This window comes from Actinoalloteichus caeruleus DSM 43889 (assembly GCF_000429185.2).
GTDB lineage: Bacteria > Actinomycetota > Actinomycetes > Mycobacteriales > Pseudonocardiaceae > Actinoalloteichus_B > Actinoalloteichus_B caeruleus.
The window spans coordinates 172,173-229,843 of sequence record NZ_AUBJ02000001.1 but is presented as its reverse complement, the minus strand read 5'-3'; the positions used below and the strand labels follow the sequence as shown (position 1 = coordinate 229,843).

At 72.1% G+C, this 57,671-nt stretch carries 42 protein-coding genes, 1 pseudogene and 2 riboswitches (2 of these 45 cut by a window edge); of the genes and pseudogenes, 16 read left to right on the top strand and 27 right to left on the bottom strand.

Annotation, left to right across the window (positions count from 1 at the left end; translation table 11 throughout):
* Positions 1-575: the 5' portion of an S-(hydroxymethyl)mycothiol dehydrogenase gene (locus G443_RS00960; RefSeq protein WP_035292035.1), read on the bottom strand. It extends 511 nt beyond the left edge of the window; only the first 575 of its 1,086 coding nucleotides appear in the window; the start codon lies at positions 573-575; its stop codon lies off the left edge, out of view.
* A gap of 152 nt (positions 576-727) precedes the next feature.
* A complete protein-coding gene (gene metE / locus G443_RS00955; RefSeq protein ID WP_051313934.1) occupies positions 728-3,052 on the bottom strand; it encodes a 5-methyltetrahydropteroyltriglutamate--homocysteine S-methyltransferase in 2,325 nt (774 codons plus the stop codon).
* 135 nt (positions 3,053-3,187) lie between these two features.
* A riboswitch (cobalamin riboswitch) is annotated at positions 3,188-3,440 on the bottom strand.
* 111 nt (positions 3,441-3,551) lie between these two features.
* Between metE and G443_RS00950 the strand changes: the two genes are divergently transcribed.
* Entirely contained in the window at positions 3,552-4,094 is a 543-nt protein-coding gene (locus tag G443_RS00950; RefSeq protein ID WP_026418741.1) for an acyl-CoA thioesterase, read from the top strand.
* Between the two features lie 18 nt (positions 4,095-4,112).
* On the opposite strand, the gene G443_RS00945 is transcribed toward G443_RS00950, so the two are convergent.
* The 4 genes and pseudogenes from G443_RS00945 to G443_RS00930 form a co-directional block, all read right to left on the bottom strand.
* The gene (locus tag G443_RS00945) at positions 4,113-5,039 is read right to left on the bottom strand and encodes a metal ABC transporter permease (RefSeq protein WP_026418740.1); all 927 of its coding nucleotides are present in this window, start codon (positions 5,037-5,039) and stop codon (positions 4,113-4,115) included.
* Complete coding sequence (locus G443_RS00940; protein ID WP_026418739.1) at positions 5,036-5,974, bottom strand: metal ABC transporter permease; 939 nt, start codon at positions 5,972-5,974, stop codon at positions 5,036-5,038. Before G443_RS00940 ends, G443_RS00945 begins: the two co-directional genes overlap by 4 nt.
* A pseudogene (locus G443_RS00935) lies at positions 5,971-6,845 on the bottom strand (metal ABC transporter ATP-binding protein). The gene G443_RS00940 and the pseudogene G443_RS00935 overlap by 4 nt, the downstream one beginning before the upstream one ends.
* Positions 6,842-7,906 (bottom strand): metal ABC transporter solute-binding protein, Zn/Mn family, encoded by a 1,065-nt coding sequence (locus tag G443_RS00930; protein WP_081715416.1) that lies wholly within the window; start codon positions 7,904-7,906, stop codon positions 6,842-6,844. Before G443_RS00930 ends, G443_RS00935 begins: the two are co-directional and overlap by 4 nt.
* Before the next feature lie 215 nt (positions 7,907-8,121).
* A riboswitch (cobalamin riboswitch) is annotated at positions 8,122-8,380 on the top strand.
* Positions 8,381-8,541: 161 nt separating this feature from the next.
* Here G443_RS00930 and G443_RS00925 point away from each other — a divergent pair.
* Together G443_RS00925 and G443_RS00920 are read left to right on the top strand one after the other, a co-directional pair.
* Positions 8,542-11,094, top strand: coding sequence for a ribonucleoside-diphosphate reductase subunit alpha (locus G443_RS00925; protein WP_245588793.1), 2,553 nt, complete (start codon positions 8,542-8,544; stop codon positions 11,092-11,094).
* A gap of 94 nt (positions 11,095-11,188) precedes the next feature.
* A complete protein-coding gene (locus G443_RS00920; RefSeq protein ID WP_016700898.1) occupies positions 11,189-12,268 on the top strand; it encodes a ribonucleotide-diphosphate reductase subunit beta in 1,080 nt (359 codons plus the stop codon).
* 161 nt (positions 12,269-12,429) lie between these two features.
* Here G443_RS00920 and G443_RS00915 read toward each other — a convergent pair whose 3' ends face one another.
* The 4 genes from G443_RS00915 to G443_RS00900 form a co-directional block, all read right to left on the bottom strand.
* The gene (locus G443_RS00915; RefSeq protein WP_253860091.1) at positions 12,430-12,798 is read right to left on the bottom strand and encodes a hypothetical protein; all 369 of its coding nucleotides are present in this window, start codon (positions 12,796-12,798) and stop codon (positions 12,430-12,432) included.
* Positions 12,799-13,118: 320 nt separating this feature from the next.
* Positions 13,119-13,670 (bottom strand): hypothetical protein, encoded by a 552-nt coding sequence (locus tag G443_RS00910; RefSeq protein ID WP_253860090.1) that lies wholly within the window; start codon positions 13,668-13,670, stop codon positions 13,119-13,121.
* A gap of 1,398 nt (positions 13,671-15,068) precedes the next feature.
* The gene (locus G443_RS00905) at positions 15,069-15,908 is read right to left on the bottom strand and encodes a hypothetical protein (RefSeq protein ID WP_253860089.1); all 840 of its coding nucleotides are present in this window, start codon (positions 15,906-15,908) and stop codon (positions 15,069-15,071) included.
* A 170-nt stretch (positions 15,909-16,078) separates the two neighbouring features.
* Positions 16,079-17,902 (bottom strand): P-loop domain-containing protein, encoded by a 1,824-nt coding sequence (locus G443_RS00900; RefSeq protein WP_051313931.1) that lies wholly within the window; start codon positions 17,900-17,902, stop codon positions 16,079-16,081.
* Between the two features lie 419 nt (positions 17,903-18,321).
* Here G443_RS00900 and G443_RS00895 point away from each other — a divergent pair, with 419 nt between their 5' ends.
* On the top strand, positions 18,322-19,161 hold the full coding sequence (locus G443_RS00895; protein ID WP_051313930.1) for an isoprenyl transferase: 840 nt from the start codon (positions 18,322-18,324) through the stop codon (positions 19,159-19,161).
* Positions 19,162-19,435: 274 nt separating this feature from the next.
* Here G443_RS00895 and G443_RS00890 read toward each other — a convergent pair whose 3' ends face one another.
* Positions 19,436-20,323: a hypothetical protein gene (locus tag G443_RS00890; protein WP_155886120.1), complete on the bottom strand. Its 888-nt coding sequence runs from the start codon at positions 20,321-20,323 to the stop codon at positions 19,436-19,438.
* Between the two features lie 296 nt (positions 20,324-20,619).
* A complete protein-coding gene (locus G443_RS00885) occupies positions 20,620-23,784 on the bottom strand; it encodes an efflux RND transporter permease subunit (RefSeq protein ID WP_051313928.1) in 3,165 nt (1,054 codons plus the stop codon).
* A 136-nt stretch (positions 23,785-23,920) separates the two neighbouring features.
* Between G443_RS00885 and G443_RS00880 the strand changes: the two genes are divergently transcribed.
* The gene (locus G443_RS00880) at positions 23,921-24,427 is read left to right on the top strand and encodes a MarR family winged helix-turn-helix transcriptional regulator (protein WP_051313927.1); all 507 of its coding nucleotides are present in this window, start codon (positions 23,921-23,923) and stop codon (positions 24,425-24,427) included.
* Between the two features lie 57 nt (positions 24,428-24,484).
* On the opposite strand, the gene G443_RS00875 is transcribed toward G443_RS00880, so the two are convergent.
* From G443_RS00875 to G443_RS00855, 5 genes are all read right to left on the bottom strand, one after another.
* Entirely contained in the window at positions 24,485-24,781 is a 297-nt protein-coding gene (locus G443_RS00875; RefSeq protein WP_026418733.1) for an iron-sulfur cluster biosynthesis protein, read from the bottom strand.
* 528 nt (positions 24,782-25,309) lie between these two features.
* A complete protein-coding gene (locus tag G443_RS00870) occupies positions 25,310-26,068 on the bottom strand; it encodes a hypothetical protein (RefSeq protein ID WP_155886119.1) in 759 nt (252 codons plus the stop codon).
* Between the two features lie 163 nt (positions 26,069-26,231).
* Positions 26,232-27,572 carry an MFS transporter gene (locus G443_RS00865; protein ID WP_026418731.1) on the bottom strand — a complete coding sequence of 447 codons (1,341 nt, stop codon included), beginning with the start codon at positions 27,570-27,572 and terminating at the stop codon, positions 26,232-26,234.
* A 262-nt stretch (positions 27,573-27,834) separates the two neighbouring features.
* Positions 27,835-28,092 carry a hypothetical protein gene (locus G443_RS00860; protein ID WP_026418730.1) on the bottom strand — a complete coding sequence of 86 codons (258 nt, stop codon included), beginning with the start codon at positions 28,090-28,092 and terminating at the stop codon, positions 27,835-27,837.
* Positions 28,093-28,362: 270 nt separating this feature from the next.
* Entirely contained in the window at positions 28,363-29,052 is a 690-nt protein-coding gene (locus G443_RS00855) for a maleate cis-trans isomerase family protein (RefSeq protein WP_245588791.1), read from the bottom strand.
* Between the two features lie 457 nt (positions 29,053-29,509).
* Between G443_RS00855 and G443_RS00850 the strand changes: the two genes are divergently transcribed.
* From G443_RS00850 to G443_RS00840, 3 genes are all read left to right on the top strand, one after another.
* On the top strand, positions 29,510-30,307 hold the full coding sequence (locus G443_RS00850) for a hypothetical protein (protein ID WP_253860087.1): 798 nt from the start codon (positions 29,510-29,512) through the stop codon (positions 30,305-30,307).
* 141 nt (positions 30,308-30,448) lie between these two features.
* Positions 30,449-31,021, top strand: coding sequence for a type 1 glutamine amidotransferase domain-containing protein (locus G443_RS00845; RefSeq protein ID WP_026418729.1), 573 nt, complete (start codon positions 30,449-30,451; stop codon positions 31,019-31,021).
* A gap of 96 nt (positions 31,022-31,117) precedes the next feature.
* Positions 31,118-31,846 carry a PIG-L deacetylase family protein gene (locus G443_RS00840; RefSeq protein WP_026418728.1) on the top strand — a complete coding sequence of 243 codons (729 nt, stop codon included), beginning with the start codon at positions 31,118-31,120 and terminating at the stop codon, positions 31,844-31,846.
* 878 nt (positions 31,847-32,724) lie between these two features.
* On the opposite strand, the gene G443_RS00835 is transcribed toward G443_RS00840, so the two are convergent.
* Positions 32,725-34,266 (bottom strand): putative glycoside hydrolase, encoded by a 1,542-nt coding sequence (locus G443_RS00835; protein ID WP_245588783.1) that lies wholly within the window; start codon positions 34,264-34,266, stop codon positions 32,725-32,727.
* Positions 34,267-34,882: 616 nt separating this feature from the next.
* Between G443_RS00835 and G443_RS00830 the strand changes: the two genes are divergently transcribed.
* Entirely contained in the window at positions 34,883-35,218 is a 336-nt protein-coding gene (locus tag G443_RS00830; protein WP_016701163.1) for a hypothetical protein, read from the top strand.
* A gap of 89 nt (positions 35,219-35,307) precedes the next feature.
* On the opposite strand, the gene guaA is transcribed toward G443_RS00830, so the two are convergent.
* Both guaA and G443_RS00820 read right to left on the bottom strand, forming a co-directional pair.
* Positions 35,308-36,909 (bottom strand): glutamine-hydrolyzing GMP synthase, encoded by a 1,602-nt coding sequence (gene guaA / locus G443_RS00825; RefSeq protein WP_155886117.1) that lies wholly within the window; start codon positions 36,907-36,909, stop codon positions 35,308-35,310.
* A gap of 438 nt (positions 36,910-37,347) precedes the next feature.
* The gene (locus G443_RS00820) at positions 37,348-38,037 is read right to left on the bottom strand and encodes a M50 family metallopeptidase (protein WP_308208816.1); all 690 of its coding nucleotides are present in this window, start codon (positions 38,035-38,037) and stop codon (positions 37,348-37,350) included.
* A gap of 794 nt (positions 38,038-38,831) precedes the next feature.
* On the opposite strand from G443_RS00820, the gene G443_RS00815 reads away from it, so the two are divergent.
* Positions 38,832-40,025 (top strand): glycosyltransferase, encoded by a 1,194-nt coding sequence (locus tag G443_RS00815; protein WP_162147299.1) that lies wholly within the window; start codon positions 38,832-38,834, stop codon positions 40,023-40,025.
* Positions 40,026-40,134: 109 nt separating this feature from the next.
* Here the strand turns inward: G443_RS00815 and G443_RS00810 are convergent, their stop codons facing one another.
* From G443_RS00810 to G443_RS00800, 3 genes are all read right to left on the bottom strand, one after another.
* Positions 40,135-40,479: a DUF3817 domain-containing protein gene (locus G443_RS00810; RefSeq protein ID WP_026418723.1), complete on the bottom strand. Its 345-nt coding sequence runs from the start codon at positions 40,477-40,479 to the stop codon at positions 40,135-40,137.
* Positions 40,476-40,973 (bottom strand): hypothetical protein, encoded by a 498-nt coding sequence (locus G443_RS00805; RefSeq protein ID WP_051313926.1) that lies wholly within the window; start codon positions 40,971-40,973, stop codon positions 40,476-40,478. Before G443_RS00805 ends, G443_RS00810 begins: the two co-directional genes overlap by 4 nt.
* A 249-nt stretch (positions 40,974-41,222) precedes the next feature.
* Positions 41,223-42,062: a M23 family metallopeptidase gene (locus G443_RS00800; RefSeq protein ID WP_245588782.1), complete on the bottom strand. Its 840-nt coding sequence runs from the start codon at positions 42,060-42,062 to the stop codon at positions 41,223-41,225.
* A gap of 1,488 nt (positions 42,063-43,550) precedes the next feature.
* Here G443_RS00800 and G443_RS00795 point away from each other — a divergent pair.
* The 4 genes from G443_RS00795 (at position 43,551) to G443_RS00780 (ending at position 48,365) form a co-directional block, all read left to right on the top strand.
* Positions 43,551-44,951: a pentapeptide repeat-containing protein gene (locus G443_RS00795; RefSeq protein ID WP_051313925.1), complete on the top strand. Its 1,401-nt coding sequence runs from the start codon at positions 43,551-43,553 to the stop codon at positions 44,949-44,951.
* Positions 44,952-45,527: 576 nt separating this feature from the next.
* Positions 45,528-45,956 carry an STAS domain-containing protein gene (locus tag G443_RS00790; RefSeq protein WP_211237524.1) on the top strand — a complete coding sequence of 143 codons (429 nt, stop codon included), beginning with the start codon at positions 45,528-45,530 and terminating at the stop codon, positions 45,954-45,956.
* 143 nt (positions 45,957-46,099) lie between these two features.
* Entirely contained in the window at positions 46,100-47,839 is a 1,740-nt protein-coding gene (locus tag G443_RS00785) for a PP2C family protein-serine/threonine phosphatase (RefSeq protein ID WP_051313923.1), read from the top strand.
* 130 nt (positions 47,840-47,969) lie between these two features.
* A complete protein-coding gene (locus G443_RS00780; protein WP_081715413.1) occupies positions 47,970-48,365 on the top strand; it encodes an STAS domain-containing protein in 396 nt (131 codons plus the stop codon).
* Between the two features lie 335 nt (positions 48,366-48,700).
* Here G443_RS00780 and G443_RS00775 read toward each other — a convergent pair whose 3' ends face one another.
* From G443_RS00775 to G443_RS00765, 3 genes are all read right to left on the bottom strand, one after another.
* Positions 48,701-49,192, bottom strand: coding sequence for an ATP-binding protein (locus G443_RS00775; protein ID WP_051313922.1), 492 nt, complete (start codon positions 49,190-49,192; stop codon positions 48,701-48,703).
* A gap of 305 nt (positions 49,193-49,497) precedes the next feature.
* Positions 49,498-51,546, bottom strand: coding sequence for a transglycosylase domain-containing protein (locus G443_RS00770; RefSeq protein WP_245588781.1), 2,049 nt, complete (start codon positions 51,544-51,546; stop codon positions 49,498-49,500).
* Positions 51,547-52,010: 464 nt separating this feature from the next.
* The gene (locus G443_RS00765) at positions 52,011-52,760 is read right to left on the bottom strand and encodes a DedA family protein (RefSeq protein ID WP_026418720.1); all 750 of its coding nucleotides are present in this window, start codon (positions 52,758-52,760) and stop codon (positions 52,011-52,013) included.
* Between the two features lie 654 nt (positions 52,761-53,414).
* On the opposite strand from G443_RS00765, the gene G443_RS00760 reads away from it, so the two are divergent.
* The gene (locus G443_RS00760; RefSeq protein WP_026418719.1) at positions 53,415-55,718 is read left to right on the top strand and encodes a SulP family inorganic anion transporter; all 2,304 of its coding nucleotides are present in this window, start codon (positions 53,415-53,417) and stop codon (positions 55,716-55,718) included.
* Between the two features lie 76 nt (positions 55,719-55,794).
* Positions 55,795-57,237 (top strand): glutamate decarboxylase, encoded by a 1,443-nt coding sequence (gad, locus tag G443_RS00755; protein WP_051313921.1) that lies wholly within the window; start codon positions 55,795-55,797, stop codon positions 57,235-57,237.
* Positions 57,238-57,302: 65 nt separating this feature from the next.
* Here the strand turns inward: gad and G443_RS00750 are convergent, their stop codons facing one another.
* Positions 57,303-57,671 carry the end of an alpha-L-fucosidase gene (locus tag G443_RS00750; RefSeq protein ID WP_026418718.1) on the bottom strand. 936 nt of this gene lie beyond the right edge of the window, so only the last 369 of its 1,305 coding nucleotides appear in the window; its start codon lies beyond the right edge, outside the window; it ends in the stop codon at positions 57,303-57,305.

The window sequence follows — 57,671 nt, the reverse complement described above, 5'->3', positions numbered from 1 at the left end:
CCAACGCCCCCGCACCCGATCACCGCCACGCTGTCGCCCCGGCCGACCGATCCGGTGTTGATGGCGGCCCCGATGCCGGCCATCACGCCGCAGCCCAGCAGGCCCGCGACGGCCGGTTCGGCGGCGGGGTCGACCTTGGTGCACTGCCCGGCGTGCACCAGGGTCTTCTCGGCGAAGGCCCCGATGCCCAGCGCCGGGGTGAGCGGTGTTCCGTCGGCCAGGGTCATCTTCCTGGCCGCGTTGTGCGTGTCGAAGCAGTACCAGGGGCGGCCTCGCCGACAGGCGCGGCACTTCCCGCACACCGCGCGCCAGTTCAGCACCACGTAGTCCCCCGGCCGGAGGTCGGTGACGCCCTCGCCGACCTCCTCCACGACGCCGGCGGCCTCGTGCCCGAGCAGGAAGGGGAACTCGTCGTTGATCCCGCCCTGGCGGTAGTGCAGGTCGGTGTGGCAGACCCCGCAGGCCAGGACGCGGACCACCGCCTCCCCGGGCCCCGGGTCGGGTACCACGATCGTCTCCACCGTGACGGGCGCGTCCTTGCTCCTGGACACGACTCCGCGAACCTCGTGCGGCAACGGACCGGACCTCCCTCGTGTGGTGCTCGGCCGCCCGGGACGGGCGGCCACGGCCAGAGGTAGATCCTGCTGGACGTGGCCGACGAGCGCCACCGCCACGTTCTGGTGGTGCGCACTCGCCGGCCACCTGCCGGCCGTCCCCCGTCAGTCCGTCACTCGGCGCCGGCCAGCGCGGCGCGCGCGGTCGCGCTGGCGCTCACCAACGCGCGCAACGCCGGCTCGACCTCCGGGTAGCCACGGGTCTTGAGCCCGCAGTCCGGGTTGATCCACAACCGCTGCCCTGGGACGGCGGCGAGCGCCGCCTCCACGAGGCCGGTGACCTCCTCGACCGCGGGGACCCGGGGCGAGTGGATGTCGTACACGCCCGGACCGACGCCGCGTCGGTACCCGATCTCGTGCAGGTCCGCCAGGACCTCCATCCGCGATCGGGCGGCCTCGATGGTGGTGACGTCGGCGTCCAGCCCGTCGATCGCCTCGATGACGTCCCCGAACTCCGAGTAGCAGAGGTGGGTGTGGATCTGGGTGCCGTCCGAGACCCCCGCGGTCGCCAGGCGGAAGGCGTCCACGGCCCACGACAGGTACGCGGCGCGGTCGGCGGCGCGCAACGGCAGGAGTTCCCGCAGCGCCGGTTCGTCGACCTGGATGACCCGCAGACCGGCGGCCTCGAGATCGCGGACCTCCCCGCGCAGCGCCAGCGCCACCTGGGCGGCGGTGTCCGCGAGCGGTTGGTCGTCCCGGACGAAGGACCAGGCCAGGATGGTCACCGGTCCGGTGAGCATTCCCTTGACCGGGCGGTCGGTCAGGCTCTGGGCGTAGGAACTCCAGTCGACCGTGATCGGGGCGGGACGGCTGACGTCCCCGTGCAGGATCGGGGGTCGCACGCACCGGGAACCGTAGGACTGCACCCAGCCGTGCTCGGTGGCGGCGAACCCGTCGAGGTGCTCGGCGAAGTACTGCACCATGTCGTTGCGTTCCGGCTCACCGTGGACGAGCACGTCCAGGCCGATGTCCTCCTGGAAGCGGATGACCCGCTCGATCTCGATCCGCATCCGACGGCGGTACTCGTCCTCGGAGAGGCGGCCGGCCCGGCGCAGCGCGCGCGCCCTGCGGATGTCGTCGGTCTGCGGGAAGGAGCCGATGGTGGTGGTCGCCAGCGGCGGCAGCCCCAGCTTGTCCTGCTGGGCCTTGGCGCGGACCTCGTAGTCGCCCCGGGTCCGGTGCTCGGGCCGCAACGCGTCGATCTGGGCCCGGACCTGGTGGTTGCGACCGGCGGCGCTGGACCGGCCGGCCAGGACCTCCCGGGCGCCGGCCAGTTCCTCGGCGACCTCCCCCGTCCCGCCGGTGAGCGCGCGCTCGAGCAGGACGACCTCGGCGACCTTCTGCTCCGCGAAGGCCAGCCAGGAGCGGACGGTGGGGTCGATGCGCGTCTCGCGACGGACGTCGTAGGGCACGTGCAGCAGCGGTGCCGAGCTGGAGACGTGCACCGAGCCGGCCACCCCCAGCAGGGTGGCGCAGGCGCCCAGCGCGGCGTCCAGGTCGGTGCGCCAGATGTTGCGGCCGTCGACGACGCCGGCGAGGACGGTCTTGGTCCGCAGGCCGCTCAGCCCGGTCAGGTCGTCCACGGAGGAGGGGCCGGCCACCAGGTCGACGGCCACGGCCTCCACTCCGGTGTCGGCGAGCACGCCCAGCGCGGGGCCGAGGTCGCCGTAGTAGCCGGCGACCAGCAGCGCCGGGCGGTTGGCTACGGCGGAGAGCCGGTCGTAGGCGGCGCGGAGTGCGGCCAGGTCGCCCTCGGAGCGGTCGGCCGCGAAGGCGGGCTCGTCCAGCTGCACCCACTCGACACCCGCCTCGCCGAGCTCGGTCAGCAGCCGCTCGTAGACGGGCAGCAGCCGGTCGAGGAGGCTCAGCGGGGTGAAGTCCTCCGGCGCGTCCTCGGCGCGCTTCGCCAGCAGCAGGAAGGTCACGGGCCCGAGCACCACCGGCCTGGTGGTCACCCCCAGCGCCCTGGCCTCCCGGTACTCGGCGACCGGTTTGTCGTCCGACAGCGAGAACTCGGTGTCGGGGCCCAGTTCGGGGACGAGGTAGTGGTAGTTGGTGTCGAACCACTTCGTCATCTCGAGGGGGGCCGCGTCGCCACGTCCCCGGGCGGCGGCGAAGTAGGTGTCGAGCGGGTCGAGACCGAGCCGTCGGAAACGGTCCGGGACCGCGCCGAGCATGACGGCGGTGTCGAGGACCTGGTCGTAGTAGGAGAAGGTGTTGCCGGGGACGGAGCCGAGGCCTGCCTCCAGCAGGCCGGTCCACGTCTCGGACCGGATGCTCGCGCCGACCCGGCGGAGTTCGTCCTGGTCGATCCGCCCGGCCCAGTACGCCTCGACGGCGCGCTTGAGTTCACGGTCGCGGCCGATCCTGGGGTAGCCGAGCACGGTCGAGCCCAACGGGGTCGGGGCGGGGCGGGGGGTGGTCGGAACGTCGGTCACTGCTCTCTCCTCGCGAGCTCGTACCACGTCCGGCCGGGGAGGCGGTGTTCCCGCGCGGCCGTGGAGCCACGCGCCAGGCGGGCGCCTGGGGCAGACGGTCGTGCCTCCCACCGGGTCCGGACCGGTGCGCGCCGGGCGACGCGCACGCCGGTGGCAGGTCTTCGGACTCGCGGGCACGCCGACCGTGCTGGTCGGCCCCTACTGGCCGTCGCTTCCCAGGCGCCCCGTCGGGGTGTCCAGTGCTCTTCCCGCCCTGGTCTCACGACCGGGACGGGGACGGCGTTCGTTCCCGCTCACCGCTGCGGGGGCAGTCCCGGACTCGCACCGGGTTCCCTCTTGCTCCGTCCGGCCCCTCGGGGCCTCGCGAACCACCAGCGGCCGCATCGTAGCGAGAAAACCGACCCGTTCGGCCGGTGTCGCACATGGTGGACGGTCGGGCTCGTGAGCTGGGCCGACGGTCGGCGGGCGTGGGGGATGAGCGGGGACTTAGGCTCGGGGCATGCCCTCCGACACGCCCGGCACACCCCTTCCCGGCAAGCCCAACTCCGCGGCGGCGACCACGCTCAGCCAGATCATGACCGGCTCCGACACGAACCTCTACGGCACGGTGCACGGTGGCGTGATCATGAAGTTCGTCGACGACGTGGCGGCCGCGTGCGCCGGCCGGCACTCCGGTGGCACGGCCCTGACGGTCTTCATGGACGAGATGCTGTTCCTGGTGCCGGTGAAGGTGGGGGATCTCGTCCACGCCAGCGCCCAGGTGAACTGGACGGGCCGCACCTCGATGGAGGTCGGGGTGCGCGTGGTGGCGGAACGGTGGAACGAGTCCGTCCCGGCGACCCACGTGGCGAGTGCCTACCTCGTGTTCGTGGCGGTCGACGCCGAGAACCGGCCGCGTCCGGTGCCCCCGCTGACGCCGGTGACGCCCGATGACCGCCGGCGGTGGGCGGAGGCCGAGATCCGCCGCCAGCACCGCCTGGCCCGGCGGGAGGCGATCCGCCAGCACCGCACGGACAACCCGAGGAACCCGAACGGCGGCTGATCCCGGCCGGCCGCTCCCCTAGCCCCGTCGGGCAGTGGCGCCGGCGCTCGTCCCGGAGCGGCGGGTCGGGCTGTCGCGGGGGACCCGTCCGCGCCGCCGCCACAGCAGACCCCGTCGCGGGGCGAACACCAGGGCCACCACGAAGAGCCCGACCGCGGCCAGTCCGATCGAGCCGGCCACCGAGCTGTCCAGGCGCACGGCGGCCCGCTGCCCGAGCAGCGCGCTCACCCAGCCCACGGCGACGGCGATGCCGAGCATGCTGTCGAGCCGCCGGGCGACCAGCTGGGCCGTGGCCGAGGGGACGACGAAGAACGTCACGACCAGGATGGCTCCGATGCTCTCGAACGCGGTCACGGCCACGGCCGCGACCAGCACCAACAGCCCCCGTTCGACGAGCCGCACCCTGATTCCGGTGGCCTCGGCGAACTCGGGGTCGAAACTCGTGAGCACGAGCGGACGCCAGAACAGGACGACGACGGCCAGGACGACGACGGCGGCGGCACCGGTGATCAGCAGGGACCGGGGCACCTGGGTGCCCCCGAGGTCCAGGGTGCGCAGCGGCGCGAAGGTCAGCTCGCCGTAGATGGTCGAGTCGAGGTCGAGGTGGACCCCGGAGGTGTACTGGCTGACGCCCAGCACGCCCAGCGAGAACAGCGCGGGGAAGACGAGCGCGATGGCGGCGTCGGAGGCGACGATCCCGCTGCGGCGGAGCGCCTGGAAGGCGAGCACGCAGACCACGCCGAAGAGGGTCGCGCCGAGCAGCATGGCGATCGTGTCCCGGCCCCCGGTCACCAGGTAGACGCCCACGATCCCCGGCAGCACCGCGTGGCTGACCGCGTCGGGCAGCAGTGCGCGTCCGCGCAGCACCAGGAAGGTCCCGAGCAGGCCGCACGACGTGGCCAGCAGGCCGGCGGTCAGGACGATGACGAGGTCGTCGGAGGTCACCGGGCGCCTCCCGTCACTCGGGACCGCGCCCCCGGATCGTGCGGGGTGCGGGGAGTCGAGCCGGCGGCACGGGGCCGGCGGGTCCGGACCAGCACCCCACGACGAGGCGCGAACAGCACGGCGAGCACGGCGGCGGACGTGGCCAGCAGCACGATGACCGGGCCGGCCGGCAGTTCGGCTCGTCCGGCGAGGAGCGCTCCGGAGGCTCCGCTCGTCGCCCCGACGGCGGCGGACAGGGTCAGCAGGGCACCGAGCCGGGTGGTGAGTTGCCGGGCGGCGACGGCGGGGGCCACGAGCAGCGCGACCATGAGCACCGCGCCGACCGTGCGCACGCCGAGGACGATCGCCACCGCGAGCAGGACCGTGCTGGCCGCCTCCACGGCCCAGCGGGGCACCCCCGCGACGGCGGCGAATCCCGGGTCGAAGGCGGCGGTGCGCAGCACGCGGAACCAGACGGCGACCGCCAGCAGCGCGGACCCCCCTACCACGAGGGTCAGGACGACGTCCCGTTCCACCATGCCGGCGGGCTGGCCGAAGAGGTAGTCGGAGAGTCCGCTCTGGCCCGCGTTCCCGGTGCCGGCCAGCGCGGTGAGCAGCACGATCCCGGTGGTGAACGCGGCGGAGAGCACCACTCCGATGGCGACGTCCGGGCGGCTGCCCGCGTACCGTTCGAGGCCGATCACGGCCAGCGCGGCCAGGGCCGCGGTCAGCCCGGCACCCAACAGCATCAGCGGCAGGTTCTTGGTGCCGGCCACCACGAAGCCCAGGACGACCCCCGGCAGGGTGCCGTGGCTCATCGCGTCCCCGAACATGCTCCTGCCCCGCAGGACCGCCAGGGGACCCAGCGCACCCGCGACCAGTCCGATGACGGCCGCCCCCACCGCGACGACCGCCTCCGGGTAGGGCAGGGGCAACGAGGTGATCAGCCAGTTCACCGGTCCTGGCCCCCGTCTGTCGTCACCGGGGTCCACCCCGGTCCGTCCGGGGGGTCGGTCGCGGCCACGCCGGCGGGGGCGCGCGCGCCCGGCTGGTCGGTCTCCTCGCGCAGCGGGGCGAGGCCGTAGGCGTGCTCCAGCAGCTCCGGGCGGAGCACCTCGGCGGGCGCACCGTCGGCGAGGACCCGACCAGCGAGCAGCACGGCGTGGTCGAAGCGCTCGCGCACCGTGCGGAGGTCGTGGTGCACCGCGATCACCGAGCGCCCCTCGTCGCGGCAGAGCTCGGTGAGCAGGTCGAGCAGTGCGGCCTCGGTGCGGGCGTCCACCCCGGCGAAGGGTTCGTCCAGCACGAGGAGGTCGGCCCGCTGGGCCAGCGCCCTGGCGAGGAAGACACGTTGGCGTTGCCCACCGGACAGTTCGTCGAGGGGGCGGTCGGCCAGGTCGAGCACACCGGTGCGCCGCAGCGCTCCCTCGACTGCGGCGTCGTCCTCCTCGGTGAGTCGACGGAACCAGCCGCGCCGGGGGTAGCGCCCATCTCGACCACCTGGCCGGCCGTGATCGGGAAGTCCCTGGTGACGGCGTCGCGTTGCGGGACGTAGGCGACGCGTCGACGGACCGCGCGGAGCGTGTCGTCGAGCAGGGTGAAGCGCCCGCTGGACCGGACGAGCCCGAGCGCCGCCCTGACCAGGGTGGACTTGCCGGCCCCGTTGGGTCCCACCACGGCGGCGAGCCGACCCGCCGGTACCCGCAGGGTGACCCCGTCCAGCACGTCTGCGCCGCCATACCCGGCGCGGACGTCGGTCGCGGTGAGGGCGGACCCCTGGTGACTGACCGGCTGACCGCCCGGGGTCCCGCCCCCGACCGGGATCACCGCAGCCCCTCGACGAGCTGGTCGACGTTGGCGCGCACCATCCCCACGTACGTGCCCTCCGGGGTGCCCTCCGCTCCCGCCGCGTCCGAGAAGAGCTCGCCGCCCACGGTCACCTCGGCGCCCCTGCTGCCGGCCGCGGCGAGCACGGCCTCCAGGCTCTGCCCGGACACGCTCGACTCGACGAAGACGGCGCGCACTCCCCGTTCGGCGATCAGCGCCGCGACGCGGTCGATGTCGGCCGTGGTGGCCTCGTCCACCGTGGAGATCCCCTGGATCGCCTCGACCTGGACGTCGTAGGCACGTCCGAGGTAGCGGAAGGCGTCGTGCGAGGTGACCAGGACGCGCCGCTGTTCGGGGATCTCGGCGAGGCGGTCCCGGACCTCCTCGTCGAGGTCGGCGAGCTCGACGAGGTACTCGTCGGCGGCGTCCCGGTAGGCGGTCGCGCGCTCGGGGTCCTCGGCCACCAGGGCGTCCCTGATCCCTTCGACCACCCTCGACCAGAGGCTGACGTCGAACCACACGTGCGGGTCGAACTCGCCGTCCCCCGGCTCGGTGTCGGGGGCGGCGAGCAGTTCCGACTCCGGGATGCTCTCCGCGACCCTGACGACCGCGGTGTCCCCGAGCCCGTCGAGGACGGTCTGGAGGTTGCCCTCCAGGTGCAGTCCCACGGAGAGGACGAGGTCGGCCTCGCGGAGCTGGTGGAGGTGCCCGGCCCTGGCCTGGAAGAGGTGGGGGTCCACTCCGGGGCCCATCAGTCCCGCGACGTCGACGTGTTCGCCGCCGATCCGCCGGACGGTGTCGGTGAGGAAGTTGGTGGTGGCGACGACGCGGAGGCCGGCCTCGTCACCGGTGGCTCTCGCGGTGGTGTCGTCGGTGGGCCGCAGGGCGAACACGATCAACCCGATCGTGGCCACCACGGCGACAAGGGTGGTGATCAGGATCACCCTGGCGCGGCGGCGTCGGGCCGACCTCCGGTCGGTGGCGGAGCCTGGTCGTTCGTCGGGCACGATGTCCTCCCGGTCGTGCTGGCCGGCGGCGATCACCGCCGCCGACAACCCCACACCCTAGTTGAAAATCATTATCATTACGCCCGCTGGTCAACCCATCGGGGACACCGTGTCGCGCGCGCACGTGACCAGCGAATCGCTACTCGCAGTCATGAAGATCCACACCCAAAGTCACCGTACCCGGTTATGAGGCAGCCGGGAATATAACGCATCACAACCGGCAACACGCCACCATATTGGGGGTGCGCGAGGCACGAACCCCAACATGTAGTCTCTTGGCCGCTGATGGTTCGGGAGGCCCGACGACGGGCCGACCGAGGCAAGAGGGAATCCGGTGCGAGTCCGGAACTGCCCCGCAGCGGTGAGTGGGAACGACCGCCGTCCGATGGCGCCCAACCCTGGGGACCGGGTGCCTCGAGAAGCACTGGAGCCCGGCCAGGGCGCCGGGAAGCGACGGCCAGTAGAAGCCGGCCAACGGCGGCCGGAGCGCCCACGAGTCCGAAGACCTGCCGTCAGCACGCGCACCGACACCAGGGGTGCGCTGTCGTTCGGACGGCTTCGAGGGTGGGCCGGGCGGGCAGTCTCGCGGGACGGAACCGTGTCTGGGGCACGGCCGTCCGCGATGCCCGCGCGTCGCGCCCTCCGCAAGTCACCGCAGCCGAGCACGCGAGGAGAGCGTCGTGACCGTACTGGCCAGCCAGTCCCCCACCCCCGCCGCAGAACCCGGCCCCTCGGTCCCTCCCGGTCTCACCGTGCGGGACCCCCAGGGACAGGTGGTGCCACTCGACGCCGACCGCCTCCGGCTGGTGGTCGCCGAGGCCTGCGCCGGTCTCGACGGGGTCAGCGAGCGGGTCGTGGTGGAGGAGACCGTCCGCAACCTCTACCCCGGGATCACCTCGGCCGAGTTCGAGACCGCGCAGATCATGGCCGCCCGGACACTGGTGGAGAACGAGCCGCAGTACTCGCTGGTCAGCGCCCGCCTCCTGCTGGACAAGCTCCGCCGCGAGGCACTGGAGTTCCTGTTCGGACCCGGCCAGCAGGCCAGCCAGTCCGAAATGGCCGAACGCTACGCCGAGACCTTCGCCGCCTTCGTCCACCGGGGGATCGAGCACGAGCTGCTCGCCCCGGAACTGGCCGAGTTCGACCTGGACCGCCTCGGGCGCGCGCTGCGCCCCGAGCGTGACCTCGACTTCCAGTTCCTGGGTCTCCAGACCCTCTACGACCGCTACCTCCAGCACCACCGCGGCGTTCGCTTCGAGCTGCCGCAGGCCTTCTTCATGCGCGTCGCGATGGGGCTGGCGCTGCGGGAGGACGACCGCGAGGGCAAGGCGATCCAGTTCTACGAGCTGCTGTCGTCCTTCGACTTCATGTGCTCCACGCCCACGCTGTTCAACTCCGGCACCACCCGCCCGCAGCTGTCCTCCTGCTTCCTGACGACGGTGGCCGACGACCTCAGCGGGATCTTCCACGGCATCCGCAACAACGCGCTGCTGTCGAAGTACGCCGGCGGGCTCGGCAACGACTGGACCCCGGTCCGGGGGATGGGCGCCCACATCAAGGGCACCAACGGCCAGTCCCAGGGCGTCGTCCCCTTCCTGAAGATCGCCAACGACACCGCCGTCGCCGTCAACCAGGGCGGCAAGCGCAAGGGCGCGGTCTGCGCCTACCTGGAGACCTGGCACATCGACATCGAGGAGTTCCTCGACCTCCGCAAGAACACCGGTGACGACCGCCGCCGCACTCACGACATGAACACCGCGAACTGGGTGCCGGACCTGTTCATGCGCCGGGTGGCCGCCAACGAGCAGTGGACGCTGTTCTCCCCGGACGAGGTCGCCGACCTCCACGAGCTCTCCGGCCCCGCCTTCGAGGAGCGTTACCTGGCCTACGAGGCGGCCGCCGACAACGGCGAGATCCAGGTGTACCGCCGCATCCGCGCCGTCGACCTGTGGCGGCGGATGCTCACGATGCTCTTCGAGACCGGGCACCCGTGGATCACCTTCAAGGACCCCTGCAACCTGCGCTCGCCGCAGCAGCACGTGGGCGTGGTGCACTCCTCGAACCTGTGCACCGAGATCACGCTGAACACCTCCGCCGAGGAGGTCGCGGTCTGCAACCTGGGATCGGTCAACCTGGCCAACCACATCCGGCCGGACGGCGACGGCGTCCCCCGGGTCGACCAGGCCCGCCTGGAGCGCACCGTGCGCACCGCCGTGCGGATGCTCGACAACGTCATCGACGTGAACTTCTACACCATCCCCGAGGCCCGGACCTCCAACCTGCGGCACCGGCCGGTCGGGCTGGGCCTGATGGGCTTCCAGGACGCGCTGTTCACGCTGCGGCTGCCGATGTCGTCCCAGGCCGCCGTCGAGTTCGCCGACGAGACGATGGAGGCGATCAGCTACTACGCGATCTCCGCGTCCAGCGACCTCGCGGAGGAGCGCGGCAGCTACGAGTCCTTCGAGGGCTCGCTGTGGAGCCGGGGCATCCTGCCGATCGACTCCCTGGAACTGGTCGCCCAGGCCCGGGGCGGCGAGAACTTCGAGGTCGACCGCACCACCCGGCTGGACTGGGACACCCTGCGCGAGCGGGTGCGGACCAAGGGGATGCGCAACTCCAACGTGATGGCCATCGCCCCCACCGCGACGATCTCCAACATCTGCGGCGTCGGCCAGTCCATCGAGCCGCTGTACCGCAACCTGTTCGTCAAGTCCAACATGTCCGGTGACTTCACCGTGGTCAACCCGCACCTGGTCCACGACCTCAAGGAGCGGGGGCTGTGGGACGAGGACATGATCAGCGATCTCAAGCGCTACGACGGCAGCCTCGGCCAGATCGACCGGGTGCCCGCCGACCTCAAGGCGCTCTACGCGACCGCCTTCGAGGTGGACCCGTCCTGGCTGGTGCTGGCCGCCTCCCGCCGGCAGAAGTGGATCGACCAGGCCCAGTCGCTGAACCTGTACCTCGACGCCCCCAGCGGCCGCAAGCTGGACGCCCTGTACCGGCTGGCCTGGCGCAGCGGCCTGAAGACCACCTACTACCTGCGGTCCCGCGCGGCCACCGCGGTGGAGAAGAGCACCCTGCGCGGCACGGACGGCAAGCTCAACGCGGTGTCGCCGAACCTGCCCTCGGCCTCGGCCGCCCCGGCCGCCGCCCCCGCGCCGGCCGCTCCCGCGAAGCCCCAGGACGCCGACGGCGCGGCGTGCTCCGTGGAGGACCAGGAGTGCGAGGCCTGCCAGTGACGACTGGCGGGTGGGGCCGCCGTACCGACATCGCCGGCGGCCCCGCTCCAGCGCCCACCGCGCTCCCCCACCGAACTCTGGAAAGGACCAGGACGTGACCAACACCGAATCGCCCTCGACCGACACCACCGGTCTCGGTGAGATCGTCCGCGACGCCGAGCGCGTCAGCGTCGACGACAAGGCGATGATCAACGCCCGCGCCGACGTCAACCAGCTGCTGCCGCTGAAGTACCACTGGGCGTGGGAGAAGTACCTGGCCGGCTGCAACAACCACTGGATGCCCACCGAGGTGTCCATGCAGGCCGACATCGCGCTGTGGAAGTCGCCGAACGGCCTCACCGACGACGAGCGCCGCCTCATCAAGCGCAACCTCGGCTTCTTCGCCACCTCCGAGTCGCTCGTGGCCAACAACATCGTGCTGGCCGTCTACCGGCACCTCACCAACCCGGAGTGCCGGCAGTACCTGCTGCGCCAGGCCTTCGAGGAGGCGGTGCACACCCACACCTTCCAGTACATCTGCGAGAGCCTCGGCCTCGACGAGGGCGAGTTGTTCAACATGTACCGCGAGGTGCCCTCGATCACCGACAAGGCCGCCTGGGCGCTGAACTACACGCAGAACCTGGAGGACCCGGAGTTCCGCACCGGGACCCACGAGGCCGACCAGGCCTTCCTGCGGGACCTCGTCGCGTTCTACGTGATCTTCGAGGGCATGTGGTTCTACACCGGCTTCGCGCAGATCCTCTCGCTGGGCCGCCAGCACAAGATGATCGGCATCGCCGAGCAGTACCAGTACATCCTGCGCGACGAGTCGATCCACCTGAACTTCGGCATCGACGCGATCAACCAGATCAAGATCGAGAACCCGCACCTGTGGAGCGAGGAGTTCCAGGAGGAGGTGCGCGGGATGCTGCGGGAGGCCTGCGACCTGGAGGTCGCCTACGGCCGCGACACCATGCCCCGGGGCATCCTCGGCATCAACGCCGAGTCCTGCGAGCAGTACATGCACTTCATCACCAACCGCCGCTGCGCCCAGCTGGGCCTGGAGCCGGTGTTCCCGGAGACGGACAACCCGTTCCCGTGGATGTCGGAGATGATGGACCTGACGAAGGAGAAGAACTTCTTCGAGACCCGGGTCACCGAGTACCAGAGCGGCGCCGCCCTCGACTGGGACTGATCGCCCGCCGGGTCGAGGTCCCCGGCCCCTGACGGGGCGCGCGGCACGACCGGCGGCCTGGCTGCCCGCGAGGGCGAATCCCCGGACCCGACGCACGGGTCCGGGGATTCGTCATGTCGGGGCCGATCAGCCCCCAGCGGGGATGATGTCGCGAGCGGGCGTCACCAGTCCGGCCAGTCGATCTCCACGCCGATGCACTGCTCCCGCATGGCGACCGAGGTCCCGGTCAGCGCGTAGTACGCCCGCCCGTCCGCGTCCTCGTAGTCGATCCTGATCCGCTCGGTCGCCGCCCTCGGCCCCTCACTCCGCAACCCCACGGCGAACCACCACTCCTCCCCCGGCCCCAGCACCGCCCCCGGCGCCACCACCCGATCAGGCCACCCCTCCCCAGCTTTGTCGGGAGGAGGCGGGTACGGGACGGTGTTGTACGGCTGCTCCCGGGGGACGAACACCCCTTCCACGAGGCTCATGTCCACCGGCCGCACCAACTCGACGCCGGTCACGGTCAGGCTCGTGGTCCCGTCGTTCACGACGGGCCCCACGCTGCTGGTCCCCGTCGGCCCCGCGTGCAGCGGCATGCAGTCCCGCGCGTACGGCTCGGCATCCGCGTTACCCCCCACCAGCAACGGACCGTCGCGGGTAGGTCCGCCGGAACACCCAGCGATGGCGAGCAGGACCGCCAGGAGGGCGGCGCACCCCCGCGCCCTCACGGGTACATCTGGACGACCAGCGTCCCCGGCCCGGTCGCGGACGCGGGATGCGCTCTTGTGCCGCACACCGCTCGACCCGCGAACCGGAACGGCCGACTCCCCGACACCACCTGAGCTCGATCGCGCACGCTGCTCCGCGCTCACCAGTCCGGCCAGTCGATCTCCACGCCGATGCACTGCTCCCGCATGGCGACCGAGGTCCCGGTCAGCGCGTAGTACGCCCGACCGTCCGCGTCCTCGTAGTCGATCCTGATCCGCTCGGTCGCCGCCGCCGGCCCCTCACTCCGCAACCCCACGGCGAACCACCACTCCTCCCCCGGCCCCAGCACCGCCCCCGGCGCCACCACCCGATCAGGCCACCCCTCCCCAGCTTCGTCCGGAGGAGGCGGGTAGACGGCTCCGTTCACCGGCCCCTCCTCGGGGACGAACACCGCCTCGACCAGACCCATCTCCACGGGATTGACCAACGACACCCCGGTGACGGTGACCGGACCGCTGCCCTCGTTGGTGACCGGTCCGGCGTTGGTCGTCGACGTGCGCGTCCGCCCGTCCGGAGGCAGGCAGTCCCGTGCATGCGGCTCGGCATCGACGCCACCCCCCGCCAGCAACGGACCGTGGCGGGCAGGTCCGCCGGAACACCCAGCGACGGCGAGCAGGACCGCCAGGAGGGCGGCGCACCCCCGCGCCCTCACGGGTACATCTGGACAACGAGAGTGCCCGGCCCTGGTTCGGTTCGCTGAGCGGGGTGATTCCGGGTACCGCAAACCGCGCGGCCTGCCTCCACGAAGTCGAATCGAGTTTTGGCCGTGTTCGAGTAACCCGTACGTGCGGACAGATCTATGCCAATAAGAGATGAGGTCTTCGCCCCCGTAGCCCAGGTACTTGCCTTCGTCACGGTCTGATCATGAATGGTTCGGGGTGCGTACGGAGCGCATCGCGATCGGGGCTGGTTCGGAGGAATGTGCGCACTCGCTGACCGCGATCGTGCTCCCGCGTTCCCGCCGTAGGCGAGCGGTTGCACCGTCGAGGTACTCCGGGTGCCCGAACAGTTCCACCGTGTGTACCGAGCATAGGGGCGCTGGGTGTCGAAGAATCGGTATGTGTACCGGCCGTGCCGGCCAAACCCGATCGTCGTGTCGGAGGCCCGGTTCACCGTGCCACTGGCGCTGTAGGAACCGTTGTTACTGGCGACTCCCACCCCCAACTCGGCATTCGCACCGCTGAGGTGTTGGAGCTCTCCCCACACGCCGGTCACCTTGATGAACAGTGCTCCCACATTCGTCCACCGCACGCCAAGGTTGACGTACTGCGCGTGCACCAGACCGTCATCGTCGGCGGGAACGTCCGACCGAGCCACGCTGCCCGCAGGCTCCAACGTCAGGTCCAGTTCGCTGGGCAGGGACGGCTCCACCACCTCGTCCCCAGCGGCCCGGGACGAGAAGGTCCCGCCCAATGCCTCCTCGGGGGCAACCGTGCCCTGGTAGCTCGCCTGCCCCTCGGGAGCCTGGACGTCCAGGCTCACCTCCACCAGACCATCTTCCGACTCGAACCTCCCCAGATCAACGCTGGGATCAACCCGGAGCTCGTAGTGTCCGTCGGAGTCCGTCGACGTCCGCGCGATGGGAGTCAGGGTGAATGTGTCACCGTCCTCGAGCGAAGCCAGCTCTCGGCCAGCGGGCCAGGCGAGCAGCCGAACGACCGCACCACCGGAGGGCATCTCACCACCTTCCCCGACAACACGCCCCGACACCAGCACTGGAGTGTTCACGTGAGCGGACTCCGCGATTCGCGTAACCGGTTCGTCAGAACACATCAGCTCAGAGGGAGCAAGGCCAACAGTCGATTGCGCCGCGTGCGCTACCCCCAGGGGGGGGCAGCAGGGCCAACATGAGGCCAATCACCGCCCCGCCCACTCCAAGTCGACGTCCCGTCTTTGTCAATCGCATCTTTTCGCTCACCTTATCCTCTGGGTCCGCCGATCCGGACAACGCGATAAGTGCACGCAGCTGATTACTGCGGGCACCCACCTGAACACTATCGGCCAGCAGTCGCCGCGAACACCCGAACGAGGCGAATTCCTGAGATCCCTGTCACGTCGGACTCCGAACAGAGGAGAGTCTTCGTCCCCTTTCTGGCGTCATGTCCGTTGCTTGTTTCTTTCCTACCAACATGAAGGAATTGACGTCTCCGCCGAACGATTCTCCGCCACTTCGGTCAGCCGACCGGGACTGCGGGTACCACGACTCCAGGTGAGCTGGGTCCGCGCCCGGCACTTCGCACTCACCAGTCCGGCCAGTCGATCTCCACGCGATGCACTGCTCCCGCATGGCGACCGAGGTCCCGGTCAGCGCGTAGTACGCCCGACCGTCCGCGTCCTCGTAGTCGATCCTGATCCGCTCGGTCGCCGCCGCCGGCCCCTCACTCCGCAACCCCACGGCGAACCACCACTCCTCCCCCGGCCCCAGCACCGCCCCCGGCGCCACCACCCGATCAGGCCACCCCTCCCCAGCTTTGTCGGGAGGAGGCGGGTAGACGGCTCCGTTCACCGGCCCCTCCTCGGGGACGAACACCGCCTCGACCAGACCCATCTCCACGGGATTGACCAACGACACCCCGGTGACGGTGACCGGACCGCTGCCCTCGTTGGTGACCGGTCCGGCGTTGGTCGTCGACGTGCGCGTCCGCTCGTCCGGAGGCAGGCAGTCCCGTGCATGCGGCTCGGCATCGACGCCACCCCCCGCCAGCAACGGACCGTGGCCGGTGGGAGTGCCCGGCCAGTCGGCCGCGACGAGGGAACTCGCCGCCGCCACGGCGAGCACCGCCCAGCCCAGCCGTGGTCGGTCCCGCCGCCCGCGCGGTGGTCCCACCGCTCCACGCGCCCCGGGCGGCACCGACGCCCCCCGCGACCCGAGTTCCTCGTTCTCGGACACGTCTCCCCCTGCCGCGCCGTCGACGGCGCACCGGTCGACGCTACTGACCGGAGCCCGCCGGGGACACGGCCGAACGGCGGCCACCGGCACCGCCGTTCCGGCTCCGTGCCCGGCCCCGGGGGCCGCCCGCGCCTCGGGACCGGGCTTGGCGGCGGATACCGGGTCGCGCCTCAGCGGGGGGAGACGATCCGCAGTGCGCGGAGGCGGCCCAGCGCGGCGGCCACCTCGAAGCGGCGCGGGACGGCGAAGTCACCCAGGTGCCGCGGGCCCAGCTCCGCCGGGCCGCCGGCGAGCAGCTCCCGCTCCACGAGCAGCAGCGCCTCCGCCACGGTGCGCGACCCGTCGAGGAAGCCCCGGCGCACGGCCGCGTCGAGCGCGAGACCGACCCCGACGAGCTGGGCCGGGTCCACGAACTGCTCGACGGAGCGCAGGTCGATCTCGTCCTCGCCGAAGACCAGCGCGTCGAGGCCGCGTGCCTTCAACCGGCGTTTGCCCCTGGCCTCCGGGTTCACCGAGGCCGGGTCCACGACACGGGCCCCGGGCAGCGGGAACCCGGTGGCCTCCTGGCGCCGGCCGGTGCTCAGATGGGCCAGTTCCCTGGCCCGCCCGGTCACCTCGTGGGGCCGGTAGGCGTCCATCATCACCACGTGGTCGGCCACGTCGAGGTAGTCGCCCGACCCGCCCATCACCAGCATGGTCGACACCCCGTGCTCCCGGTGCAACGGCCGCACGAGGTCGATGAAGGGCGTCAACGGCTCCTTGTCCTTGGCGACCAACGCCTGCATCCGGGCGTCCCGGATCATGATGTTGGTGGCGGCGGTGTCCTCGTCGATGAGCAGTGCTCCGGCGCCCGCCTCCAGCGCCTCCACCGTGGCCGCTGCCTGGGAGGTGGACCCGGAGGCGTTGTCGGTGCTGAAGTCGTTGGTCGGGGCTCCGGTGGGCAGGTGGGCGACGAAGGCGCTGACGTCGAGGCGGCGCACGGACCGGCCGTCCTCGGCCCGCACCTTGACGGTGTCCGCGCGGGCGACGACGAGCTCCCGACCGTCGCCGGGCAGGTGGTCGTACACGCCGCGCTCGACCGCCCGGAGCAGCGTCGACTTGCCGTGGTAGCCGCCGCCGACCACGACGGTGATGCCGCTGGGCACTCCGAGCCCGGTCACCTCGCCCCTGTTGGGCAGGGTGACGGTGCGGGACAGCTCGGGCGGGGCCTGGAAGGGCACCGCGTCGGCGAGTGGTCGGTCGTCGACGCCGCTGCGCCGGGGCAGCACCGCGCCGTCGGCGACGAAGGCGACCAGCCCGAGTTCGGGCAGGCGGTCCCGGAGCCAGACGGCGTCCTCCACGGTCTCGACCGCGCGCAGCACCTCGTCGTGGGGCAGCGCGGACCACCGCAGGGTCTCCAGGGCGGCGGGGAGCCGGCGGCAGAGCGCGTCCCTGGCGCCGTGCCCGTCGATCCGGCGGCCGTGGCCGGGCAGGTCGACCGCGAGGCGGAGCACGAGTTCGCCATCGACGACCTGGCCGGCACTGCGGTCGAGGACCTCCTGCCCCCCGGCGTCGACGTGCAGGGGCGTGCCCCGCACCCCGTCCCGCAGGTGGCGGAGGAGGAGGGTGGCCAGCGCGCGGGAGCGGGCGGGGCCGCGCCAGCTCTCCTCGGGGTAGTGGGTCTCCGAGGCGGGGACTCGCACCAGCAGCCGGCTGGGCGGCGCGTAGGGGTCGGACTGCGCCCGCACCAGCGTCAGCCGGAACCACCCGAAGTCCCACTCCCCCTCGGCGGCCCGGTAGCGGCCGTATCCGCTGCCGTGACTCTCCGCCAGGAGGTCCGCCAGCTCGTGCGAGGTTCCCCTCGGACCGCCCGACCCCGGGGTGGGAGGCGGACCACCCCGGGACGGTCCCGACGAACCGGTCGGGCCGCCTCCGCCACCCGGTCGGGACCAGCGTCCTCGACCGGGTGGTCCCTGGCGGCGGCGTCCATCTCCCGTAGCGCGTTCCCTGCTCATCGCGCATGTCCTACCACAGCGGCGGCGAGCTGTCCCTCCTGGCGGGTCCCGAGCACTCCGGGCTCCTTCGAGATCATTTCGTGATTGAGTGGTGAATCGTCGCACCGGGACCCGGAAGCGCGCCGACGTCGAACGGTGTGAATTGCGAGTGAAAGTTACCGAGAGCAGCCGGAGACACGATCTTCCTCCCCGTTCCGGAAATTTCACGAAAACCGACGCAACCTCGCCACCCCCTCGCACGTCCTCCCTTGTTGAGGCTCGCCCCGGGCGCCCTCGACCGTCGTCGGGATGACATCGCCCACTCGGCGGGGGTGCGGTTCGTCACCAGCGACAGCCAGGGCCACCAGCGGTGATGTACGAAGGAAGGACGAAAGGGGTTCCCGAGGGAGACGAATTCCACACTGCTACTGTTCTGAGCCATGCCACTCAGGACTGCGTCCGCACTCGGCAGGAAAGCGACATTGCGAACCAGACTCCGCGACGCCATCTATTCGCGTTACGCGAAACGTCTGTCCGGTCAACTCGCGGGCCGGCCGCGCCCTCGGCACATCGGTTTCGTGGTGGACGGGAACCGGCGGTGGGCGAAATCGGTCGGTCTGAGCACCGTCGACGGGCACCGCGCGGGGGCCGAGAAGATCAAGACCCTTCTGCGGTGGTGTGACGAGCAGGGGATCCGGCACGTCACGCTCTACCTGCTCTCGACGGAGAACCTCAACCGGGGACCGGAGGAGCTGAAGCCGCTGATGGAGATCATCGAGGGCGTGGTGAACGACCTCGCGGCCGACGGCAACCCGTGGCCGGTGGAGATCATCGGCACCCTCGACATGCTGCCCGGGGACATGGCCCGCAACCTGAAGACGGCGGCCGCCCGCACCCAGGGCCGGCGATCGGGTGCCCAGGTCAACGCCGCGATCGGGTACGGCGGCCGCCAGGAGATCGTGGACGCCGTGCGCTCCCTGATGCTGGAGCACGCCGCCACCGGCCGGGGGATGCGCGAACTCGCCGAGGAGGTCAACCCGGCCCTGATCTCCGAGCACCTCTACACGCAGGCCCAGCCGGACCCGGAGATCATCATCCGAACCTCCGGCGAACAGCGGATCTCCGGTTTCCTGCTCTGGCAGTCCGCCGAGGCCGACCTGCACTTCGCCGACTGCTACTGGCCCGCGCTGCGCTACGTCGACTTCCTGCGCGCGCTGCGGTCCTTCGCCGACCGCCGTCAGGTCGCCGGTCGCTTCCCCTCCCTCGGCTCCATCCACTGAGGCGTCACCCTCTCGCGCGGCGGCCGAGTTCCGCCGCCCGCCGTCGCGGCCACGCCCTCCCGCCGCCCCGCGCCCCGTCCGGCGGCGTCCGCACGAGGTCTCCTGGCGTACCGACCAGGAACCGCCAGGCGATCACCAGCCCTCGCACCGCCCGGTCACGTCCGCCGGTGCGGCCGTTGGCGAGGGACGTCGGGGCGGCGCCACGGATGCCCCGGTTGTGCCCGGCCCGCAGGACGCGGTCGGGTGCGCCCGGGGCACCGCTGCCCAGCCCTGGCTAGAACGGCGTCCAGTTCCGCATGTCGTAGCCGTGGAACGCCCCGCCCCGACGCACCCCGTCGACGACGGGCCCGTAGGACCAGTCGACGTCCCAGGGGATCGTCTCGAACGGCGCCCCGGACGTGGTTCCGTCCGACCGGACCACGACCGTCTCCTCCTGGTCGTCCACGACCGCCTCGATGACCAGTTCCCACCGGCACCAGCAGGTGCGGGACACGACGAACAGTTCGAAGCCGTGCTGCTCGTGTTCCGCCAGGTCGAGGGTGTACCTGTCCAGGTAGGGGGCGAGTGGCCGCAGGTCGGGCGGGGTGCCGGGGGCGGGGTGAACCGTGTGGAGGCGGAGGTCCGAGGAGTCGAGGTCGACCAGGACGGGGTGGACGTCGTTGGCCCCCTGCCCGACCGTCGCCAGCAGGGTTCCGGCGGGCGGCTCCGCTCGATCCACCACCCGCACCTCCAGCCCTCGGACCAGCACGGGGTCCCTGCGCTGCCCGACCAGGGTGATGTGGTGCTTGGACACGGGGACCCAGTCCCCGTCCACCTTCGCCTCGTCGAGGCGGAGACCACCCAGCCGCCGCATCGCCTCGTCGGCGTCCCCGCTCTCCTCGGGGGTGCCGCCCACCTTCCTGCTCAGCAGCTCACCGGCCTGGGCGAGTTCATCCGCGTCGAGGGCGTCCTCGAAAGCCCAGCTCCAGTCGTCCGGGCCGAGCTGGCGCACCTCGACGGCCAGCGGCGGCCGGGCTGACTCCGCCTGTTCCTCGGCCTCCTCGACGGCGCGCTGCGCGGCGACCTCCTGTTCGCCGGCCTGGCGCAGCGCCAGCCACGACGCGTACTGCTCGGTCACCACCGCCAGCACGAGGGGCACCACGACCACGGTCGCCACTCCCACGACCCACCCGGCTCGAACGCGCCGACGAGGCCCTGGCTTGCCGTGCCGCCAACCCGCCAGTTTCGAGCGTCGTCGCACCGCGCACCCCCATCAGCTGGACGATGGTGCCACCAGGTCAGACGCTAGCGAGGGGGGTTCCCCGGTGGGGACTTTCCCGCGAGTTCGTCCGGAAACCCCCCGAACGGCGGCGAGCCGTACGCCGGCTGGCGGCTGGCGGGTCCGGAGCGCGGCGCTCCCCGCACGACGGCGGGGCGGAGCCCCGAGCCCCGCCCCGCCGCACCGGCCGTCCCGGCCCGTCACTCGGTCGGCGCCGCCCCCTCGGTGGTGGCTTCGCCGCCCGACTCCCCACGGTCGCGCCGCCGCTCGGCGCGACTCGCGATCCGCTCCCGACCGTTCTCCACGATCGTGTAGAGCGCGGGGACCAGGGCCAGCGTCAGCAGCGTCGACGTGACCAGTCCGCCGATGACCACCAGGGCCAACGGCCGCGAGATGAAGCCGCCGTCGCCGGTGATGCCGAGGGCCATCGGCACCAGGGCGAAGATGGTGGCCGCTGCCGTCATGAGGATCGGCCGGAGTCGGCGGCGGCCGCCCTCCATCACGGCCTCCCGAACGCCCATCCCCCGGTCGCGGTACTGGTTGATGAGGTCGATCAGGACGATCGCGTTCGTGACCACGATGCCGATCAGCATCAGCATGCCGATCAGGGCCGGCACGCCGAGCGCGGTGCCGGTGACCAACAGGAGGCCGACGGCACCCGTGGCGGCGAAGGGCACCGATACGAGCAGGATGAGCGGTTGCACCAGGCTCCGGAAGGTGCCGACCATGATGATGAAGACGATCGCCACCGCCAGGAGCAGGGCCAGTTGGAGGTCGGCGAAGGCGTCGTCCTGATCGGCCGTCACCCCGCCGAGTGAGTAGGAGGCGCCGGCCGGGAGGTCGATGCCGTCGAGGGCCCGGCTCAGTTCGGCGCTGGTGGCGCCGATGTTCTGCGAGGTCGCGGTGGCCGTCACGGTGGCGCTCCTGGCGCCGTCGATCCGCTTGAGCTGCACCGGTCCCTCGATCTCGGAGACCTCCGCGACCTCGGCCAACCGCACCGGGCCGGCCGGCGTCGGCAACGCCAGCTCACGAACCTCCTCGGGAGTGGCGGGGGCCTCGACGGTGCGCAGGACGACGTCCCGGCGTTCCTCGCCGATGGTCAGCTCGCCGACCGGGGCGCCCCGGAAGGTCTGCGCGACCAGCTGCCCGATCGCGCCCTCCGACAGGCCGAGCGCGGCGGCGGCCTCGCGGTCCACCGCGACCCGGACCCTCGGGACGGACTCGCTCAGGTCGCTGGTGACGTCGGTGACGTCGTCGACGCCCTCCACCGTCTCCCGGACGAGGTCCGAGGCGGTGAGGAGGTCGTCCTGGTTGGACGCCTGGACGTTCACCTGGAGCTGGCTGGTGTTGAAACCACCACCACCGGCACCGACCGTGATCTCCCCGACGTCGCCGAGCCCGGCGACCCGGTCCCGGACCGTGCCCTCCACCTCGGTGGCGTCGGCGTCCTCGTCGAGGGTGAGCGAGAAGCTGGCCGCGTCGGAGCCGCCACCGCCGAACAGGGCGGCCATGCCAGTACCCCCGCCCACGGTGACCTGGTAGGTGCTGATCTCCGGGATGTCAGCGAGGACCTCCTCGACCTGCCGGGCGGCGGCGTCCGTGGCCTCCAGGCTGGTTCCCGGCGGCATCTCCTGCTGGAGGCTGAGCGTGTTCTGGCCGGACGCGTCGAGGAAGTTCGTCTCCAGCCTGGGGACCATCGCGACGGTGCCGACGAGGACCAGGGCGGCGATCCCGACGGTGACCCACCGCCGGATCGTGACGAACCGCAGGACCGGCAGGTAGACCCGCTGCAACCACGACCGACGTTCCCGTTCGGCCGCGGCGGCCTCGATCTCGTCCCGGGCCTCGTCGTCCTCCTCCGTACCGCCCTCACCCCGGTCGCCGACCTCGGACCGCAGGAACCAGTACGCCAGGACCGGGATGATGGTCAGCGCCACGAGCAGGGAACCCAGCAGCGCGACCGCGCTGGTGAAGGCGAAGGCGCTGAACAGTTCGCCGACGATCCCACCGGCGAAGGCGATGGGCAGGAAGACGGCGACGGTGGTCAGGGTGGACGCGGTGATCGCGCCGGCGACCTCGCGGACGCCGTCGAGCACGGCGCGTCGTCGGTCCGCCGTGTAGGAGAGATGTCGTTTGATGTTCTCCAGGACGACGATCGAGTCGTCCACGACCCGGCCGACCGAGATGGTCAGGGCTCCCAGCGTGAGCATGTTCAGGGAGAGACCGCCGGCCCACATGGAGAGGAGCGCGACCACCAGCGACAGCGGGATGGACACCGCCGTGACGATGGTGGAGCGGAAGGAGAACAGGAACAGCAGGATGACGAGGATCGCGAAGACGAGTCCCAACGCGCCCTCGGTGGTGAGCCCCTCGATGGACCGCTCGACGAAGGGCGCCTGGTCGAAGACGACGGTCAGTTCGGTGCCCTCGCCCAGCGCCCGCTCCAGTTCGGGGAGCAGGTCCTGCACGGCCCGGGAGACCTCGACCGTGTTGCCCTCCGGGGTCAGGGTGACGGTGATCCCGAGGCTGTCCGAGCCGTTGGTGCGGGTCAGGGAGGTGGCGGCGTCCTCGGTCTCGGTGATCTCGGCGACGTCCCCCAGCCGCACCGGCGTTCCGGCCCCCGGGGCGTCCTGACCGGGGGTGAGGGGCAGCTCGGCCAGCTCCTCGACGGAGGTCAGCCGCTCACCCGTCTGCACCGTGAGGCTCCGGTCGCCGTCGGTGACCGCGCCGGCGGGGAACGGTGTCCCGTTGGCCTGGAGCGCGTCGGAGATGGCGGTGGGGGCGAGCCCCGCCCTGCCCAGTGCGGCCTGGTCCGGTGTGATGGTGACGGTGGTCGTCCGCGCCCCGCTGACGCTGGCCTCGCGGACCCCGCTGACGGACTCGATGTCGGGCACGACGACGGTGTCCAACCGCTCGGCGAGCCACTCGGAGTCGTTGTCGGAGGTCGCGGCCAACACCAGGGCTGGCAGCATGTCGGTGCTCCCGGCGACGACCGTGGGGTCGACGTCCTCGGGCAACTGGAGGCGGTTGACCGCGCGCTGCATCTCGTTGACGGCGTCGCCGATCGAGGTGCCGAAGTCGAACTGGACCTGGATGGTGGCCAGGTTCTCCGTCGACACCGAGGTCAGTTCCGACACGCCCTGCGTGCCCCTGACGGCCGTCTCGATGGGCCGCGTCACCTGGTCCTCGACGAGGTCGGGTGAGGCGCCGGGGTACGGCGCGATCACGGCCGCAGCCGGTAACTCCATCGGCGGCAGGAGTTCCTGCTTCAGCGATGGGACGGCGAAGGCCCCGGCCACCGCCGCGACGACCGCGATCAGTGCGACCAGGGCACGGTTGGCCAGACTCAGCTTGGCCAGCTTCATGAACGACTCCCCACCAAGGTTCGTTAGCCTCGGCCAAACATTCTGCCTGAGGCTAACGATTCACCCGATCGGGGTCCGCTGCTAGCGTCTGCCGTTGCCCGGCGGACCGCCGGTGCGAGCGGATCGAGGAGAACCGGTGGCTGCGGAGAGAGAACTCCTGCTCGACCGGGTGGTGGACGCCCTACGTGACATCCAGCAGACCTTCGGCGTCGTGGAATCGCCGTTGCTCCAGGTCAACCTGACGATGCAGCAGCTCCGGACGCTGGTCTTCCTGGTCGTCCGACGGGGCTGTTCGAGCCAGGAGCTGAGCCGGCTGCTCCGGGTCAGCTCCGCCACGGTGACCGGCCTGGTCGACCGGTTGGAGACGCAGGGTCTGGTCGTTCGTCGCCCGGACCGCGACGACCGCCGCGTTCGACACGTGCTGCCCACGTCCGACGGTGACGCGCTGGTCGCCGAACTCCAGGACAGCGGCACGGCGTCCCTGCGGACGCTCCTGGTGGACCTGGGGGAAGGGGACCTGCGGGACCTGGCCCGGGTCCTGCTGCGGCTGCGCGAGCTGGCCTTCGCCCGGGTCGGGCGCGAGGAGGTCGCGGCGGCGGGAGCCGCCGACGAGGAGGCGGACACGCCTCACGACCGGCGGTGACCGCCGTGGTGCGGATCGTGGGGCGGCCAGGCGTCACCGCGGGGCCGCCCCACCGGCTCACGTCTGCTGGTCGAGCAGCGCGAACGCCATCTCCCCGTCCTCGTCCGGCTGCACGTCGAGGACCTTGTCCCTGAGGTAGTCCACGGCGCCCGGCGACAGGAAGACCCGCGCCCCGGGCCCGGAGCCCACCACCTGGTCCTCCTGGTCGGGTTCACTGCACAGCGAGACCGCGAGAGCGGCGCCCTCCTCGTTCTCGGAGTCCACGTCGAAGCGCAGACCGCTGGTGTCTGGCTGTCCTTCGGCGTTCCTGAGATCGTTGATCGCCTCGGCTGCGGCGTCGGTGACGGCGAGCATCCTGCGTTCCTCCCGGATCGACGGCGGGCTGTCTCCGTACCGCCGCCACCGTAGTCCAGACGGATGCGGCGCGCGTTCCGGCACGTCGCCGGGCCCGCGGCGAGGCAGTCGCCCGACGTCGACCACGGCCGCCTCGTCGAGACGTGGCTCCCGGGTCCGGGGCGGGCGGGCGCCGAGCCCTGGGGCCTCGCGGCGGCCGGTACCCGCACGACGACCAGGGCGACCGGCTCGTGGGCCGACTCACCGCCGTGGCCTGGTGCGACGCCTGAGCGCGGACGCGGGGTGGGTCGGACAGCGGCACGCCCGGCGGTTCCAGGCGCGCGTGTTCGGGCTGGCACCGCGGGCCGCCCCTCGGCCCATCCCGCCCCCGGCGTTCGCGTCCTCCCGAGGACCCACCGCCATCGCACGGCTCCCCGTCCCGGAGGCATCGGACGGCGACGGGGTCGCGCTCCACACCCGCCCCCGCCACGACGCCACCCGCCAGGGCCGCTCACCGGTCGGGCGGCCGTGGACCGGACGTCGCGCCGTCTACCGAGCGCTCCCCTCCACCACGTCCCGTGGCACGCCCCGCCGAGTGGGAGGGACCGGCGGCAGGGCGTCCTCCAGCTGGTCGACGACCTTGCCCACCATCACCCACCCCTCGCCCAGCTCGGCCCGCCCTGGCAGGCTCCCCGACGACAGCGTTTGCCCGCCGGGGTGGGTCCGTTCACCCAGGCACCCGAGGATGGTGCCCGCGTCCAGGTCCAGCCAGCCCTGGTGCCGGCAGGCCGAGACCAACATGGTCAGGTCGTGGTCCCCGACGGGCACGTGCGGTGGTGGGACGCCGAGGTCGGGCAACGCACCCCGGTCGTCCAAAACGACCTGCAACAGCGCGGCCAACAGCCGGCGGAGACCGACCAGGGCCAGTTCGGTCGCTCCGACGCTCTCGCAGAGCTGGACCTCCCGGAACCGCCGCCGCAGCAGCGCCGAGGCGTCCCGATCACCGGTGAGGCCCGCCATCCGCTCCCCCAGCGGGTCGGAGAGGGCCTGGAGCACCGAGGGCCCGGGGCACTCGGCCGCCCCCGGCAGCCCCCGCGCCGCCACCGTCGTGGGCGCCGGCTCCAACACGCGGTCGATCATCGACCGCAGTTCCGCCGCCGCGAGCAGGACGGCCCGTTGCTGACGCGGCGAACACGGGGTGCCGGCCTCGCCGGCGGTGTTCCACCGCCCCTCGTCCGCCCCGCGCCCCTGCCCCGCGCGATCGATGTCCGACGACCGCGCCTTCTCGACCGGTTCCCGTGCCGTCATCAGCCTCAGTCCTCCGAGCTCGCGTCCGTCGCGGCGGATCCGATCCTCCGCCATTCTCCGACCTTCGCCGCCACGTCGCGTCCGCCGTCCGGGCAGGTCCCCCGGGCGAACGGGTGGCGGTGGCCCCGCGTCCCGCACCCGGGACGAACGGGTGGGCCCCGCCTCACGAGGGGGCGGCAGCGGACATCGGGTCCGCGCCGCCTGACCGCGAACCGGTGTCGCGCGACGCCAGCGCGCACCCGAGGCTCACGAGCGCGACGCACACCAGGTACGCGCCCACCGCCCCACTCCCGATCGACGCCTGGAGCCGCACCGCGATCAGCGGGGTGAGAGCACCACCGAGGACGCCACCCAGGCTGTAGGCGAGCGCGGCTCCGGTGTAGCGGTGCGTCGCGTCGAACAGCTCGGGCAGGTGGGCGCCCATCGGGCCGTACCCCAGTCCCATCGCCAGCAACGCGCCGACCAACGCGAGCGCGACGAGGGTCGGGTCGGCCGTGTCGAAGAGCGGGAAGAACACCAGGGCCCACCCGGCGCTCACCACGCAGGCGCAGACCAGGACGGGCCTCCGCCCCCAGCGGTCCGACGCCAGGGCGGCGAGGGCCGTCATGATCGCCAGACCCGCCACCGCCGCCATCGTCAACGCCAGGAGGAGCCCCCGGTCCATCCCGAGGACCGAGGTCCCGTAGCTGAGGCAGTACGCCGTGGCGAGGTAGAACAGCGTGTACTGCACCACCATCACCCCCGCCCCCAGCAGGAGCTGGCGCGGTTGCCCCCGCAACAGCGCCCCCAGCGGGGACCTCCGCGCGGGAACGGCCGCGCGCCGGAACGTCGGCGGCTCGGGGATGCGGAGCCGGACGTACAGTCCGACCAGGACCAGGACCGCGCTGACCAGGAACGGGACCCGCCATCCCCACGTCACGAAGGCGGAGGGGGCCAGGACGCCGTCCAGCACGAGGAAGGCGGCGTTGGCGAGGAGGAAACCCGCCGGCGGCCCCAGCTGGGTGAACAGGGCGTACCGCCCGCGCCGTCCGGGAGGGGCGTGTTCGGTCGCCAGCAGGGCGGCACCGCCCCACTCGCCGCCCACTCCCAGCCCCTGGACGAAGCGGAGGAGGACCAGCAGTGCCGGCGCCACCACGCCCAGCTCGGCGTAGCCGGGGAGCAGACCGATGGCCAGCGTCGCTGCTCCCATCACCACCAGCGACGCCACGAGGGTGTTCCGGCGCCCAAGCCGGTCCCCGAGGTGTCCGAACAGGACAGCGCCCAGTGGACGGGCGAGGAACGCCACCGCGAAGGTCGAGAAGGACGCCAACGTGCCGGCGACCGGATCGAGGGCGGGGAAGAACACCTGGTCCAGCACCAGGGCGGCGGCGAGGCCGTACGCGTAGAAGTCGAAGAACTCGAGGGCGGTGCCCACGAAACTGGCGGCGGCCAGCCTGGCGGCGGGCGGCCGGCCGGCGCCGGGATGAGCGCCCGCGCCCCCGGTGGTGGTCTCCGCGATGTCCATCTCGCCACGACGTTATCCAGCGGGGGACCACCGCTTCCATCCGCGAACGGGTCAACCTGCCGCTCGAACGAGCGAAGATGGGCCGGAGCACGCCCCTCGAGGGGACCGGGGCAGGCCCGACCTGCTCGGCTCGCTGGCGTGGCGCCGCCCGTACGGGCGGACGCGGTCCGGGAGGTGACCCCGCGCGCTCGGTCCGGGCCGGGTGGGCGGTGTGAGGGCCGCACCGCCCGTCGACGAGGGGCGCGCCCTCGTGCCGCCGGCCTTAGCCGGTCTCCCGCCGGGGTTCGTCCAGGAAGGGCCAGGGGGCGTCCGAGGTCAGCGCGGGCAGGACCTCCTCGGTGGCGTCGGGTCGGCGCAACACGACCTGTCCGCCGTTGACCTGGACGTGATGCATCCGGCTGCCGTAGGAGACGAGGCGGCGCAAGGCCTCGCTGTAGGTCACCTGCTCTCGCTCGGCGAACCGCACGATGGCGGCCACGGTGGTGGGGTGCATCGTCAGACTGCTGTGGCTGTCACTCACGTCGGGGTCGCTTTCCGTGCCGGGGATCAGGGGCTGGTGCTGGCCAGAGCTGATCGGTAGCCGACAAGCCCCGATAGTGGTGGTGGGCGACACACTAGTGGGCAATCGCCCAGGCAGCACCTCGTGACGAACGGGACCTGATCATCGTGCTACCGATGGGGAGGGGACCTTACTCCGTGCCCCCCGCCCTGCCCGTTCAGGGGAACGGAGGGCCCCGCTGGTGCCCACTCCCCAGCCGGACCGGCGCACCCCGGCGTGCGGCGCCTCGTGTCACGCTCCCGGCAGTTCGAGGAGCGACTGGCCGGTTCCGACCGCGTGCCGCCCGACCCTCCGCAGTCCCGCCCACATCGACACCTGGTTCGCGGTGATCACGGGTTTCCCCAGCTTCCGCTCCAGGGGAGCGATCAGGTCGTAGGTGCGCACGTTCGTGCAACTGACGAAGACCGCCTCCGCCTTCGCGCCGTCCACGTCGAGGACGGCCCGCTCCACCTCGGCGTAGGTGAGGTCCCAGATCCGGTGGACCAGGCCCAGGCCCGTGCTGCCGACCACGCTGACGCCGTGCTCGGCGAGGAACCGGTGCAGCCGCTCGGTCACCTCGTCGATGTAGGGGGTCACCACCGCGACACGTCGCGCGCCCAGCGCGGCCAGCGCCTCGGCGAGGGCTCCCGAGGAGGTGACGGCGCTGGGAGCACCCGCCTCCCGCATGGTGGCCCGGAGCTCCCGTTCCCCCGCCCTGCCGTTGACGAAGCTCGCCGACGCGCAGGCGTAGACGAGTGCCTCGGGTTCGGGCACGAGCACGTCCCGCACCGCACCCCGGAGCGGTGACGGCCGGGTGAGCGCGGACGCGAGTTCGTTCGTGACCGGCATCGGCACGTAGGGCAGTCTCGTGAGGTAGAGGGACACCTCGGGCGGGGCCCAACGCCACAGCTCGCGGTCGAGCGCGAAGTCGAAGGGAGCGATGACCCCGACGCCGGCCGCCGGCGGCGACGCGGGCGCCGGTGGTGCCCACTCCGGCCAGCGCTCCCCCGCTTCCGCCGGGTGCTCGGGGCCTCCCGCCGCGCGGCACCGTCTCCGCCGCCCGTGCTCTCCCCTGGCGCGAGGGCGACCTGGGCGGGGAGGGTCGTCGCTGGCGGTCGCGGCGGTTCCGGCGCGGCGGTCCGGTGGTCGGGGGCCGTCCCACCCGCTGCCCTGGCTGTGCGCGCTCCTCGGGAGCCAGGACCTCGGCGGCCTCGGTGGTTCCGGGGGGTGCGGGCAGCGCGGCGGCGAGCCCCACGAGCGCGCGGCAACGCGCGAACTCCACCGGGGTGAACGCGATCCCGGGGCGGGTGAGGACGAACACTCCCCCGGTGGGCGCCCGGAGGCACATCCGGGTCCCGGAAACGGTGTCCGGGGCGCAGCCAGCCGGGGCCGTCGCCGAGTGGTGGGGTTCGCCGGTGGCGGCGAGGCGGGCGAGAGCGGCGGGGAGCGTTCCCCGGTCCGCCAGCAGACCCGTCGCCACGGTGAGCACCCGGGTGGTGGTGTCCGCGAGGTCGTGGACGTCGGCGACCGCGAGGTGGGTCCCCCCGCCCCCAGCCCGCGTGACGGCCTCGGCGAGTTCGGTCTCCGTCACCTGGTCGGGCACGGTCGCCAGGAACTCGTCCACGGCACCTCCGACCTCCGGGTGCACCTGCATCGAACGGATGTTCACCTCGAGTTGGGCGAGATGGGCGGTCAGGAGGGCGAGGCCGCCGGGAGCGTCGTCGACGCGGGTCCGGATGCGCCAGAGGCGACCGGCCGGCGCGAGGGGACCGTCCTCGACCGGGCACGTCCCGCCGGGCACGTCCTCGACCACCGGGTTCGACTCGACGCCGCCGGGCCCGGCGGCGGGGGCACCGGCCGGCGCGGAACCCGTGACGTCCGCCCTGCGGTGCGTCCACCAGCGGTGGACGAGTGCCGCGACGACGAGGAGAACACCGAAGGCGACGAGCAGGCCGGCGCCGAACTCCAGGTGACCGACTCCGGTGGCCAGCAGGTGGACGGCGCCCGCGGCGAGGAACAGGGCCGCCAGCTCCACCACTTCCGCCACCCAGCCCCGCCAGCTCCCGGTCGGGCCGTGCGCCCGGTGGCAGGGGCCGGCCACACCGCTCACGCCGTCGCCCGACACCGGACCCGTGGTCGATTCGCTCATGGCGCCAGCGTGGGCGCGGTTTGTTGCGCCACGGGTGTGCCGCCGTGACGCGGCCGTGACGGGCTCTGTCCAACCGGGTGATCCTGGCGCGAGGAGGCACGTTTTGGCACCACGACCGCCGGGAAGCCGACAGGCACAGCGGGGGCGGTGGGCACGGCACCGCTCCGCACCGAGATCGGAGGAGGGACAGTGGCAGCCGAGTTGACAGGGCAGAAGATCGCGTTCCTGGTGGCGCCGGAAGGCGTGGAACAGGTGGAACTCACCGAACCGTGGGAGGCCGTGCGGTCGGCTGGGGGTCAGCCCGAACTGGTGTCGACCCAGCAGGGCACCATCCAGGGCTTCAACCACCTGGACAAGGGGGACACCTTCCCGGTCGACCGGGTGGTCGACGACGTGAGCAGCGCCGACTACGACGCCCTGGTCCTGCCCGGCGGGGTCGCCAATCCCGACTTCCTGCGGACCCATGCCGGGGCCGTCGCCTTCACCAGGCAGTTCTTCTCGGAGGGCAAGCCGGTGGGCGCGATCTGCCACGCACCCTGGACGCTGATCGAGGCCGACGTCGTGCGTGGTCGAACGGTGACGTCCTGGCCGAGCCTCCAGACCGACCTGCGCAATGCCGGTGCCACCTGGGTGGACCAGGAGGTGGTCACCGACCAGGGTCTGGTCACCAGCCGGAAGCCCGACGACCTCCCCGCGTTCTCGGCGAAGATCGTGGAGGAGTTCGCCGAGGGCAGGCACGAGGGTCAGCGACGGAGCGTCTGACCCGAACCGCCGTCGGGACCGGGGGCACGGAGCGCCACGCCCGTCCCGGTTCCGGCGCTCGGCGCCGCGCGGTGGCGCCGGAAGGAGGCCCGAGCGATGTCGGTGAGCATCTCGGGAGAGGGCACCTCGGAAGACGTGTGGCGCGGGTGGGCCGCGCCACGGGAGTGGCCGGAACTGGACCTCGAGGCGGCGGGCGTCGCGCTCACACCGGTGGTGGTGGCCCCGCACCCCGACGACGAGGTGTTCGGGGTGGGTGGCGTGATGACGGTGCTGGGCGGTGCGCAGGTCGTGGCCGTCACCGACGGCGACGCGGCACACCCCGGGGCTGGGGCCTACTCCCCGGCGCAACTCGCGATCATGCGGCGATTCGAGAGCGCGCAGGCCCTGCGGAGGCTGGGGCTGCGGGACAGCGCGGTGCGCACCCTGGGGCAGCTGGACGGCGCGGTGGACGAGAAGAGCCTGACCAAGGAACTGGAGGGCCTGCTCCGTCCCGGGCAGTGGTGCTTCGCCACCTGGCGGGGGGATGGTCACCCGGACCACGAGGCCGTCGGCCGCGCGAGCGCGGAGGCCTGTGAACGCACCGGGGCGCGCCTGTGGGAGTACCCGATCTGGATGTGGCACTGGGCCAGCCCCGACGACCCGCGCGTCCCGTGGCACCGGGCACGGCGGATCACGCTCCGCACCGGTGTGGTGGAGGCCAAGCGGCACGCGGCCGCCGCCTACGAGAGCCAGCTGAGACCCCTCGATCCGGGCGCAGCCGCCCCGGCGCTCGCCCCCACGATGGTCGAACGCCTGCTGCGGAACTACGAGGTCGTCTTCGGGTGAACGGGCGGGTCGTGCGCCGGAGGAGCCCGGGTGCTCGACCGTGCGCGCGGAGCCTGACCGTTCGTGTGCCGGAGCGGCGAGCGGGAGGGGTGGGGCCGGGCGCTGGTAGCTGGTAGCTGGTAGCTGGTAGCTGGTAGCTGGTAGCTGGTGGGAGCCTCGGCAGTCGTGAGGAACGGCGCTCACCGTGACGGGACGGAAACGGGCCGCACCCGCCATTCGGCGGTCCATCCCTGCCATTCGGGGGTTCGCCCGTTTATTCGGTCGCGGTGGATGGATGAAACACGCACGGCGCGTGACTGGATTTCCACCCGCAATTCACACGGGTGGCGGGGTATGCCCCCGAAAGGGACGGTATATCCGCTCCGGGCACCGGCCGCCGCGCTCCCGGGGCGTTACCAACGCGCCCCGTTCCGCACCCCAGGACGGGAGAGCGGCCCCCGGGGGCGTGGGGCCCGGACGCGGAGCCGGCGGCGCCCCTCGTCCGGTGGGACGCCGAACGCTCCCCACCGGCCCACCGACGGCAAAACACCTGACGGAGGACCGGTTCGGGCCGCGGGGCGCGCCGCCGCGGGTGGAGCGGGCGGCGCACCGGCCGCGGGTCGTCGACGCCCCGCGGCCCGTGACGCACGGCGGCCTCAGACGCGGGGAGTCACCCCACGCATGACGTCCCCACCGCGATCCAGGTCGTGCAGGAATCTGACGAACCACCTCTTGAAAGCACGCATCGCCGTCGCACCCCAATCCTTGTGTAATACCGTAAGTGAGCGGAAAGCCCCGGTGGCTCCCGCAGGACCGGGATGGGTGCCGAACGCATCAACAACCAGCCCACCCGTGGGTCGCCACAGACCCCCTCCGTATTACAGGGTTCCGAGAATTTTTCATCCCGTGCCGTCCCACGTCTCCTCCTGGTACCTGCCCCCGGGGTTCCAGAGCAGGTAACCGGGGGCCTTGGCCTCCTCGGCGGCTCGGATCTGGGCACGGACCTCGTCCGGCCCGAAGTCGGCCCCCACCGAGAAGTCCTGGAGCCACGGCACGACCTGGGCCCCGGATCCCGCCAGCAGTCGGACGACGTCAGCGAGCGCTCGGCTGGTGATCTCGTGGGGCTGCGATTCGGGCCGCGCGATCCCGTACTCCCCCGGGCCCCAGCTCGAGGGGAACAGGATCGGCGCGACGAAGTCGACCTGGCCGCCGATCGCGGGGATGTCCTGGGCCACCTCCGTGGGGCGGGTGGCCGCCACCCCGTGCACGGTGGCTCCCACGTACGCGCCGTAGGGCCGCACCGCGTTCCTGGCGTCGCGGAGGAACTCGGCCACCCCCTGTTCCGGGGAGCCCGCGAGCCCGGGGAACCACAGGAGGTCGAGAGCGCCGTGCGGGCGGCGCACCTCGTCGAACACGACGTCGTCGAATCCGAGCTCGGCCGCCTCCACCGCGAGGTCGATGTTGTACTGCCGCACCTCGGGGTTCGCGAAGTTCGTGTACACCGGCCCGCCGTAGCCGGCGCCCCAGGCCGTCCCGTCCCGGGAGCGCACCACCCGGTCCGGTTCTCCCCGCTCCCAGGACCACCCGGCGAGCACCGGGTCGCGGAACGTCACGATCCTCCCCGCCACGCGCACGCCGGCAGCGTGCAGCAGGTCCAGGGTGTTGGCGACGTCGTAGCGTTCCCGCACGGCGCCGATCTCCCGAGCGAGCGGAACGCCAGTCGCGTGGGCGACCCACCCGTACTCGTCCTTCACGTCCAGCTGGACGGTGTCGATCCACCCCTCCTCCGCCAGGCGCAGGATCTCGTCGCGGACCGGGGCGCGGGCCCAGGCCGACGCTCCGACGTGCACCGCCCGGCCAGCCGGGTACCGCACGTCGACCACGACCCGTCGTTCGGTGACGTGACCGGTGACCCCTCGGGCGACGACCTCGATGGCGGGAGGTGGGGCCGGGAAGTCGACGGCGAAGGTCCCGTCCGCCGCCAGCGCGACCGGTAGGCGTTGCACGGTGAGCGCGGTGGCCCCGCTGACCCTGCCGGTGAGGGTGAACGGTTCGGAGGGACCACCGACCTCGACCGGCTCCGGGATGCTGATCACCGGTCGCGCGATCGGCAGGAACGGGAAGGCGGGAACCGGCATGGCCGTGAGAGCCGCCGCGTCGACCGTGGTCGGTCGGTCGCTCGCCGTTCCGTGCCCGTTCGCCTCCACGTCGTTCGTCGACGGGGGGCGCCACTCGTCGCCCCACGGCCAGTCGGGCGGGAGCTCCGGGCTCCCTGTCCAGGCCGAGCCCTCGCTCTCGGTACCCGGGGCGGTCAGGTCGTCGGGTCCGGCACCGCCGTCCGGTTCGGAGGGGGCCGGGGGCTCGGGGGCCGCGGGCTCGGGGGCCGCGGGCGGCCCCGGGAGCGTGGATGCGGAGCCGGCGCCCGCGCTGTGGGAGGACATGACGGCGGGCGGGGTGCGAACCGTGGTCGCTCCCGGGGCCGTTCCCGTGCCCGCGAGCGCGGCCTGAACCAAGGCCGCGACGAGCGCCACCCGGGTGGCCCCGACTCCGCGCGCCCACCCGGTGGCGTGACCCCTGCCGGGGGAAGCAGTGCGACGACGAAACATGACGACCCCGCTGCCGACAGTGACCGGACGAGCCCGAGGCTAGCCGGAGTGCTCGCAGCGCGCAGCGCGGAGGAGTGGGCTTCTGAACTGCGCTTTCCGCGCGAGTGTCGTGGTTCCGGGCCTCGTCGGTGTGGAGGCGACAGCCCTGCGGCCGGCAGCCCGGAGCGACAGGGCAGGACAGGGGCGCCTCGACCGAGCGATCACCACTGGTGATCACCACGTGCGTAGTGCACCTGAATGATCAAATGTCAATCACCCGACAGAGAGCCTCGTTACCTCACTGTCTGGCTTCGTGGCGCCACGCTCCGAACAGGTCTCCTGGTCGTGGTGGTGACACCGCCCGTGACGACCCGCCCGACGAGCCCCGCCGCGCGCCCGATCGAACACCCGGACCAGGGGCGAAAGCCGCAGGAGAGTTGCATCCGGCCTGTCGCTGCGGGAGTCTTCGACTGTGAGTGAGGAAACCATCCGACTCGACCTTGACGACGCGGGCGTGGCCACCGGACTTCCGCGTCCGTTTGACACCAGGGACCAGGTTCAGGGAGTTCCCTACCGTCCGGTGCAGTTCCGCGACGACGATCTGCCCTCGGCACTGGAACGGTCCGCGGCCTGGCTGCGGCAGACCCAGGAGTGGCTGGGCGAACCGGTGGACGTCATCGCCGTCCACCTCGACTACGACGACAGCGAGGGCGCGCCCTACTACGACCTCAAGTTGTTGTGCAACGAGGAGGACCTGGCGGGTGCGCCACTGGCCCTCCGGACCAGAGAACAGCGACCGAGCAACTAGGCGGCCGGCGGACAGCAGGAGCCGGGGCGGATCGACCGCCCCGGCTCCGTTCGTGTCCGGGCCCGCTCCTCAGGACGCGGGTGCGGCGCTCACTCCCACTCGACGGTCGCCGGGGGCTTGCTGCTGATGTCGTAGACGACCCGGTTGACGCCGGGGACCTCGTTCACGATCCGGTTGCTGACCCTGGCGAGGAAGTCGTAGGGCAGCCGGGACCAGTCGGCCGTCATCCAGTCCTCGGTGTCGACGGCGCGCAGGGCGACGACGTCCTCGTAGGTGCGGAAGTCGCCCAGCACGCCCACGCTCTTGTCCGAGGTGAGCACGACCAGGGCCTGCGCCGTCTGCTGGTACAGGCCCGCGGACCGCAGCTCGGAGATGAAGATCTCGTCGGACCGGCGCAGCCGCTCCAACCGCTCCGGGGTGACGGCGCCGGTCATGCGGACCGCCAGGCCGGGGCCCGGGAAGGGATGCCGGTCGACGATCTGCTCGGGGAGACCGAGGACCCGGCCCGCCGCGCGCACCTCGTCCTTGAAGAGGAAGGACAGCGGGTCGAGCAGCTCCAGCTTCATCGTGTCGGGGAGGCCGCCCACGTTGTGGTGGGTCTTGATCTTCGTAGCGGCCGCCGAGTGCCGGCCCGAGTCGCCGGCGCTCTCGATGACGTCCGGGTAGGTCGTCCCCTGGATGAAGTAGTCAGCCCCCTCAAGGCTCGGGGCGACCTCCTCGAAGACCTCCATGAAGCAGCGGCCGATCCGGCGGCGCTTCTCCTCCGGGTCGGTGACCCCGTCGAGCGCCTCGAGGAACTTCTGGGAGGCGTCGACCTTGAGCACCTTCATGTCGAGGTGTTCGGCGAACACCGCCATGCACTGGTCGGCCTCGTTCTGCCTCAGCAGGCCGTTGTCCACGAAGACGCACGTCAACTGGTCGCCCACCGCACGGGCGGCCAGCGCCGCGGCCACCCCGGAGTCCACTCCACCGGACAGGGCGCAGATCGCGCGCCGGTCACCGATGCGCTCGCGCAGCCACTCCACGGTCTCGTCGACGAAGGAGGTGGTCGACCACTGCTCGACGCAGCCGCAGATCCGCCGGACGAAGTTCTCCAGGATCGTGCGACCGAGCGGGGTGTGGGCCACCTCCGGGTGGAACTGCACGCCCCAGTAACGCGCGCCGTCGCTCATCGCGGCGATCAGCCCACCCTCGCTGCGGGCGACAACCCGGTGACCCGGCGGGGGCTCGAGGATGTGGTCGGTGTGGCTCATCCACACCTCCAGCGACTCGCCGATCCCATCGAAGAGGAGGTTGTCCTCCAACACCTTGACCGTCGAGCGGCCGAACTCACGCCGCTCCGCCGCCTCGACGCGACCGTCCTGGTGGTAGGCGATGAGCTGCGCGCCGTAGCAGATGCCGAGGACCGGCACCCCTGCCGACCGGACGGCCTCGCTCAGGCCGGGAGCACCGGCGTCGTAGACGCTCTGCGGCCCACCGGAGAGGATGATTCCCTTCGGGGCCAGCTCGGCGATACGCTCCTTCGAGCTGTCCGCCGGCAGCAACTCGCAGTACACACCCAGTTCGCGCAGGCGGCGCGCGATCAACAGGCTGTACTGGGATCCGAAGTCGAGGACGACGACGGCCTCGTTCACTGAGGCGGACGGGCGGTTGTAGGCCAGCGACCGCTGGGCACCAAGACCCGATTGCATTCCAACTCCTGCTACTCGGCAAACCCGCTAACGGCCCTGCTCCTGAACCGGTGGCAACGGTAGCACTCCGCAGTGGGCCGTCCGGCGGGGTCAGCGGTGCCCCTCCGCCCCACCGCTCCGACGGCCCTGGTCCCCTTTCGCCAGGGCACGGGGCGGCTGGTCCGACCTCCCGCCGCGTTCGACGGCCACCGGCATGACGAGCGGGTGAGGCAGGTTACCGCCCGGGAATGCTCACACCCCGCTCCGGGTGCGGACCGGCCGACAGCCGGCGGCCCCGGTGCCGTGGCGGCCGCGGTTCCGCCCGATCGCCCCGGGGATCCCGCTACCAGCGGTGCCCCGTGACCTCGCCACCTCCGACCAGTAGCCGCCGGGCCGACGCGTCGGCGGGAGGGCCGGCGGGTGTCCTCCGGTCCACCGTCGCCCTCCTCGTCCCGGACCTCAGAGCAGGCCGAGCAGGAGACCGCCGCCGACGACGAGCGCGGAGAGGTTGATGAGGAGGAACACCACGATCCACATCAACGGGCCCGCGGCGGTGAGCCGGGCGAGCTGGTGCGCGTCGGAGTCGCGGGTGTCCGGGCGGTTGCGCATCCTCCCGAGCTCCCGCACGGGGCGCACACCGGCGAACAGCAGGAACCATGCGAACAGGAGACCGAACGCCTCCTGGACCTCGACGGCGGCGAACCAGGCGACCAGGAAGATGACCGCCCCGGTCAGCAGTACCGAGAGCACGCCGAACGGGTTGCGGATGGCGAGCAGCATCGCGGCCAGCACGACGACGGAGCCGATCAGCAGCCCCCGGGTCATCCCGTTGGTGACGAGGTAGGCGGCGAGCAGCCCCAGGAGGGACGGTGCCGGGTACCCGGCCACGAGGGTGGCGATCATGCCCGGCCCTCGGGGCCGTCCCACCGACACCGTCACGCCCGAGGTGTCGGAGTGCAACCTGATCCCGGCGAGCCGTCGACCGGTCAGCAGCGCCACGATCGCGTGACCGCCCTCGTGGACGATGGTCACGACGTTGCGGAGGAGGCGCCAACTCCCCCGGTGCAGGACGCTGGCCAACGCGACCAGTCCGGCGGCGGCGACGAGCGCCATCCCGGATTCGACGGTTCGCTCGAGAAGTAGGTCCACCGACGCTCCAGCTTCCACATGCGGCATCCGCGCTCCCCAACCGGAGCCGTCCCAAGATTCCATACGCCGCCACGTCGGCGGTCCGGGGTGGGACCGGGGGCCGGGGGGACGGCCGCGGTGCTCCGACCGACATCGCACGGTACGCGCGGGGGACGGCTACGCGGTGGTCCACGACCCGGCTGGGCGCTGACCCGGAGCCGCCGGGGGCGCGGGACGGCGGACCGGGCGGGCCGGCCCGCCCCGGGACGGCCCCCCTGCCCGACCACGTCCGGTACCCGAGGAGCGCGGAGGGCACGGGCTGGCGCCACCCCGCCGACAACTCTCCGCGACGACGGGCACACGGCAGGTTACCGGAGGGTGACCGGCGGACCAAATCCCTTAGACATCCCTGAGATGACCCTGAAATGGCGGACGGGCGATTGATTCGCCCGCCGCCGATGTGTCACTGTCCTGCTGCGACCACGACCAGCAGACCCCGACGGGAACAGCGGCCGTCTACCCTGCTCCCGACAGCGGCGCAAAGCGGCGCCCGCCTACCCACGCGACGTCACGCCGACGGCTCCCGGGGCAGGTGCGGAACGGCAGGGGTCCCACGTCGTCCTCGCCGTGGCCCACGGTCGCCCGACCGCAGGCTCTACCGAGACGACCCGCGCACCGAGGGGATCATGGACAGTTCCCAACCAGGCAACCCGACCGGCACCACTCGACCGACGCCGCGCCCCGCCCGGCCGCGGCCGGTGCCCAAGCCGGTTCGCCGCCTGCGTCCGGAGGCCAAACCGGCTCCGGTGCGGGTCATGCACTTCAGCGACACCAACCTCCCGCGACGCGACGGCATCGTCACCTCCACGCGCACGCTGCTCGGAAGTCTCGTCGACCAGGGCCACCAGAGCGTGCTCGTCGTACCCCACCACCCGTCCCAGGGTTTGGAACGCGGTGTGCTGACCCTGGACTCGGTTCCCTGCGGTGTCGCGGCCCTGCGGCTGGTGCTGCCGAGAGCGGCGCACGTGGACCAGCTGGCCGGCTGGGCACCGGACGTCGTCCACGTCCACACCCCCGGCCCGGCCGGGCTGTTGGGGATCATGACGGCCCGCAGGTTGGGTGTGCCGGTGGTGCACACCTACCACACGGACCTGCACGCCTACGCCGAGGCGTACCGGGCGCCGAGCGCCGCGCTCCGGTTGATGCTGCGGATGTACGCGCGGAGGCTGGACCGCCCCGTCCCCAAGGTGGGGCGTGGCCGGAACGCCAAGCGGGCGCTGATCGACGCCGTGAACGAGCTGCTGCTCGAGGACGCCGGTGCCGTCGTCGTCCCCACTCCGGCCATCCTGGAGCGCACGACCCTGTCGGTACCGGAGGACCGGATGTTCGTGGCGCCCGCCGCCGTGAGCAGGCCGTCCCTCGACGCGGACGCCGCTGCCGACTTCCGGCGGCGGTGGAGCATTCCCGAGCGCGCTCCGGTGGTGCTCTTCGTGGGCAGGGTGAACCGGGAGAAGGGCGTCGACCTGCTGGTGCCGGCCTTCGAGCGCGTGGCGGCGGAGCTGCCCGACGCGCGCCTGGTCCTGGTGGGCGCGGTGTACCAGAAGCGCGAACTACGTCGGATGTTGAAGCGGCATGGCATCGCGGACCGCACGCACGTGCTCGGTGAGCAGCCGGCGGACGAGGTCGCCGCCGCCTACGCGGCCTGCGACGTGTTCGCCTTCCCCTCCCAGAGCGACACCCAGGGCCTGGTCCTCCAGGAGGCCGCGCTCGCTGGCCGGCCGGCCGTTCTGGTCGACCCCGCGCTGCACACCTCCAACGCGGTCGCCAATGCCTTCGAACTGACCGAGCCGTCCCCGGACGCCTTCGCCGACCGGACCGTGGACCTGCTCCGAGCGCCGGAGCGGTCCGCCGCCATCGGGGCGCGGGCCAGGGAGCGGGCGGCAGCGCACACGACGGCCAGCTACGCCTCGACGATGGTGGACATCTACCGGCACGTCCTCGCCGACTGACCGGGTGGAGTGGGGAGTTCGTGACCGTGGCGAGCCGTGATCGCCCTCGCCGGGCGGTCGGCCCCGGGCCGACCGTCCGGTTCGGGGCTGGTGGCTCGACGGGGGACCCTCAGATGCGCTCGCCGGCCTTCAGCCGGGTGGTCACCTTCCGCTCGGCGACGAAGGAGAAGAAGGGGACGGTGCCGGCGAGGAGGACGAGCACGGTCCCCTTGATGGACCACCGGCACTTCATCGCGAGATCGAAGGCGAACACCAGGTAGACCATGTAGGCGAACCCGTGCACCGGCCCGATGATGGTCATCACCAGGTCGTGTTCCGCGAGGTAGCGGAGGGGCATCGCCACGAGCACGAGGATCAACAGGCAGACCCCGGTCACGAAGGCGAGGACCCTGAACCGGGTCAGCGCGCCCATCGGGACGGTGAAGGTCTGCGGCTGCTTGTCCACCGAGGTCACGTCGCCTCCATCTGGGCAGGGGAGCCCGGTCGTTCGTCCGCTCGACGCAGGGCCGCCAGGTACTCGTTGTACTCGGTCAGCCCGGCCTCGTGGTCCTGTGCTGGTCGGTCGTTCTCGTGCGTGCGTGGTTCGGAGCCGGATCGGAGCCTGGCGAGCTGCGCCTCGGCGGCGGCGGCCCTCGCCGAGACGCGGGGCGACGGGGCCGTGCCCTCGGCCTCGTCGGCCCGTTCACCGCCGTCCTCGAGGACCACTGGGAGCTGGGGCGACGCCGGGTCGGCACGCTCGGCCTCCATGCGCAGCAGGCGCCACCACACGTACGCGGTGAAGACGCCGATGAAGGGCCAGAGCACCGTGTAACCGAGGTTCAGGCCGCGTCCGTCGATCGACTGGAACCGGTCCCACTGCCACCAGCCGAGCCGGAACGACGCCAGGACGATCACCAGGGTCAGCAGGTGCAACACCAGCCACCGAGGTCGTAGCAGCAGGTCACGCACGCCTGGACGCTAGCACTCCGGTCGGGTGCCGGTGCGAGCCGGTATGCGCCAGTCGTGGTCCGGGTCGCCCCGGGAGTGCTGGGGCGACGACCAGGGGACGCGCCGACGACACGGTGATGGGTGAACACCGCCGGAAGGCCGGTCCCAGCTCGTCCGGGACGGGTGGGGTGGGCGTTCGGCGCGCGGACGGCGAACGGCCCGGTCCCCCCTTCCGGGAGAACCGGGCCGCCGGTCCGCTGGCGCTACCTGTCAGAGCGAGATCCCCCGCTCCGCCAGCCAGGGCTGCGGGTCGATCTTCTGTCCGTTGACGTGCACCTCGAAGTGCAGGTGCGGGCCGGTGGACTGACCACGGTTGCCCATGGTCGCGATCTGCTCGCCGACACCCACCCGCTGGCCGACGCTGACCAGGGACTGGTCGATGTGGCCGTAGACGGTGATGGTCCCGTCGTCGTGCTGCACCCGGACCCACAGGCCGAAGCCACTGGCCGGCCCGGAGCTGATCACCGTGCCGGAGGTGGTGGAGTAGATCGGGGTTCCGATCGAGTTGGCGATGTCGACACCGTAGTGCGTGGTGCCCCACCGGGCGCCGAAGCCGGAGGTGAAACGCCCCTCGGCCGGCTTGACGAACTGGACGTTCGCCGCGGCCTGCTCGGCAGCAGCCTGCTCAGCCGCAGCCTGCTCAGCCGCAGCCTGCTCAGCCGCAGCCTGCTCAGCCGCGGCCTGCTCAGCCGCGGCCTGCTCAGCCGCGGCCTGCTCGGCGGCGGCCTGCTCGGCAGCAGCCTGCTCAGCAGCGGCCTGCTCAGCAGCGGCCTGCTCAGCCGCAGCCTGCTCGACGGCGGCCTGCTCAGCCGCAGCCTGCTCGGCAGCGGCCTGCTCGGCAGCAGCCTGCTCAGCCGCCCGGCGCTCGACGGCCTCCTGGGCCGCCTGTTCGGCGGCGGCCAGCTTGGCCTGGAGTTCCTCGTTCTTCTGGAGCTTGGCGGCTTCCTCCTGCTGGTCGACCTGCCGATGGATCGGCAGGACCTCCAGCGCGGGCAGCCGGCCGTCGGTGTCAACGCCGGAGTCGCCGAGGGCGACGCCGGAGCCTGCCACCAGCGGGCCTCCCGCGAGGAAGAACGCCCCGGCCAACGCGCCCGCTACCGCGGACTTGTGGCCTTCCCGCAGCGGGAGCTGCGGCAGACGATGTGCTGCGCGGCCGTGACGGGAGGACCGAGCCAGTGCCTCCAGCAGAGCCGGCGAGGGATGGTGACCGCTCAGGGAGCGATGCCGAGCCATAGATGACCTTTCGTCCGTCTCGGGGGAGGCTCGGCCACTCGGACTCGGGCGGGGGATCCCGGAAGGGAGACCGATCTGTCATCCCTTGCACGTCCATACGTCGTGACCGAACCGTGACGTACTGACTGACCGTAACCAAAAAAGCAAAATCAATGCAAGTGTGGGTGACGCCGCACCCATTCACCATGATCGAAATAGCCAAATGGTCACTATGCGCGATCTCTTGCGCATTCAACCGCCAGCCGCCAGGACAAAACCGCCACCTTCGCCCGGATATTCCGCACCCCCCGACAACACCCCCGACCACCGGCGCCAGCGGCATCCGACGCCTCGGCCCGCGACCCTCGGGAACCACCCATCACGGCTGGCAGCGGCGTCATCCACCTCCGCCGAGGCGCCCACCCCCACAACCAGTCGGCAGCCCGAGTGACGGCGCTCACCCGAGCCCTGGACCCGCTCCGGGCACCCGCCGAACCGCCGTCTCGGGGCCCTCGGACAGCCGCCCCGAGGTGGGTGGCCCACCAGGTTGAAGCCCCTGGACCAGCAGGACCTCGGACCCACCGGGTCACGTCGTGACGGCGGCCACGACGCCCCCGGGACGCGGCCCAGTCGAGCGCTCCGCCATCAGGCACCAGCGAGCCAACCGAAGGACGGGCACCCCGCCGCCGCCCCCGCCCCCACCGCGCGGGTCACGGGGTGACGAACCGGGATCTCGCGTGGAACCGGGGACCGCCGATGAGGATCTCGGGACCGGACGATTCGCAATCCCCCATTTTCCCGCGACGCGAACACCTTCTTCTCCCCGTCCGCCACACGACGAGATCACGTGAGCCGGGAAAAGGGTCCACTGTGCTTCCGTCCATGGTGGACCGGGACACAGCCGTCCACCGATCCCCCTTTTCCCCCTTACCGAATCCCGCACGTGATCACGGACCGTGATCACCTCGCCGGTCGGGTCGGTCGGATCGGCGACGGCCGCACCATCACGGTGCCGATGGCACTCGGGTCCACCCGGCGTCGGCCGAGCGGGACCGCACGGCCCCCCACGAGGTCGTTCCCGTCCGCAGCCGCCGTCTCGTGACGCCCGCCGGGTAGCCGGAGGCCACCGTCGCCCTCCTGTCCGACGCGGACCCGTGGAGGCGGAATCCCGGGGCTGCGCGGCGGGCGCGCGGCACCCGCGCGGTTCCCACCTCCGGACGGGGTCCCCCGTGACGGCGTGTCGGGCTCCGACGCACGGACGGTAACCGGGGAATGACTCGTCCGGGGCTTTCCCATCCTGCTCGCGGCACGCGAGCATACGGGGTCATGATCACAGCGGGCCCCGGGCGACCGGCCACCGACCGGACGACCAGGCGATGGCTGCGACTCGTCGTGTGGCCCTCCTTCGCCCTGCTCGTCCTGGGTCCCGTCCTCTTCCTGTGGTTGTCCCACGACGTGGGTGAGCCGGATCGCCTCCGCCTGCGACTCGAGGCGGTCCGGGCCGCGGCCAGCGCGGCCGCGTTGACAGCGCTGTGCGGCGCCCTGGTCGGCGCGGTCCACCTCGTGGGCAGGTGGTCCGCTCAGGGCGGGCGCCCCCGGGAGGCGGCTCCGACGGTGCCCGGCTCGGCGAGGAGGGCGCCCTCTCAGCCGCACCGTCAGCGAGACGGGGAGGAGGTCGTGCTCCCCGGTCCCGACTCCTCCCGTCCGACGACGAGCAGGTTCGGGCGGATCTCCCCCCGCCCGGCGCTGGCGGACCGGCGGGCGGTCACCGAGTTGTACGGGCTCGGGGCCAACCAGCTCGGCAGCGAACGGGCGCCCGTCCGCATGGCGGGCGTGTACGCGCTGGACCAGCTGGGGCAGTGCTACCCGGACCAGCGGCAGACCGTGGTCGACGTCCTGTGCGGGTACCTGCGCATGCCGTTCGCCGTGCCGCCCCAGCTGCGGTCGGACCGGCCCTACCCCTCGGACCGGGAGCTGGCGGCGAGGGAGGAGCTCCAGGTCCGCATGGCGGTGCAACGTGTCCTGGCGAACCACCTCAGGCCGGCGGAGGACGCCTCGGGGAGGCCGGCTGCGACCTTCTGGCCCGACATCGATGTCGACCTCAGCAATGCCGTGTTGGTCGATCTGGACCTCACCGGTTGTCGACCGCGCACGGCGCGCCTCTCCGGGGCGAGGTTCTCCGGCTTCGCCTGGTTCGCCGGAGCGACCTTCGAGGGGCCCGCGTGGTTCGTCGACGCCACCTTCGACGGCCACGCCTGGTTCGAGAACTCGCGCTTCCTGTCCCCGGCCTGGTTCCTGAACGCGCGGTTCCTCGGTGAGACTCGGTTCAAGGAGTCCCGGTTCGACGGCGACGCGTGGTTCCTGCACGCCCAGTTCGCCGGTCAGACGAAGTTCACCGGCAGCGAGTTCCGCGGGGCCGCCAGGTTCGGCGGTGCCCTCTTCGCCGGTGAGGCCAGGTTCCGCGAGGTGGAGTTCCACGGGGCGGCCGAACTGCCGCAACCCGACATCGACCTCCGCGCCTCCCTGGTCCGGCGCCCCTCGGACACCACGCACCGCACCTGGCCGCCCGGCTGGCGGGTCCGGGAGACGGACTCGCTGGTGGGCAATCTCGAACTCGCCGAGGCCGCCCCGACGTCACCGGTGGGGCCTGGCCGAGTGGCGACCGGCCTGGTCGACGGTGACACCGGTGCCGAGCCCGGCTCCGGTGACCCCGGTTCGACGCCCTAGCGACCGAGGGCCGGGTCACCGCCGGCACCGGGAGGCCGGCCCACGTGGGACCGGAGATGCCCACCCGTCGCCTCGGCGTCCCGGGAGCCCGCCTCTCCCCGGCCCGAGCGTGCCCAGCGCCGGGTGGGTCGCCGAGCCGGCGGTGCCCGAGGACACCGCCGGGGGTGAGGAGTGTCGACCGCCCCTCGGCGGCGGACGTGTCGGGCGCCATAGCGCCTGCGGTTGCTCCGCCCGCGTGGGGATGGTTGGGTCCGAGGACCGGGTGCCCACCGCCGTCCACCGAGGCCGAGGGGCCGAGCCACCGGCTCGAGCCACGTCCGAGGCGTCGATACGGCAGGCGGTATACATGCACCCGCACGACTTGTCGGAAGATCGATTTTCCACATACGGTGGGCAGCGGTAGCTCAGTTGATCAGGCCCGGCACGGCCCCCTGTGGCTGGTCCGGCAGCCTGAGCCGCTCCGGAACCAGCGGATTCGGCGCCCCGCTCACCCTCCGGGTGGCGGTCGCCCCCGCCTGTTCCGGACGGCTCCGGCGACGAACCGCCGCCACCGGTCGGAAGGGATACGGACGGACGATGACCATGCATGATCGCGCGGAGCGGGATGCTCTGGGGCAGGCCAGCCAGCCCGGTACCTCCGAGGACGAGCACACGCACTTCACCCTCGCCACCGAACCCTGCGGGGCGGGTGGCGTTGTGGTGCGGGCCAGCGGCGAGATCGACATGCTCACCGCTCCCCGCCTGCGGGAGGAACTCCTCGGTCTGCTCGACGCGGGCCACCGCGTCATCCTCGACCTGGACCGGGTGGACTTCCTGGGGTCGAGCGGCCTCGCCGCCCTCGTCGACGCCCATCGCCACGAGGCACCCGCCACGGCGGGGTTCGCGTTGGTCGCCGACTCCCGCACCGTCGTGCGGCCCCTCGAGGTGACCGGGCTCGACCGGGTCCTCTCCATCCACCCCACCGTGGAACGCGCCCAGGAGTCCTTCGGCATCCCCTCGGAGTGACGTCGCCGAAGCCGTGACGCACGTCCGACCGGTCGGACGTCACCACCGGTCGGACGCGGCGCGGCGACGGGTCGCGCGGGCCTACGAGCAACACACGGTGGGTGTGGCTAGGCTCGGGGTTCGACGGGAGGAGCCCACCCACCATGATGGTGTCTCGCGACAGCGTTAACGGCGCGGCCACGACTGAGGACCGCTCCCGACTCCCGGAGCCCGCGAGTCACCACGACGGAGCCTATCCGGAGGTCGAAGCGCTGTTGCTGCCGACGGGCGCCCTCGACGTCCTCCTCGCCGGGTGCACGGACGCGATCCTGATCGTGGACGACCAGAACGTCGTCCGCCGGTTGAACCCACTGGCGAGCGAGCTCCTCCCGGAAGTGCTCCCCGGTTCCCGCCTGGACGAGTCCGCCGTGCCCGCCCTCCGAGAGGCGCTCGCCGAGGGGCGCCGCGATTTCTGCGCGACCCACCGGGACCACGAGCTGCTGGGCCGGAGCGCGGCGCTGGCCGCCGGCCTGACCGCCTGGTACGTCCGGGACGTCACCGCGGAACGGGACCGGGAGAACGCGTTGCTGGCGGAGCGTCGGCGGAAGTCCTTCCTCGCCCACGCCAGCGCGGCCCTCGCCGGCACCCTGAGCCCTGGTCGGGTGCTGTCGCTGGCCGCACGGCTCCCCGTGGGCCGCATCGCCGAGCACTGCGCGGCGGCGATGAGCGACGGAGCCGCCGCGATGGTGGCGACGGCCAGCCAGGACGGGGTCACGCTCCGCCGGACCCGACACACCTCGGTGCTGCGCCGCCTCTCCGCCGTCTCGGACCCCACGGCGGAACCCCTCGGCGACCCGGCGGGCAACCCCGGGGAGCAGGACAAGGAGCTCCTGGCCGAGCTGCTGCCCGACGTTCCCGCCGCGCGGTCACTGCCGGCCCAGGGCCCGCCCGACGACACGGACGACGAGATCATGCTCCTCCCGCTGACGGCGGGCACCGACGTCCACGGCGTGCTGGCGATGGCGACCGCTCCCGGGATGAGCCGGCACGACCGGATCCTGCTCAGGGATTACGCGCAACGCGTGTCGACAGCGCTGGAGGGGGCCAGGGTGCACTCGGAGCGCTCCAGGATCGCGGAGTCGCTGCGGTCGGCTCTGTTGCCGCCCGCCCTCCCCGAACCGCCGGGGCTGTCACTGGGCTCGGCCTACCGCGCCTCCGCCGAGGCGACCAGGATCGGTGGGGACTTCCTCGACGTCCACGAGGAGCCGGGCGGCGGTCGGTGGACGTTCTCCCTCGGTGATGTCTGCGGCAAGGGGGTGGACGCGGCGGTGCTCACCGGTCAGGTCCGGCAGTCCCTGCGGACCGCCTCCCTCGTGTCCGCGGGGCCGGCGGCCAGGCTGGAGCTGCTGAACCGGGTCATGCTCCAGGCGGGCGACGGCAGGTTCGCCACGGTGGTGACCGGGGCGATGACGACTGTCGAGGGCGGTGGCGCCCGGATCAGGCTCGCCAACGGGGGCCACCCCCGGCCGTTGGTCCTGCGCCGGGACGGGACCGTGGAGTCGCTGGAGACCGCCGGGATGCTCGTGGGCGCCCTGGACGAGGCGTCCTTCCTCGAGACGGAGACGGAGTTGGCCCCGGGCGAGTCGCTGCTGCTCTACACCGACGGCGTGACCGAGGCCCGTGACGAGTCCGGGGAGATGTTCGAGGAGGAACGCCTCCAGGAGGAACTGGCGACGTGCGGCGGCCTCCAGGCGCAGGCGGTCGCCAACCGGGTGCAGCAACGGGTCTTCGAGTTCCTGCACGGCAACGACCACGACGACATCGCGATCCTCGTCATCCAGGCGGCATCGGTCGGCGCGCCGCCGGGGACGGCCGAGGACGCGGGAACTCACCCGTCGGAGTGACGCGTCACACACCAACCCGTAGGTTTGGCCAGGTCCCCGACGGGGAACACGTTGGGAGGCTGTCCTCGACAGGCGGAACGCCGCCGGAGCAGCGGACCCAGGCAGCAGTACGAACACCGGAGAACAGCCGATGACAGGTCATCCCGCCGAGAGAAAGCCGCCCGACGAGTCGGGACAGCACGACGGCGACGTCCTCGCGGAGACGGAGATCGCCCGGGGAACGCTGGACTCGGAGAACGTGGGGTTCATCCGCCTGTCCGGCGAGGTGGACCACTATTCGGCGCCGCAGCTGGACACGGTGGTGGACCAGTTGCTCGCCTCGGGCGCGACGGGATTCACCCTGGACTTCGCCGAGGTCACCTTCCTGGACTCCGCCTGCCTGAGCAGTCTCGTCCGCGCCCGGAGGTTGGTGCAGCCCCGGGGCGGGGAGGTCGTGTTGGCGGCGATGAACCGCCACGCCTCGCGGGTCATGCGCATCACGGGCCTGCACACCATCTTCCGGTTCGTCGACGGGGCCCGACAGTAGGCACCGGCGGGGCCCGACAGTAGGCACCGGCGGGGCCCGCCAGTAGGCACCGGCGCCAGCCGGCGCCACCCGAACCCCGGCTCGGCTTCGCGTGGGCTCGGCTTGGCGTCGAGGAGTCGCCCGGCGACCCGAGTGCGGCCCGCGAAGCCCCCGTTCCCCCTCCGGAGTCCGGTCGGGCCCGGGGGAAGGCGACCGGCAGTTCCTGAGGGCTCGTCCCCGTCGCCACGCCCGGACGGCCTGGAGCGCGCGTGCCCTCGCGAGCGCCACCCGGCGTACCGGCGGGGGCGGCCGGAGCCCACCGGTGGCCACGCGGGGCCGGTGGTCCGCCCCGGTCCTCAGCTCGTCGAGTGCAGCGTGACGGCCCTGCTCAGCCCTACCCTGGTCCCGGACGCCGTGCGACTGAGCTCGACCTGGTCGACGCACCGTTCCATCAGCAGGAGACCCCGCCCCCGGCTTCCCGGGTCGGCGGGCGGCGGGCGCCATGTTCCGTGGTCGGCGACCTCCACGTGGACCACCTGGCCATCCACCCAGGCGCGCATGGACACCGACCCGCCGTCGTCCTCCGGGTAGGCGTGCGAGGCGGCGTTGGCCAGCGCTTCGTAGGCGGCCAGCTGGAGGCACTCCGAGCTGTCCTCGTCGACTCCCGCCCCGGACAGCCAGGAACGCAGCGTGCGGCGGACGTGCACTAAGGCCGCTGCCTCGGCGGCGGCGACCATCCGCAGCGGTTCGGGTCCTCCGTCGGCACCGGCACCCCGTTCCGGGGTGGCGTGGTCAGGACGCAGTTCCAGCGGAGTCCCCTGCCGCGTTCCCGTGTCATCGCCGATCACCGCTTCCTCCTCGCCTGCTTCTGTTCCCCCCGCGGCAGGGGTGACCCGGTCGCATCCACCCGTCGGACGCGCTGCGCGCGGACAACTCTCCCCTTACCCTCCCCGGTTACCCGAGTGGGCACGCGTGAATCATCTCGATTCCGTCAAGGGGACCGTGCGGGGGTGTGCGGACGTTTCGCCCGGTCGGCGGGGTTCGGGCCCGGCGACCGGGTGGCCATCCTCTCATTTCCGGTGGACGGCCACCCGGGCCTCGCGGGTCGGAGGGCGCATTCGCCCGGCAGGCCCGACGTTCTCCTCCGAAGAGGTCAGAGGTGGCGAGGATCAGCCTGCGGTAGTGCCGCGACCTCGGTTCCCTCCAGGATGACGTTCATCGCGCGGAACCAGGTCCTGGCGGGTGCGTGACCCCCGTAGATGTTCCCGACACCGCATTCGGTGACCGGCGGGCCACTGCAGATCGGCTGGGGCGAGGCGCCGTCGCCGAAGATGAGCACGGCACCGGCCATCTGGGGGGTGGCTCCGGTGAAGGCGGCGGAGCGGTGTCCCTGGGTGGTGCCGGTCTTGCCGATCGCGGGCCGGTTCCAGCCGGTGGCGTTGGCGGCGTTCGCCGCCGTGCCCACCGTGTCGTCCTTGCTCAGGGCGACGACCATCGAGTTGGCCAGGCCCTCGTCGACGGCCTGCTCGCACGGCTGTTCCTCGATCTCGACCGGGTTGCCGTGCTTGTCGGTGATGGCTTCGATCGGGGAAGGCGGGCACCACACGCCGCCGCTGGTGAGGGTGGCGCTGACGTTGGCCAGTTCCAGCACGCTGGTCGGGGTGAAGCCGAGGGTGAAGGCGCCCATGTTGTTCTGCTTGAGGAAGTCCCGCTGGGGCATGCTCACCCGGGGGTCGTCCGAGTCCGGGTCGATGCCGGTGCCGTTGTGGTTGACCCCGTCCATGCCCTTGCGCAGCCCCAACCGGTAGGCCATGTCCACCACGCTGTCCAGCCCGATCTCCTCGGACATCTGCACGAAGGTGGTGTTGGGGGAGAAGGCGAGGGAGTCCTGGAGGGAGACCCTGCGGTCCATGCCGCCGGTGACGACGTAGGGGTTGTTGCCGTTGCGGTACACCGACGAGGTGTGGGACTCCGGGGAGTCGAACTCCTGGTGGATCTTGTAGCCCTGTTCGAGACCGGCGGCGGCGGTGAAGATCTTGTACGTGGACCCCGTGCCGAAGGGCATCACCGCGCTGGGCAGGTCCCAGCTCGTCTGCCCCCGGTCCGGGTCGACGCCGTAGTCGCGGTTGGCGACCAGCGCCCGCACCTTGTGCGACTCCCGCCCCGGTTCGACGACGGCCATCACGTTGGCGACGCCCGGGGTGGTCTTGCCGACCTCCTGCTCGGCCGCGGCCTTGGCCGCCTGCGTCGCCACCGGGTCCAACGTCGTCTTGATCGTGTAGCCGTTGCGCTTGAGGTCCTCGTCGTCGAACCCGTGTTCGCGCAGGTAGTTCATCACGTAGGAGCAGAAGAAGCCGTTGACGTCACCGTTGCCGTGGCCGACGCAGCCGTTGGGCAGGCGGTTGAGCGGGTTGATCACACCGAGGGGCTCCTGCTTGGCCTCCTCGGCGACCCGGCGGCTGTCCTCAACGGTCTCCCCGAGCATGCCCTCGTCACCCATGCGATTGAGCACGAGGTTGCGGCGACGCTGGGCGTCCTCTGGATTCCGGCCGGGGTTCAGCACGCTCGGCGCGTTCACCACGGCGGCGAGCAGCGCGGCCTGCGGCAGGTTGAGCTGGTCGGGTGTGGTGTCGAAGTAGGTGCGCGCTGCCTGGTGCACCCCGTAGGTCTCGTTCCCGAAGGGCACGATGTTCAGGTAGCCCGTCAGGATCTCGTCCTTGGTCATGCGCTTCTCGATGTCCAGGGCGATGCGGGCCTCGCGCAGCTTCCTGGCCATCGTGGCCTCGGTGGCCTCCCCGAAGGCCTCCTCGTCACCGTCACCCACGATGAAGGCGAGGTAGTTCTTCACGTACTGCTGGGTCAGGGTCGACCCGCCGCCCTCGATGCGGCCGGCGAACTGGTTCTGGACGGCCACCCGGAAGGTCGCCTGCCAGTCGACGCCGTCGTGGTCGAAGAACCGGTGGTCCTCCACGGCGATGATGGCGGCCTTCATCTCGTCGGAGATCTCGTCGGGCCCCACCATCACCCGGTTCTGGTGGTACAGGTAGGCGATCGGATTGTCGTCGCGGTCGGTCACGGTGGTCACCACCGCGGGTTCCGCGCTCTCCATCTCCGCCGACGTTCCGCTCACGGTGTCGGCCGCCTGGTTGGACACCGCGCCGAAGCCGGCTGCCGCGGGGAAGAAGACGGCGGCGAGGAGCACTCCGGCTATCAGACAGAGACCCAGCAGCTTGGAGGCGCCTTTCGCCCGAGCCAGGATCACGGCAGGAACAACCCCTTCCACGGGGCGAGCGAGGACGGCTCACCCACACGATTCGCGACACGCTCTCTCACGAGAGGACCGGTGATGGACGGAGGCGTTCGACGAGGTTCCGGCGCCGGGTCGGCCAGCGCACTGGCGCCGGCCGGCTGTCCTCCTCCCAGGAGGAGGACGTTCGCACCGGTGTCGACGTTGCGCGCCGGCGCGTGATGTGGCTCTCGAACTCCGATGGCCCGGTCCAACCGACCGGGCAGCCCCGTCCGCACCGCATGATCCGGTACCGCACGTCTGACTGACGTTAGATCAGTCGGGGGTTGAACGACCACTTCCGGGGGACTCCTCCGCCGGGCAGGCGAGCGGGAACGCCCGAGGCCCAGCCGGGACCGGTGCTCGGCTGCCAGGTGGGGTCACCCGCGGGGGGCGGCGTCGTCCGGTTCGCCTGCGGTGTGCTCGCGTGGTCCGTCGGAGACCGGGGCCATGCCGGCCGGTTTCCCCACCAGCACGGCCTCCGCCGGGTCGGCTTCGGGGAGGCGTTCCCGCGCCGCGCTCCGGCGCTTCCTGACGATGGTGACGACCACGGCGGCGAGCACGATCGCGCCGAAGACGAACCAGCTCGCGACGCCGAGCTTGCGTTCGAGGTACTCGGCGGAGGCGCCGGCGGCGGCACCGATCGAGACGTGCAGGAGCGCCCAGCAGGCGGCGCCCGAGATCGACGCCGGCAGGAACCGCGCGTAGGGAAGGCCGGCGGCACCGGCGGAGGCCGGGGTGAGGGTGCGCACCACGGGGAGGAACCGGGCGGCGAACACCGCTCCGCCGCCATGCCGCCGGAGCAGTTCGGCCGCGCGGTCCCAGTGCTGGAGGCCGATGCGACGCACCAGGCGGCTCTCCCGGAGCCGAACCCCGTAGCGCCGTCCCAGCCAGTAACCGATGGAGTCCCCGGTGGCGGCGCAGACCGTGACGACGAGGCAGAGGATCACGAAGGTCCAGGCGTCGCGCGCGGTCGTGGAGGCGACCAGCAGGCCGGTCTCCCCGGGCACGAGGAAGCCGAGCCCGAGGGTGCACTCCGCGAGGACGAGCAGGCCGGCGGCCGCGATGACGGCGGGCCTGGGCAGATCGGCAAGGGCGTCCAGCATCTCGCTCACCACTGCCACCAGCATCGCTCCCGTTCAGTCGCGTTCGAGGCCCGGCGGCCGGACCACTGTCGCGGGTCGCTCCCGGGAAGCCCGTCGGGCGCACGTCCGACCAGGCCAGGTCAGCCTGGGGCAGGTGACCCGCTCGTCTACTCATCCTCACTGGTAGGACGTGAGTCCCGCGTTCGGGTTGCGCCACCACGCTGTGCATCCGGCGGAAAATCTTTAACCCGACTGGTTGATTCGTTTTGTCTTGAAGGCCCAATTTGGTCAAGATGTAACTAGCCGGTGGCGGCAGTTGGACTCACTCCTTCGTGCCGCTGGAGCAGTGGAGGTGACCATGAGGAGCGCGCTCGTCCGTCGCCACTCCCCCAGACCTCCCGGCCGCCGGTTAGGCGGGCCGGCGGCCTGACGGGCCCTCCCCGGCTCCTGACTCGTCCGGCACGGCACGGCGTCACCAGCACCTCCGCCGGTCCCCCGAGCGAGTTCGACCGGTCCCGGACCACCGCGCCCACCCGGCCCGCCCCTCCCCTCCACGCCCGTCGTCGCGCGAGGAGGACGCACCCACCCAGGACCTCACCGGAGCGTGGTCCGCGCTCCGGACGACGCCGCACCTCCACCACCGAACACGACGAGTGCCCGAACGGACGCACTCAGTGATGACACCGAAGGACGTCTCCCATGCAGAAACGCGACGAGTCCCACCCGCACGGCGGGGAACGCACCGCGGTCGACCCGCCAGGGGCCCCCTCACCCGGCCGGCTCGCGTCACTGGCGCGACACGACCTCCCGGCATCCCTGGTGGTGTTCCTGGTGGCGCTCCCCCTGTCCCTGGGCATCGCCGTGGCCACCGGCGCGCCGCTGATGGCGGGGCTGGTCGCCGCCGTGGTCGGCGGGGTCGTGGGTGGCGCGCTCAGCGGAGCCCCGCTCGGGGTGAGCGGACCGGCCGCCGGCCTGGTCGTGATCGTGGCCGGCTTCATCGAACAGTTCGGCTGGGCCGCGACCACCGGGATCGTCGTCGCCGCGGGCATCCTCCAGGTGGTACTCGGGCTGAGCCGCGTCGCGGGCGTGGCGTTGGCCCTCTCGCCGGCGGTGGTGCACGGCATGCTCGCCGGCATCGGGCTGACGATCCTGATCGGCCAGTTCCAGCTGGTCCTCGGGGCCGAGGCTCGGACGGGCGCCCTCGACAACCTCCGTGCCTTCGTACCGAACCTCGCCAACGCGCACCTGCCCACGGTCGTCATCGGTGGGCTCACCATCGGTCTGATGCTGGGCTGGCCTCGGCTGCGGCGGGTGAAGGCGGTACCGGCGGCCCTGGTCGCGGTGCTCGGGGCGACGATCACCGCCTGGGCGCTCGGTCTCGACGTCGACCGGGTCGCGCTTCCGGAGGACCCCCTCGGGGAGCTCGCGCTGCCCGAGATGCCGGCCGGACCGGTCGGGGCCATCGTCCTGGCGGTGCTCACCCTGGCGCTCGTCGCCAGCGTGGAGTCGTTGTTGGCCGCGGTCGCGGTCGACCGGATGCACTCGGGGCCACGGGCGAACCTGAACAGGGAACTGGTCGCGCAGGGCACCGCGAACATGGTCTCGGGCTCGCTCGGCGGGTTGCCTGTCACCCAGGTGATCGTGCGGAGCACCACGAACGTGGCGGCTGGAGCGCGCACCAGGGCTTCGGCGGTGATGCACGGGGTCTGGATCGGTGTCTTCGTCCTGTTCCTGACCGACACGCTCGAGCTGATCCCGATGGCCGCGCTCGCGGCCGTGCTGGTCGTCGTCGGCGCCAAGCTCGTGAACGTCGCGCAGATACGGCTGCTGTGGCGGCACCGGGAGTTCCCCGTCTACGCCACCACGATGCTCGGCGTGGTGTTCATCGACCTGCTCTACGGGGTGCTGCTCGGGATCGCGGTGGCGGTGCTCGTCAGCCTGTACCGCCTCGCCCACCAGCGGGTGGAGGTCCGCGACCGGGGCTCCGGCGAGTGGCTGGTGCGGGTCCAGGGGTCGATGGTGTTCCTCGGGGCCGCCGGGTTGACCGAGCGGCTGCGGGCCATCCCGCCCGGCGGATCGGTCACGGTCGAACTGCACATCGACTTCATGGACCACGCGGCCTTCGACGCCCTGCACGAGTGGCGGCGCGAGTACGAGCGCCAGGGGGGAACGGTCCGGGTCGAGGAGACCACCGGTGTGTGGTACCAGCACGTCTCCGACGGGGCGCGGCCCCGCCGGCGCAAGAGCCCCGCGCACGTCGTGCCGCAGTGGCTGGCCTCCTGGCGGCACTGGCAGCACCCGGCCCGCTCGGCGATCCCCCGGCAGCGGGAACGCGGGGAGGACCCGATGATCCTGGGGATGCGGGAGTTCGAACGGCACTCCGCTCCTCTCGTCCGCCCCTACCTCGCGGAGTTGGCGACCAATGGTCAGCGCCCCAGCCAGCTCTTCCTCTGCTGCGCGGACTCCCGCGTCGTCCCCAACGTGATCACCACCAGCGGGCCGGGCGACCTGTTCACGGTCCGGAACGTGGGCAACCTGGTACCGCCGTGCGGCGCCCCCGGGGACGCCTCGGTCGGGGCCGCCGTCGAGTACGCGGTGCAGGCCCTGGCCGTCGACTCGATCACGGTGTGCGGGCACTCGCACTGCGGGGCGATGAACGCGGTCGCGCGGGGCGGGACCGAGGGGGACAGCCACCTGTCGAACTGGCTCGCCCACGCCGAACCGCTGGTGGTCCCCCCACCGCCGGCGCCGGCCGACGACCTGTCCGAGCCGGAACCGGCGTGCCAGCGGTCGCTGGCGGTGCGCAACGTCGTGCAGCAGCTGGCGAACCTGATGACCTACCCGTGCGTGCGGGATGCGGTCACCGAGGGCCGGCTGCGGCTGGTCGGTCTCTACTTCGACATCTCCGAGGCGAAGGTCTACCTGGTGGACCCCGGGACCGGGGAGCTGCGGGTCCCGGACGAGGGGGAGGCGGCACTGCCCCTGGCCGACGGCGCGGGGTGAGTGCGCGGGCGGTGGACGTGGCGGTCCGGCGGCTGATCAGCCTGCCGGACCGCCACCCCGTCAGTACGGTGCGGGCATGGCGCGTGGACCGCTCTCCGGCGACCGGCCCGACGGCGACGACGAGGTGTCGGTGAACCCGGTGTTCACCGAGGAGCCGACGCGGGTTCCCCGGCACGCCCTGCCGCACCGGGGACTCCCGCCCCGGGTGGCCTACCAGGTGGTGCGCGACGAGCTGATGTTGGACGGCAACGCGCGCCTGAACCTGGCCACCTTCGTCACGACCTGGATGGACGAGGAGGCGGACGAGCTCATCGCGTTGTGCTCCGACCGCAACGTGGTCGACAAGGACGAGTACCCGAGGACCGCCGAGTTGGAGGAGCGGTGCGTCCACATGCTGTCCCGGCTGTGGAACGCCCCGGACCCGCGTCGGGCCGTCGGATGTTCGACGACGGGGTCGAGTGAGGCCTGCATGCTCGCCGGGCTGGCGTTGAAACGCCGGTGGCAGCACCGCCGGCGGGCGGCGGGCGCGTCGACGGAGCGCCCGAACCTGGTGATGGGTGCCAACGTCCAGGTCTGCTGGGACAAGTTCGCCAACTACTGGGACGTCGAACCGAGGGTGGTGCCGATGTCGGGCGCCCGGTTCCACCTGTCCCCGGAGGAGGCGGTGGCCCGCTGCGACGACCACACGATCGGCGTGGTCGGCGTCCTCGGGTCGACCTTCGACGGCAGTTACGAACCCGTCGAGGACATCTGCCGGGCGTTGGACGAGCTGGAGGGGCGCGCCGGCCTCGACGTCCCGGTGCACGTGGACGCGGCCTCGGGTGGCATGGTGGCCCCCTTCTGCGACCCGGACCTGCGGTGGGACTTCCGGTTGTCCCGGGTCGCCTCGATCAACACCTCCGGCCACAAGTACGGGTTGGTGTACCCGGGCGTGGGCTGGGTGGTGTGGCGGGAACCGTCAGCGCTCCCGGAGGACCTGGTGTTCCGGGTGAACTACCTGGGTGGCGACATGCCCACCTTCGCGTTGAACTTCTCCCGGCCGGGAGCGCAGGTCGTGGCGCAGTACTACAACTTCCTCCGGCTTGGCGTGACCGGTTACCGCCGCGTGCAGCTGTACTGCCGGGAGGTGGCCACCCGGCTCGCGGCAGCGGTGGCGGACCTGGGGCCGTTCCGCCTGGTCAGCGACGGCAGCCAGCTGCCGGTCCTCACGTGGTGCCTCCGCGGGGACGTCACGGGGTACAGCGTGTTCGACGTGGCCGCGGCGCTGCGGGAGTCCGGCTGGCTGGTGCCGGCGTACACCTTCCCACCGGATCGCACCGACCTGTCCGTGCTCCGGGTCGTGGTGCGCAACGGTTTCACCAGGGACCTCTCGGACCTCTTCCTGGCCGATCTCCGGCGGGCGTTGCCTCGGCTGCGCCGTCAGACCGGTCCGGTGCGGGGGCCGGAGGCCGGCGGTTTCGACCACGGCGCGACCCGGTCCGGTGCCGCCCACCCTCGGCCTCGGCGTTCGCCGGGCTGAGGTGTTGTCGGGTGCGGCGGAGTCACCCCGAGTGCCCGGCCGCTCCCCTCCCCGTTGCCCGGCCGTCAGTCGGCCGGCGAGGCTGTTCCGTGCCCGGGGTCGACGAGCACGAGTTCGACGACGGGTACCTCCTGTTCGGGGCGAACGGTGGGCAACCGCAGCACCACGGACCCCTCCGGACCGGGGGCCACCCGGTGCGGGACGTCGGGCCGCCAGTCGCGGATCTCGGTGAACTCCACCTCCGCGCCGTCGTGCAGGAAGGCGGCGTACTCGAGGTGCCCCGCGAGTCCCGGCAACACCACCTGCCCGGAGGGCCAGGCGAAGAGGTGCAGGTAGAGCCGGTCGCCGCGCTGGGTGAGGCGGCAGTCGTCCGGGGTGGGGAACCGCGACGGCCCGGCCCCGTGGATGGCGTCGGAGTGGACCTCCAGCCAGTC

Coding starts and splice junctions, on each gene's coding strand:
- G443_RS00950 (WP_026418741.1), top strand. CDS start 3,552: ATGCCCTCCGACACGCCCGGCACACCCCTTCCCGGCAAGCCCAACTCC.
- G443_RS00900 (WP_051313931.1), bottom strand. CDS start 17,902: ATGAGCAGGGAACGCGCTACGGGAGATGGACGCCGCCGCCAGGGACCA.
- G443_RS00895 (WP_051313930.1), top strand. CDS start 18,322: ATGCCACTCAGGACTGCGTCCGCACTCGGCAGGAAAGCGACATTGCGA.
- G443_RS00885 (WP_051313928.1), bottom strand. CDS start 23,784: ATGAAGCTGGCCAAGCTGAGTCTGGCCAACCGTGCCCTGGTCGCACTG.
- G443_RS00875 (WP_026418733.1), bottom strand. CDS start 24,781: ATGCTCGCCGTCACCGACGCCGCAGCCGAGGCGATCAACGATCTCAGG.
- G443_RS00870 (WP_155886119.1), bottom strand. CDS start 26,068: ATGACGGCACGGGAACCGGTCGAGAAGGCGCGGTCGTCGGACATCGAT.
- G443_RS00865 (WP_026418731.1), bottom strand. CDS start 27,572: ATGGACATCGCGGAGACCACCACCGGGGGCGCGGGCGCTCATCCCGGC.
- G443_RS00840 (WP_026418728.1), top strand. CDS start 31,118: ATGTCGGTGAGCATCTCGGGAGAGGGCACCTCGGAAGACGTGTGGCGC.
- G443_RS00835 (WP_245588783.1), bottom strand. CDS start 34,266: ATGTCCTCCCACAGCGCGGGCGCCGGCTCCGCATCCACGCTCCCGGGG.
- guaA (WP_155886117.1), bottom strand. CDS start 36,909: ATGCAATCGGGTCTTGGTGCCCAGCGGTCGCTGGCCTACAACCGCCCG.
- G443_RS00815 (WP_162147299.1), top strand. CDS start 38,832: ATGCACTTCAGCGACACCAACCTCCCGCGACGCGACGGCATCGTCACC.
- G443_RS00795 (WP_051313925.1), top strand. CDS start 43,551: ATGATCACAGCGGGCCCCGGGCGACCGGCCACCGACCGGACGACCAGG.
- G443_RS00790 (WP_211237524.1), top strand. CDS start 45,528: ATGACCATGCATGATCGCGCGGAGCGGGATGCTCTGGGGCAGGCCAGC.
- G443_RS00785 (WP_051313923.1), top strand. CDS start 46,100: ATGATGGTGTCTCGCGACAGCGTTAACGGCGCGGCCACGACTGAGGAC.
- G443_RS00780 (WP_081715413.1), top strand. CDS start 47,970: ATGACAGGTCATCCCGCCGAGAGAAAGCCGCCCGACGAGTCGGGACAG.
- G443_RS00765 (WP_026418720.1), bottom strand. CDS start 52,760: ATGCTGGTGGCAGTGGTGAGCGAGATGCTGGACGCCCTTGCCGATCTG.
- G443_RS00760 (WP_026418719.1), top strand. CDS start 53,415: ATGCAGAAACGCGACGAGTCCCACCCGCACGGCGGGGAACGCACCGCG.
- gad (WP_051313921.1), top strand. CDS start 55,795: ATGGCGCGTGGACCGCTCTCCGGCGACCGGCCCGACGGCGACGACGAG.